Annotated in this window: 52 protein-coding genes, 1 tRNA gene and 8 pseudogenes (2 of these 61 running past the window's edge); 13 read left to right on the top strand and 48 right to left on the bottom strand. The window is 61.7% G+C overall.

Going from position 1 to position 56,229, the window contains the following annotated elements; genetic code table 11:
* A protein-coding gene (locus ACQVLG_RS28850; RefSeq protein WP_230540401.1) for a putative bifunctional diguanylate cyclase/phosphodiesterase crosses the window boundary here: on the bottom strand, window positions 1-553 show its start. It extends 1,607 nt beyond the left edge of the window; only the first 553 of its 2,160 coding nucleotides appear in the window; its start codon is at window positions 551-553; its stop codon lies beyond the left edge, outside the window.
* Window positions 554-707: 154 nt separating this feature from the next.
* Window positions 708-1,634, bottom strand: coding sequence for a LysR family transcriptional regulator (locus ACQVLG_RS28855; RefSeq protein ID WP_230540400.1), 927 nt, complete (start codon window positions 1,632-1,634; stop codon window positions 708-710).
* 166 nt (window positions 1,635-1,800) lie between these two features.
* Between ACQVLG_RS28855 and ACQVLG_RS28860 the strand changes: the two genes are divergently transcribed.
* From ACQVLG_RS28860 to ACQVLG_RS28880, 5 genes and pseudogenes are all read left to right on the top strand, one after another.
* Window positions 1,801-2,502 carry a pirin family protein gene (locus ACQVLG_RS28860; protein WP_474292068.1) on the top strand — a complete coding sequence of 234 codons (702 nt, stop codon included), beginning with the start codon at window positions 1,801-1,803 and terminating at the stop codon, window positions 2,500-2,502.
* A 200-nt stretch (window positions 2,503-2,702) separates the two neighbouring features.
* Window positions 2,703-4,951 (top strand): annotated as a pseudogene (locus tag ACQVLG_RS28865) (PhoX family protein).
* Between the two features lie 228 nt (window positions 4,952-5,179).
* A pseudogene (ribA, locus tag ACQVLG_RS28870) lies at window positions 5,180-5,832 on the top strand (GTP cyclohydrolase II).
* Window positions 5,833-5,902: 70 nt separating this feature from the next.
* Entirely contained in the window at window positions 5,903-7,270 is a 1,368-nt protein-coding gene (locus tag ACQVLG_RS28875) for a S1 family peptidase (RefSeq protein ID WP_230540395.1), read from the top strand.
* The gene (locus ACQVLG_RS28880; protein WP_474292069.1) at window positions 7,267-8,247 is read left to right on the top strand and encodes an FHA domain-containing protein; all 981 of its coding nucleotides are present in this window, start codon (window positions 7,267-7,269) and stop codon (window positions 8,245-8,247) included. Before ACQVLG_RS28875 ends, ACQVLG_RS28880 begins: the two co-directional genes overlap by 4 nt.
* 95 nt (window positions 8,248-8,342) lie before the next feature.
* Here ACQVLG_RS28880 and ACQVLG_RS28885 read toward each other — a convergent pair whose 3' ends face one another.
* The gene (locus tag ACQVLG_RS28885) at window positions 8,343-8,747 is read right to left on the bottom strand and encodes a PEP-CTERM sorting domain-containing protein (RefSeq protein WP_077409214.1); all 405 of its coding nucleotides are present in this window, start codon (window positions 8,745-8,747) and stop codon (window positions 8,343-8,345) included.
* A gap of 513 nt (window positions 8,748-9,260) precedes the next feature.
* Here ACQVLG_RS28885 and ACQVLG_RS28890 point away from each other — a divergent pair.
* On the top strand, window positions 9,261-9,599 hold the full coding sequence (locus tag ACQVLG_RS28890) for an MmcQ/YjbR family DNA-binding protein (protein WP_230540392.1): 339 nt from the start codon (window positions 9,261-9,263) through the stop codon (window positions 9,597-9,599).
* Between the two features lie 12 nt (window positions 9,600-9,611).
* On the opposite strand, the gene ACQVLG_RS28895 is transcribed toward ACQVLG_RS28890, so the two are convergent.
* Window positions 9,612-10,232 (bottom strand): TetR/AcrR family transcriptional regulator, encoded by a 621-nt coding sequence (locus ACQVLG_RS28895; protein WP_230540391.1) that lies wholly within the window; start codon window positions 10,230-10,232, stop codon window positions 9,612-9,614.
* 223 nt (window positions 10,233-10,455) lie between these two features.
* Here ACQVLG_RS28895 and ACQVLG_RS28900 point away from each other — a divergent pair, with 223 nt between their 5' ends.
* Together ACQVLG_RS28900 and ACQVLG_RS28905 are read left to right on the top strand one after the other, a co-directional pair.
* The gene (locus tag ACQVLG_RS28900) at window positions 10,456-10,953 is read left to right on the top strand and encodes an MFS transporter (protein ID WP_474292070.1); all 498 of its coding nucleotides are present in this window, start codon (window positions 10,456-10,458) and stop codon (window positions 10,951-10,953) included.
* Window positions 10,896-11,543: an MFS transporter gene (locus ACQVLG_RS28905; RefSeq protein ID WP_474292071.1), complete on the top strand. Its 648-nt coding sequence runs from the start codon at window positions 10,896-10,898 to the stop codon at window positions 11,541-11,543. The genes ACQVLG_RS28900 and ACQVLG_RS28905 overlap by 58 nt, the downstream gene beginning before the upstream one ends.
* A gap of 3 nt (window positions 11,544-11,546) precedes the next feature.
* On the opposite strand, the gene ACQVLG_RS28910 is transcribed toward ACQVLG_RS28905, so the two are convergent.
* The 33 genes and pseudogenes from ACQVLG_RS28910 to rpsO form a co-directional block, all read right to left on the bottom strand.
* Window positions 11,547-11,849, bottom strand: coding sequence for a hypothetical protein (locus ACQVLG_RS28910; RefSeq protein ID WP_474292072.1), 303 nt, complete (start codon window positions 11,847-11,849; stop codon window positions 11,547-11,549).
* Between the two features lie 57 nt (window positions 11,850-11,906).
* The gene (locus ACQVLG_RS28915) at window positions 11,907-13,070 is read right to left on the bottom strand and encodes a PQQ-dependent sugar dehydrogenase (protein ID WP_474292073.1); all 1,164 of its coding nucleotides are present in this window, start codon (window positions 13,068-13,070) and stop codon (window positions 11,907-11,909) included.
* Window positions 13,071-13,107: 37 nt separating this feature from the next.
* Window positions 13,108-13,607 (bottom strand): annotated as a pseudogene (gene ispF / locus ACQVLG_RS28920) (2-C-methyl-D-erythritol 2,4-cyclodiphosphate synthase).
* A gap of 11 nt (window positions 13,608-13,618) precedes the next feature.
* Entirely contained in the window at window positions 13,619-14,326 is a 708-nt protein-coding gene (ispD, locus tag ACQVLG_RS28925) for a 2-C-methyl-D-erythritol 4-phosphate cytidylyltransferase (protein ID WP_474292074.1), read from the bottom strand.
* A gap of 12 nt (window positions 14,327-14,338) precedes the next feature.
* Window positions 14,339-15,034 carry a hypothetical protein gene (locus ACQVLG_RS28930; RefSeq protein ID WP_474292075.1) on the bottom strand — a complete coding sequence of 232 codons (696 nt, stop codon included), beginning with the start codon at window positions 15,032-15,034 and terminating at the stop codon, window positions 14,339-14,341.
* An 8-nt stretch (window positions 15,035-15,042) separates the two neighbouring features.
* Window positions 15,043-15,600 carry an NUDIX domain-containing protein gene (locus ACQVLG_RS28935; protein WP_474292076.1) on the bottom strand — a complete coding sequence of 186 codons (558 nt, stop codon included), beginning with the start codon at window positions 15,598-15,600 and terminating at the stop codon, window positions 15,043-15,045.
* Between the two features lie 77 nt (window positions 15,601-15,677).
* Window positions 15,678-16,007 (bottom strand): DUF2818 family protein, encoded by a 330-nt coding sequence (locus ACQVLG_RS28940; RefSeq protein WP_474292077.1) that lies wholly within the window; start codon window positions 16,005-16,007, stop codon window positions 15,678-15,680.
* A 3-nt stretch (window positions 16,008-16,010) separates the two neighbouring features.
* Window positions 16,011-17,515: pseudogene (gene nuoN, locus ACQVLG_RS28945) on the bottom strand (NADH-quinone oxidoreductase subunit NuoN).
* Window positions 17,516-17,531: 16 nt separating this feature from the next.
* Window positions 17,532-19,032, bottom strand: a pseudogene (locus tag ACQVLG_RS28950) (NADH-quinone oxidoreductase subunit M).
* A 29-nt stretch (window positions 19,033-19,061) separates the two neighbouring features.
* Window positions 19,062-21,155 carry an NADH-quinone oxidoreductase subunit L gene (gene nuoL / locus ACQVLG_RS28955; RefSeq protein ID WP_230540379.1) on the bottom strand — a complete coding sequence of 698 codons (2,094 nt, stop codon included), beginning with the start codon at window positions 21,153-21,155 and terminating at the stop codon, window positions 19,062-19,064.
* 46 nt (window positions 21,156-21,201) lie between these two features.
* Window positions 21,202-21,513, bottom strand: coding sequence for an NADH-quinone oxidoreductase subunit NuoK (gene nuoK, locus ACQVLG_RS28960; protein ID WP_474292078.1), 312 nt, complete (start codon window positions 21,511-21,513; stop codon window positions 21,202-21,204).
* Window positions 21,510-22,142 (bottom strand): NADH-quinone oxidoreductase subunit J, encoded by a 633-nt coding sequence (locus ACQVLG_RS28965; RefSeq protein ID WP_034779507.1) that lies wholly within the window; start codon window positions 22,140-22,142, stop codon window positions 21,510-21,512. The genes nuoK and ACQVLG_RS28965 overlap by 4 nt, the downstream gene beginning before the upstream one ends.
* Before the next feature lie 65 nt (window positions 22,143-22,207).
* Complete coding sequence (gene nuoI, locus ACQVLG_RS28970; protein ID WP_010399726.1) at window positions 22,208-22,696, bottom strand: NADH-quinone oxidoreductase subunit NuoI; 489 nt, start codon at window positions 22,694-22,696, stop codon at window positions 22,208-22,210.
* 14 nt (window positions 22,697-22,710) lie between these two features.
* Window positions 22,711-23,793, bottom strand: a complete 1,083-nt coding sequence (gene nuoH, locus ACQVLG_RS28975) for an NADH-quinone oxidoreductase subunit NuoH (protein ID WP_070224109.1) — start codon at window positions 23,791-23,793, stop codon at window positions 22,711-22,713.
* The gene (gene nuoG / locus ACQVLG_RS28980; RefSeq protein ID WP_474292079.1) at window positions 23,793-26,126 is read right to left on the bottom strand and encodes an NADH-quinone oxidoreductase subunit NuoG; all 2,334 of its coding nucleotides are present in this window, start codon (window positions 26,124-26,126) and stop codon (window positions 23,793-23,795) included. Before nuoG ends, nuoH begins: the two co-directional genes overlap by 1 nt.
* Window positions 26,127-26,148: 22 nt before the next feature.
* Window positions 26,149-27,443: pseudogene (gene nuoF / locus ACQVLG_RS28985) on the bottom strand (NADH-quinone oxidoreductase subunit NuoF).
* Window positions 27,440-27,919 (bottom strand): NADH-quinone oxidoreductase subunit NuoE, encoded by a 480-nt coding sequence (nuoE, locus tag ACQVLG_RS28990; RefSeq protein WP_035820520.1) that lies wholly within the window; start codon window positions 27,917-27,919, stop codon window positions 27,440-27,442. Before nuoE ends, nuoF begins: the two are co-directional and overlap by 4 nt.
* Window positions 27,920-27,931: 12 nt before the next feature.
* Window positions 27,932-29,185: an NADH-quinone oxidoreductase subunit D gene (locus tag ACQVLG_RS28995; protein ID WP_034749992.1), complete on the bottom strand. Its 1,254-nt coding sequence runs from the start codon at window positions 29,183-29,185 to the stop codon at window positions 27,932-27,934.
* Window positions 29,185-29,778: an NADH-quinone oxidoreductase subunit C gene (locus tag ACQVLG_RS29000; protein WP_072452729.1), complete on the bottom strand. Its 594-nt coding sequence runs from the start codon at window positions 29,776-29,778 to the stop codon at window positions 29,185-29,187. The genes ACQVLG_RS28995 and ACQVLG_RS29000 overlap by 1 nt, the downstream gene beginning before the upstream one ends.
* A gap of 17 nt (window positions 29,779-29,795) precedes the next feature.
* Entirely contained in the window at window positions 29,796-30,272 is a 477-nt protein-coding gene (locus ACQVLG_RS29005) for a NuoB/complex I 20 kDa subunit family protein (RefSeq protein WP_010399733.1), read from the bottom strand.
* 3 nt (window positions 30,273-30,275) lie between these two features.
* Window positions 30,276-30,637 (bottom strand): annotated as a pseudogene (locus ACQVLG_RS29010) (NADH-quinone oxidoreductase subunit A).
* Window positions 30,638-30,814: 177 nt separating this feature from the next.
* A tRNA-Leu gene (locus tag ACQVLG_RS29015) sits at window positions 30,815-30,899 on the bottom strand.
* 201 nt (window positions 30,900-31,100) lie between these two features.
* On the bottom strand, window positions 31,101-31,502 hold the full coding sequence (secG, locus tag ACQVLG_RS29020; protein WP_035820525.1) for a preprotein translocase subunit SecG: 402 nt from the start codon (window positions 31,500-31,502) through the stop codon (window positions 31,101-31,103).
* A gap of 28 nt (window positions 31,503-31,530) precedes the next feature.
* The gene (tpiA, locus tag ACQVLG_RS29025) at window positions 31,531-32,280 is read right to left on the bottom strand and encodes a triose-phosphate isomerase (protein ID WP_474292080.1); all 750 of its coding nucleotides are present in this window, start codon (window positions 32,278-32,280) and stop codon (window positions 31,531-31,533) included.
* A gap of 73 nt (window positions 32,281-32,353) precedes the next feature.
* Window positions 32,354-33,334 (bottom strand): NAD(P)H-quinone oxidoreductase, encoded by a 981-nt coding sequence (locus ACQVLG_RS29030; RefSeq protein ID WP_474292081.1) that lies wholly within the window; start codon window positions 33,332-33,334, stop codon window positions 32,354-32,356.
* 70 nt (window positions 33,335-33,404) lie between these two features.
* The gene (locus ACQVLG_RS29035) at window positions 33,405-34,013 is read right to left on the bottom strand and encodes a tetratricopeptide repeat protein (protein WP_474292082.1); all 609 of its coding nucleotides are present in this window, start codon (window positions 34,011-34,013) and stop codon (window positions 33,405-33,407) included.
* A 69-nt stretch (window positions 34,014-34,082) separates the two neighbouring features.
* Window positions 34,083-34,844 (bottom strand): GIN domain-containing protein, encoded by a 762-nt coding sequence (locus tag ACQVLG_RS29040; RefSeq protein WP_230540374.1) that lies wholly within the window; start codon window positions 34,842-34,844, stop codon window positions 34,083-34,085.
* Window positions 34,845-34,952: 108 nt separating this feature from the next.
* On the bottom strand, window positions 34,953-35,162 hold the full coding sequence (locus ACQVLG_RS29045; RefSeq protein ID WP_474292083.1) for a hypothetical protein: 210 nt from the start codon (window positions 35,160-35,162) through the stop codon (window positions 34,953-34,955).
* A gap of 153 nt (window positions 35,163-35,315) precedes the next feature.
* Window positions 35,316-37,271, bottom strand: coding sequence for a methyl-accepting chemotaxis protein (locus tag ACQVLG_RS29050; RefSeq protein ID WP_474292084.1), 1,956 nt, complete (start codon window positions 37,269-37,271; stop codon window positions 35,316-35,318).
* Between the two features lie 144 nt (window positions 37,272-37,415).
* Window positions 37,416-37,712 (bottom strand): hypothetical protein, encoded by a 297-nt coding sequence (locus ACQVLG_RS29055; RefSeq protein WP_230540371.1) that lies wholly within the window; start codon window positions 37,710-37,712, stop codon window positions 37,416-37,418.
* A gap of 29 nt (window positions 37,713-37,741) precedes the next feature.
* Window positions 37,742-38,419 (bottom strand): hypothetical protein, encoded by a 678-nt coding sequence (locus ACQVLG_RS29060; protein ID WP_474292085.1) that lies wholly within the window; start codon window positions 38,417-38,419, stop codon window positions 37,742-37,744.
* A 216-nt stretch (window positions 38,420-38,635) separates the two neighbouring features.
* Window positions 38,636-40,752: pseudogene (pnp, locus tag ACQVLG_RS29065) on the bottom strand (polyribonucleotide nucleotidyltransferase).
* A gap of 232 nt (window positions 40,753-40,984) precedes the next feature.
* Complete coding sequence (gene rpsO, locus ACQVLG_RS29070; RefSeq protein WP_010399743.1) at window positions 40,985-41,254, bottom strand: 30S ribosomal protein S15; 270 nt, start codon at window positions 41,252-41,254, stop codon at window positions 40,985-40,987.
* A gap of 185 nt (window positions 41,255-41,439) precedes the next feature.
* On the opposite strand from rpsO, the gene bamE reads away from it, so the two are divergent.
* On the top strand, window positions 41,440-41,973 hold the full coding sequence (gene bamE / locus ACQVLG_RS29075) for an outer membrane protein assembly factor BamE domain-containing protein (protein WP_474292086.1): 534 nt from the start codon (window positions 41,440-41,442) through the stop codon (window positions 41,971-41,973).
* A 105-nt stretch (window positions 41,974-42,078) separates the two neighbouring features.
* Here the strand turns inward: bamE and ACQVLG_RS29080 are convergent, their stop codons facing one another.
* From ACQVLG_RS29080 to ACQVLG_RS29120, 9 genes are all read right to left on the bottom strand, one after another.
* On the bottom strand, window positions 42,079-43,623 hold the full coding sequence (locus ACQVLG_RS29080) for a 2-isopropylmalate synthase (protein WP_474292087.1): 1,545 nt from the start codon (window positions 43,621-43,623) through the stop codon (window positions 42,079-42,081).
* A gap of 48 nt (window positions 43,624-43,671) precedes the next feature.
* The gene (gene pssA / locus ACQVLG_RS29085; RefSeq protein ID WP_230540367.1) at window positions 43,672-44,523 is read right to left on the bottom strand and encodes a CDP-diacylglycerol--serine O-phosphatidyltransferase; all 852 of its coding nucleotides are present in this window, start codon (window positions 44,521-44,523) and stop codon (window positions 43,672-43,674) included.
* Between the two features lie 157 nt (window positions 44,524-44,680).
* The gene (locus ACQVLG_RS29090) at window positions 44,681-45,436 is read right to left on the bottom strand and encodes an SIMPL domain-containing protein (protein WP_474292088.1); all 756 of its coding nucleotides are present in this window, start codon (window positions 45,434-45,436) and stop codon (window positions 44,681-44,683) included.
* Window positions 45,437-45,539: 103 nt separating this feature from the next.
* Entirely contained in the window at window positions 45,540-46,295 is a 756-nt protein-coding gene (locus tag ACQVLG_RS29095) for an SIMPL domain-containing protein (RefSeq protein WP_071076344.1), read from the bottom strand.
* A 206-nt stretch (window positions 46,296-46,501) separates the two neighbouring features.
* Window positions 46,502-47,740 carry an MFS transporter gene (locus tag ACQVLG_RS29100; protein ID WP_474292089.1) on the bottom strand — a complete coding sequence of 413 codons (1,239 nt, stop codon included), beginning with the start codon at window positions 47,738-47,740 and terminating at the stop codon, window positions 46,502-46,504.
* 177 nt (window positions 47,741-47,917) lie between these two features.
* Window positions 47,918-48,328, bottom strand: a complete 411-nt coding sequence (locus ACQVLG_RS29105) for a hypothetical protein (RefSeq protein WP_474292090.1) — start codon at window positions 48,326-48,328, stop codon at window positions 47,918-47,920.
* Between the two features lie 149 nt (window positions 48,329-48,477).
* Window positions 48,478-49,494, bottom strand: coding sequence for a ketol-acid reductoisomerase (gene ilvC / locus ACQVLG_RS29110; protein WP_034750044.1), 1,017 nt, complete (start codon window positions 49,492-49,494; stop codon window positions 48,478-48,480).
* Between the two features lie 74 nt (window positions 49,495-49,568).
* The gene (ilvN, locus tag ACQVLG_RS29115; RefSeq protein WP_010399754.1) at window positions 49,569-50,060 is read right to left on the bottom strand and encodes an acetolactate synthase small subunit; all 492 of its coding nucleotides are present in this window, start codon (window positions 50,058-50,060) and stop codon (window positions 49,569-49,571) included.
* Between the two features lies 1 nt (window position 50,061).
* Window positions 50,062-51,792 (bottom strand): acetolactate synthase 3 catalytic subunit, encoded by a 1,731-nt coding sequence (locus ACQVLG_RS29120; RefSeq protein WP_051991041.1) that lies wholly within the window; start codon window positions 51,790-51,792, stop codon window positions 50,062-50,064.
* Window positions 51,793-52,288: 496 nt separating this feature from the next.
* On the opposite strand from ACQVLG_RS29120, the gene ACQVLG_RS29125 reads away from it, so the two are divergent.
* The 4 genes from ACQVLG_RS29125 (at window position 52,289) to ACQVLG_RS29140 (ending at window position 55,050) form a co-directional block, all read left to right on the top strand.
* On the top strand, window positions 52,289-52,858 hold the full coding sequence (locus ACQVLG_RS29125) for an RNA polymerase sigma factor (RefSeq protein ID WP_230540362.1): 570 nt from the start codon (window positions 52,289-52,291) through the stop codon (window positions 52,856-52,858).
* Window positions 52,855-53,259 carry a DUF3619 family protein gene (locus ACQVLG_RS29130; protein ID WP_230540361.1) on the top strand — a complete coding sequence of 135 codons (405 nt, stop codon included), beginning with the start codon at window positions 52,855-52,857 and terminating at the stop codon, window positions 53,257-53,259. Before ACQVLG_RS29125 ends, ACQVLG_RS29130 begins: the two co-directional genes overlap by 4 nt.
* Entirely contained in the window at window positions 53,260-54,558 is a 1,299-nt protein-coding gene (locus tag ACQVLG_RS29135) for a DUF3106 domain-containing protein (protein ID WP_474292091.1), read from the top strand.
* Window positions 54,559-54,621: 63 nt separating this feature from the next.
* A complete protein-coding gene (locus tag ACQVLG_RS29140; protein WP_230540358.1) occupies window positions 54,622-55,050 on the top strand; it encodes a group III truncated hemoglobin in 429 nt (142 codons plus the stop codon).
* Here the strand turns inward: ACQVLG_RS29140 and ACQVLG_RS29145 are convergent.
* Window positions 55,047-55,805 (bottom strand): rRNA pseudouridine synthase, encoded by a 759-nt coding sequence (locus ACQVLG_RS29145; protein ID WP_474292092.1) that lies wholly within the window; start codon window positions 55,803-55,805, stop codon window positions 55,047-55,049. The genes ACQVLG_RS29140 and ACQVLG_RS29145 overlap by 4 nt on opposite strands.
* 82 nt (window positions 55,806-55,887) lie before the next feature.
* A protein-coding gene (locus tag ACQVLG_RS29150) for a class I SAM-dependent methyltransferase (protein ID WP_230540356.1) crosses the window boundary here: on the bottom strand, window positions 55,888-56,229 show its 3' end. The gene runs 585 nt beyond the window's last position; 342 of the gene's 927 nt are visible here — the last part of the coding sequence; its start codon lies beyond the right edge, outside the window; it ends in the stop codon at window positions 55,888-55,890.

Here is a 56,229-nt window from a genome sequence, read left to right on the forward strand (position 1 = left end):
TGGAGACGATGCGCTCTTCCGCGTCCGTGATCAGCACGGCTTGCTCGCTATCTTCGATGATGCGCGCGTGCAACCTTACCTTGTCGACGTCGGACAGCGGCTCGCTCAGCGCCGACAGGCGCACGGCCATGCCGCAGCCCTTGCCCGCCTGGTCGTGGATCACGTGGCGGTGCATGCGCAGCCACGTCACCATGCCCGACTTCTTGCGCCGGCGCACATCGGTGGCCACGTCGCCCTGCGTGAAATGCAGCTCCAGCACGCTCGCTTCCGCGTCGTCTTCGGGATACAAAAACAGGATGTGCTGGCCCAGGGCTTCCAGTTCGGAATAGCCGAACATCTGTTCGGCGCCATGGTTCCAGCCGATCAAAAAGCCGTCGGGGTCGATTTCCAGCAAGGCATCGGGCGGCGCCACGCGCACCACGGGGCGGCTGGCGCCGCGCAGCCGTTCCAGCTCTTCCTGCAGCCGCGCCAGGGTGGCGGCCTGCTGCGGCCCCGCCTGTTCACGGGCATCCTGGGCCAGGCGCAGGCACAGCGCAACCTTCGCCTCAAGCATGGCTACCCCACGCTTGGGCCAGGTCGGGGGAAGGTATCAGGGGCGCTGCAGTGTGTGTAATCATCAAAATCCCACTATGGGGCATGGAGGTCGGGCGGGAAATACTGTGAATATGGTAACTTAAAAATGTTGGCGTATGTCAACATTTTAAGGCCTACGCCGAATGGCCAGGCAGATGCTGCGCCAGGCGGGCAAACACGTCCGGTTCGCGCATGCGCGCCATCCACCAGCGCAGCGCGGCGCCATCCTCGCCCACGCGCCAGGCCAGGTAAAACGTTTCCGACGGTTTCGGCTCTTCCACGGCCTTTTCCACCAGCAAGCCACGCGCGATGGCGGCGCGCGCGCACGGCCCCGGCAGGAAGCCAAAGCCCAGCCCCAGCACCTGATAATCGAACTTGACCTGCATGTTGGGCACGCTCAAGGCATCTTGTCCCAGCAGCAACCCCACCGTGCGCGGCGCCATCTGGCGCGCCGAATCGGCCACCACCACGGCCCGGTGCTGCTGCAGGTGGCCGCGCGACAGGGGTTCCGGCACCTGCGCCAGCGGATGCGTGGGCGCCACGGTGAAGACGAAGTCGAGCATGCCGATCGGCTGCGCGATATAGCCGCCGCCGGCCGGCCCGTCGCCGGGCGCGCCCACCAGCAAGTCGGCCCTGCGGTCCAGCAGCGCTTCCCAGGTGCCCGACAGGGTGTCTTGCGACAGGCGCAAGCGCGTCTGTTGCGCCACGTCATAGAAGGCGCGCACGTCATCGGCCAGCGCCACGGCGGAAAACATGGAATCGATGCCGATGGACAATTCCGTTTCCCAGCCGGAAGCCACGCGGCGCACGCGGTGTTCGAGGTCCTGCGCCGCCTTCAGCAGATACCTGCCCTCTTTCAGCAATTCCTGGCCGGCCGCCGTCAGCATGACTTTCGGGCCATTGCGCTGGAACACCTGCACGCCCAGGTCGTCTTCCAGCTTGGCCACCGTATAGGAAATGGTGGACGGTACTTTATGCAACTCCTTGCCGGCCGACGAGAACGATCCGCGGCGGTCGATGGCGTCGACGATTTGCAGGGCTTCCAGGCTCAGTCTTAACATTCGATTTTTTCGATCATAGCTCGGTAGATTTTCCGTTTTTCTTTCTCGGCTGGGCGCCCTATACTTTCTCCATCGTACAGCGACGGGCAGATCAGGCGCCACGGCAACTGCCAGGCAACGGCCCTTCGAAATTATCGCACATTAACCTTTAAAAACGGAGTCCACCATGTTACAGATTCGTCATAGCGAAGAACGCGGCGCCGCCAACCACGGCTGGCTCAATTCCCACCACAGCTTTTCCTTCGGCAGCTATCACGATCCGCTGCACATGGGCTTTGGCCCCTTGCTGGTGATCAATGAAGACCGGGTCACGCCAGGCCAGGGTTTCGGCACGCACGGCCACCGCGACATGGAAATCATTTCGTATGTGCTCGACGGCGCGCTCGAACACAAGGACAGCATGGGCACCGGTTCCGTGCTGCACTACGGCGATGTGCAGCGCATGAGCGCCGGCAGCGGCGTGCGCCACAGCGAGTTCAACCACTCGGCGACGGATGGCTTGCACTTCCTGCAGATCTGGATCCAGCCGAACGTGACGGGCATTGCGCCCAGCTATGAAGAGAAACACTTCACGCCGGAAAGCAAACGGGGCAAGCTGCGTTTGATCGCTTCGTCCGACGGCCGCCAGGGTTCCGTGCTGATCCACCAGAATGCGGCCATCTACGCCAGCATCCTGCAGGAAGGAGAACAGGCCGAACATGCGCTGGAAGAAGGCCGCCTTGCCTATGTGCACCTGATTCGCGGCAGCCTGGTCGTCAACGGCACGCCCTTGAAAGCGGGCGATGCGCTGAAATTGACGCAGGAAGCGGCCGTGATCATTACCCAGCCGGAAGACGCGGAATTCCTGCTGTTCGATTTGCCTAAATGATGGTGGCTGGCCATCTTCAGCGCGGCTTTCGCCAGACCAAGTGAGGCCAAGGCAGCCTGACCGGACGGGCCCGTCATGGACGCGGCCCGCACGGCCGGCAGCCTGTCACCGTTTTGTCATCAAGCTGACATGGCGCTGTCACATTCGACAACTATCATGCGGTTGCCTTTAAATCACGCAACCACAGGACATCGCAGCCCATGAACAAGCCCAACGATCTGGCCATCCGCGCCACCGATCTGAACGACATTGACAGCAACGCGTCCCACGACAACCATTTCAACAGCATCCTGAACGCCCGCCTGAGCCGCCGCAACTGGCTGCGCGGCAGCGCCGTCACGGCCGCTACCGCCGTCATGGGTTCGATGGGCCTGTCCGCTTGCGGCGGCGGCAGCGATGCGGCCGCCGTCACGCCAACGCCGACGCCGACGCCGACGCCCGAAAAACTGCTGGCCTTCACGGCCGTGCCAAAAAGCCTGGCCGACGTCGTGTCGGTGCCGGCCGGCTACACGGCCACCGCCCTGTATGCGCTGGGCGACTCGCTGCGCGCGGCCACGCCAGCCTACAAGAACGACGGCAGCGATACCGATTTCGACAACCGCGCCGGCGACCACCACGACGGCATGGAATACTACGGCCTGTCCGCCGCCGGCGCGCCGCTGGCATCCGGCGCCGAACGGGGCTTGCTGGCGATGAACCACGAAGCGACCACCGACGAAAAACTGTCCTCGCACTTCCTGCACGTGAATGGCGGCACCACCACGCTGCCGCGCCCCGCCGCCGAAGTCGACAAGGAAGTGGCCGTCCATGGCCTGAGCGTGGTGGAAGTCAAGAAGACGGGCAGCGCCTGGGCCACCGTCAACGATTCCGCCTTCAACCGCCGCGTCACGCCGCTGACGGATATCGAGCTTGCCGGCCCCGTGCGCGGCAACGCCCTCGTGGTGACCAAGTACTCGCCGACCGGCACCAAGACGCGCGGCACCATCAACAACTGCGGCACGGGCAAGTCGCCATGGGGCAGCTACCTGTCCGGCGAAGAAAACTGGGCCGGCTACTTCACGCGCTCGGCCACCGACAACGCCGCGCGCGGCGACAAGTCCGTGGTGTCGCTGAACCGCTATGGCCGCAGCCAGGGCGGCGCCTCGCGCCACGGCTGGGAAACAGGCGGCAGCGACGACAAGTACGCGCGCTGGAACCTGAGCAAGACCGGCGCATCGGCCGATGGCAGCGACGACTACCGCAATGAGCTGAACGGCATGGGCTACATCGTCGAGATGGACCCGTACGACAAAACCAAGGCGATCCGCAAGCGCACGGCGCTGGGCCGCTACGCGCACGAAAGCGCCGCCTTCAGCGTGCCGGCCGTGGGCCAGCAGCTGGCCGTCTACATGGGCGACGATTCGCGCAACGAATACATCTACAAATTCGTCACGGCCGCCGTCTGGGCCGCCGCGGACGCCAACCCGGCCGACCGCATCGCCACGGGCGACAAATACCTCGATTCGGGCAAGCTGTACGTGGCCAAGCTGGCCGCCGACGGCACCGGCCAGTGGATCGAGCTGGCCCTGTCGAACGCGCTGATCCAGGCGTACGGCGCCTACAAGTTCGCCGACCTGGCCGACGTGCTGGTCAACGCCCGCCTGGCGGCCGACGCCGTGGGCGCAACAAAAATGGACCGCCCGGAATGGTGCTCGGTCAACCCGGCCAACGGCGAGATCTATTACACGCTGACCAACAACTCGAACCGCACCGTCAATCCGAGCGGCTCGTCGCAGCTGGCGCCGGACGGCGGCAACCCGCGCGCCTACACGGACATGAAGGGCAGCAGCGCGCAAAACGGCAATCCGAATGGCCATATCATCCGCTTCAAGGAAGGCACGGGCGCGGCGGCAGCCACCAGCTTTACCTGGGATGTCTACCTGTTCGGCGCCGAGAGCGGCGCCGACGCCAGCAAGATCAACCTGTCGAACCTGACGGCCGACCAGGATTTCTCGAGCCCGGATGGCCTCGCCTTCAGCCCCTACACGGGCATCTGCTGGATCCAGACCGACGATGGCGCGTACACGGACGTGACCAACTGCATGATGCTGGCCGCCATCCCCGGCAAGGTCGGCGACGGCGCCAAGTCCACCCTGAACTACGCCACGGCGGCCGGCGGCAACCTGGCCGTCGACACCTTCATCGGCAAGAAACCCACGGCCGACACGCTCAAGCGCTTCCTGGTGGGGCCGGTCGGCTCGGAAATCACGGGCATCAGCGAAACGCCGGACGGCAAGACCATGTTCATCAACATCCAGCATCCGGGCGAAAACACCAAGCTGGAAAATATCGGCGATCCGTCCAAATACACGAGCCAGTGGCCGGCCAACGCCGGCTATGGGACTGGCAAGCGCCCCGCTCGGCCACCATCGTAATCACCAAGAACGATGGCGGACGCATCGGCAGCTGACGTCCCGTGCCTGCTGGCGGCGGCATCCGCCAGGCAAAGCCAGCCATCCATCCACCTTGTAAAAGGAGGAAGTGCCCCTAAGTAAGGTTCATCACCAGACATTGCAACGACCGAAAGGCAGCCGGGGAAAAACGTTTCCCTGCTTTTTGGTATGATGGCAAGGCGCGCCGGCACCGGAGTGGTGTCGCGCGCCTTTTATTTTTGATAATTACTTATATGAGCACAACCATGCAAAGCGGCGCAGACCTCCTGGCGACAGGCGAATTGGATTACACGACTTCCTGCGCACTGCCGACGCCGTGGGCCCAGTTCACCCTGCACGCCTTTGTCGAGCACGCCACGGGCAAGGAACACCTGGCCATGGTGCTGGGCGATATCGGCAACGGCGAGCCGGTGCTGGCGCGCGTGCATTCCGAGTGCCTGACGGGCGACGTGCTGTTTTCCAGCGCTGCGACTGCGGCGCCCAGCTCGAAGGCGCCTTGAAACGCATCGCCGAGGAAGGCCGCGGCATCTTGCTGTACCTGCGCCAGGAAGGACGCGGCATCGGCCTGATCAACAAGATCCGCGCCTACCGCCTGCAAGAGGCGGGCGCCGACACGGTACAGGCGAATGAACAGCTGGGCTTCAAGGCCGACGCGCGCAACTACACCTTGTGCAAGCCCATGTTTGCGCAATTCGGCATCGACAGCCTGCGCTTGATGACGAACAACCCGCGCAAGATCGCCGCCATGGAAGCGCTGGGCATCACGGTGGCCGAACGCGTGCCGCTGCTGGTCAACCGCAACGCCTTCAACCAGCATTACCTGAATACCAAGCAAAGCAAGCTGGGCCACATGATGACGCCGGAAACGGCGCCGGCGCTGGAAGACGGCGCCCTATAATTGCCCGGCCGGCGCGCAGCGGCGCGCCCTCTGGGCGCCAGCGTCGCTCCTGCTCACGCACAAAGGATGCATGAAATTATCTAACTTCGCCTGCTTGCTGGCCAGCCTGTGCGCTGCCGCAGGCGCCCACGCGGCCCCCGCCGCTGCGACTCCTCCTGTAAAACCGCCGCCGGCCACCGCCGCGCCCGCCGCCACCGAACATGCGTCCCTGCCGCCGCCCTCGTCCGCCGCGCAAAAACTGTACACGGCCGCGCGCGCCGATATTTTGCAAGTGCGCGTGCTGCTGAAAAACGGCCGCACGCAATCGTCGGTCGGCTCAGGCTTCTTGATCGGCACGGGCAACCTGGTAGTGAGCAACTATCACGTCGTGTCGCAATTCGCCCTCGACCCGGACACCTATGTGGGCGAATGGGTCGACACCAGCGGCCAGCGGGGCAATGTGGAATTGCTGGCCGTCGACGTGCTGCACGACCTGGCCGTGCTGCGCGTGAACCGCCATGGCACGGGCTTTTTCAAGATGCCGGAGCCGCTGGCACCGCTGACCCAGGGCCAGTACCTGTATTCGATGGGCAATCCGCTGGACCTGGGCTTCGCCATTTCGGAAGGGTCGTACAACGGCGTCGTCACGCGCAGCTTCTACGACCAGCTGATGTTTACGGGACCGATCAATTCCGGCATGAGCGGCGGCCCCAGCGTCACGGCGAATGGCGACGTCGCCGGCGTGAACGTGTCGAAACGCCTCGACGGCGAACTCGTCAGTTTTCTCGTGCCGGCCCGCTATGCGCAGCAATTGCTGGCCAGGGTGGCGCAGCAAGGCAAGCCGCCGAAGGACTTCAAGCCGCTGGTGACGGCGCAGCTGCTGGCGCACCAGGACGTCATGCTGGCGCGCCTGCTCGACACGCCGCTGAGCTTGAAAGCCATGGGGCCGTACCGCGTGCCCGTGCGCGAGTCGGACCAGATGCGCTGCTGGGGCCGCTCCAACGTCAAGTCCGACAAGCCCTACATGCTCGACAACACGAGTTGCGCCATGGAATCGGCCATCTTCATTTCCGGCGCCCTGCAGACGGGGCAAGTGTCGATGCGCCACGAATTCTTGCGCAGCAGCGAACTGGGCGCCCTGCGCTTCTCCGAGCTGGCCAGCGCCTCGTTCAAGAATGAAAGTTTCGGCAGCTACAAGAGTGCGCACCTGACAGGGCCCCATTGCACCGAACAGTTCGTCAAGAACGCCACCCTGCCCCTGCGCGCCGTCCTGTGCGTGCGCGCCTACCGCAAGTTTACGGGACTGTACGACTTTGCCCTGCTGGCGGCCAGCACCGATGAGCCACTCATGAGCCTGCAAAGCCGCATCGACGCGCGCGGCGTGTCCTACGCCAACGGCATGCGCGTCACGCGCACCTTCCTCGAAGCGCTGTCGCGGGAAAGCAGCCGCAAGCCATGAAGCCTCCCTATTACATCGAAGTCCTCGCCGAGAATGGCGAGGTACGGCAGCGCCAGCGGATGGAATCCCTGCCGATCCACATCGGCCGCGGCTACGACAACGACTTCATCCTCGACGACGCGCATACGGCGGCCCGGCACGCCATCGTCGAGGACGACGGCGCGGGCGGCCTGCTGCTGCGCGACCTGGGCAGCCAGAATGGCGTGGTCCACCGGGGCCAGCGCCAACTGCACGTGGCCTTGAGCGGCAACAGCATCGTGCGCCTGGGCCACACGCGCCTGCGCGTGCGCGCCAGCGACCATCCGGTGGCGCCTGAACTGGGCGATACCACCAGACATGACTGGGAAGGCTTGCGCCCCGCCGTCGCCGGCCTGGCCATGATCGGCGCCTCCGCCGCCTTCAGCAACTGGCTCAGCGATGCGGAAGCCTTCGACCCGATTTCCTACCTGATGATCATCGCCTACGCGCTGGCAGGCGGCCTCGTGTGGGCATCGATCTGGGCCGTGGCAAACCGCCTGTTCGGCCACGTGGCGCGCTTCGGCCGCCACCTGTTCATCATCGGCTGCGGCTTGCTGGCCATGGAAGTGTGGGAACTGGCAAGCAATGTGACGGCGTATGCATTCTCGCTGGAAGTGCTGACGCGCTACGGACGCCATATGTTCATCGTCATTGTATGCGCGATGATCTACTACCATTTGTGCACGATCAAACCGCAGCATCCGCGCCGCTTCGGCCTCGTTGCCGTCGTGCTGGCCATCCTTGGCTCGACCCTGATTTTACTGAGCAACCTGCAGATCAGCGGCCGCCTGGCCGACGAGGCCTACATGTCGGCGATCTACCCGCCTGCCCTGCGCCTGAGCCCGGATCACACGACGGACGCCTTCTTCCGCGGTGCGGCAGGCCTGCAGCGCGCCGTCGACGCCGAACGGGGCAAGGCGGCCAAGGGGGCCGACGAAGACGAGGACAACGGCGATTGAACCGCTATCATGCAAAAAGCCCGCCGTGTCCTGACAGACCGGCGGGCTTTTTTACGTGCGCCGCGAAGGGCGCAGAATACTGCCAGAACTCGTGCTTAAAACTTGTCGTCCTGTTTGTGGCGCGCCGTGAAGCCCAGCAAGCCCAGGCCGATCAGCAGCATGGCGTAGATGGTTGGTTCCGACACTTCCGACACCAGGCCGTCGGTGCCGGCAATGCTGGACGGATGGTTGCCAGCCGCCTTGAATTGCACTTGCTGGCCACCATCGCAGCAGTTTTCCAGTTCGAAGAGGCGCAAAGTGTGGCTATCGACCAGCAAGGACCTCGAGGCGCTGAGGAACTGGCTGCCATTATCGCTGGCAGCGCCCGCCGCACCATAGGCGGCGGAATCGTGCGCGCCAGCGTTCCAGTAGCCGGTGGACAAGGGGATGGTGCTGGCGTTCGCATTGGCAAACACAGCGGCAACGATCAGGAACAAGGCGATTCTGGGCAAGTTTTTCATGATGGTCTCCAATCAGTATTCAACGGGCGCAACAGGCGTGAGGGCGCTTGAGCTGAATACACGCTGCATTGTGGCGTGTCGGCGTAGCGCAGGAAGTGCAAGGATGAGCGGTCGGGGACGTGGCTGCCGCAAAACATCGCGGACTTGCGGCGTGCCATGGCGGCACTGCAAGCGTCCTGGAAAGGGTTCGGGTTCCCGGGACAAAACCAGACAGTTGACGGGTCAGGTGAAACGTTGAATCTATTTTATCTTAAATTCCCTGGAAGAAAAGTATTTTTCTTTTAGTCATGTAAGATACTTTTATGGCAAGCAGGCAAAAACAGGCTCGACAGCCCTGCCTGCACGGGCATGGGGCCCCTTGCTCGGTAGCCGGAGGTGTCGCGCAAGCACCACAAGCGTGCGCGGCAGTGTCGCATCTTGCGCATTTCTTTTCGCACGCCGCTGCACCACGGGGCGAAACAGCGTGGCAAAATGTAGTCACGCTGCTATCTATCCGAACAGGGGGAAAGAGGAATGGTCGACCTGGAAGAACTACGCTATCTGGCACTGTCGTTTCCCGACACCACCGAGGAAGATCACCACGACCGTCCAGCCTTCCGCGTGGGCGGGAAGATCTTTGCCACCCTGCCCGACGACGAGCACATCAACGTGCTGCTCGATGCGGAAGCGGCGCATATCGCCACCGTCATCACGCCCTCCGGCTGCGAAAAACTGTGGTGGGGCGAACGCCTGGCCGGCATCACGGTGTGCCTGGCCGATGCCGAGCTGGACATGCTGGCCGCCGCCCTGACGGCCGCCTGGCGGCGCAAGGCGCCGAGCGACCTGGCCAAGACCATCTCGCCGACGGGGTAGTTACATCGGTAGCTACATTGGCCAATTGCGCAGCAGCAAGCCCACCATTTGCTGCAATTGCTCGCGCGATACGCCCGCCGCCGCCTGGATGGCCATGCCCTGCGACAAGGTCACGACGAAGCGCGCCTGCTGCTCCGGGCAGGAATCGGGCGGCAAATCCCCCTCCTCCTTCGCGCGCCGCAAACGGTCGCGCAGCTTGATTTCACCGCGCAGCCGGCGCGCAAACAATTCATCGCGGATCGGCAAGGCATCGTCGCTGCACGCCAGCGCCGCATTCACGCCCATGCAGCCGTGCGGGCCGTCCGGCATGGTTTGCGCGTCGACATACTGCGTCAGCAAGGCTTCCACCACCTGGCGCGCCGTCGGCTGTTCCAGCGCGGCATCGAAAAAGCGCATGCGCGTATCGCTGTAGCGCTCGAGCGCCTTGTGGAACAGCTGCTCCTTGTTACCGAAGACGGCATACAGGCTGGGCCGGTTCATGCCCATGGCTTTCGTCAATTCCGGCAAGGAACTGCCTTCATAGCCTTTTTCCCAGAATACCTTCATGGCGCAATCGAGCGCTTCGTCCGCATCGAAGGTGCGCGGCCGGCCCGTTTTCGCCTTGCCCTCTTGCTCTTTTTTATCTTGTTTCATACCGTTCGGTAAAAAATTATTGACAACACTGTCTGCCTGCCCTGATTATATACCGACCGGTTAAAAACCTCCCGGCTTTTCAGGAACCTCACATGCAAACACTTTCCAACGCTACTGGCGACGATACCACCGTGGCGCCCTGGCTGGCGGTATTATCCGTCTCGGCATCGGCGCCTTTGCCCTCGTCACTTCCGAATTCCTGCCCGTCGGCCTGCTGCCCGCGATGGCGGCCGAACTGGCCATCAGCAAGGGCCAGGCGGGGCTGATGATCACCACGCCCGGCATCGTCGCCGCGTTCGCCGCCATCTTCGTCACCGTCGGCTCGGGCCGCCTGGACCGCCGCATCGTGCTGCTGGCCCTGACGGCCCTGCTGGTCGCCTCGAACCTGCTGGTGGCGCTGGCGCCGTCGTATGGCTGGATCTTGCTGGGGCGCGCCCTGCTGGGCGTGGGCGTGGGCGGTTTCTGGGCCATCGGCAGCGCCATCGGCCCGCGCCTGGTGGCGCCGCAGCATGCGTCGCGCGCCATGTCCATCATCTTCGCCGGCGTCTCGCTGGGCACGGTGGCGGGCGTGCCGGCCGGCGCGCTGGTGGGCGAGCTGGTGGGCTGGCGCGTGGCCTTCGGCGCGGCCAGCGCCATTGCCGTGCTGGTCTTCATCGGCCAGCGTTGCTGCTGCCCAGGCTGCCGCCGACGCAGGCCATCCGCCTGCGCCAGTTGCCGATGATCTTCGGCATCCGCAAGGCCAGGCTGGGCCTGATCGCCACGGCCATGCTGTTCACGGGCCAGTTCGCCGCCTACACGTATATCGCGCCCTTCCTCACGCAGATCTCGCACCTGGCGGCCGGCACGGTCAGCGCCATGCTGCTCGTGTACGGCGCTGCCGGCTTTATCGGCAACCTGGTGGGCGGCTGGGCCGCCGGCCGCTACGAACGGGCCGCGCTGATGGCGACGGGCGCCGTGCTGGGCGTGTCCACGCTGGCGCTGGCCGCGCTGGGCAGCCATGCGCCGACGGCGATGCTGCTGGTGGCCGTCTGGGGTTTCGGTTTCGGCGCCATGCCGATTGCCGTGCAGACGTGGATGTTCAAGGCGGCGCCGGAACTGATGGAAGGCAGCAGCGCCCTGTTTGTTGCCATCGTACAAGTATCGCTGGCGTCGGGCGCCTTGCGGGTGGGCGGCATGGCCGTCGACCGGCTGGGCGTATCGAGCGCGATGGTGGTGGGCGGCGCGTTCGCCCTCGCCTGCGCGCTGACAATCGCGCTCTTCGGCAAGCCGCGCGCCAGCGCCAAGGCCGGCGCGGCCTGCATCGCCTCGTAGGTATCAGATGCGGCCGCGGCGGAATTCTCCGAGGAATTTCGTCACTTCGGCCGGCGTCATCACCACGTCCGCGTCGCCGTGATACGCATACAGGAAAGGCGTGCCGCCCAGGCGGTCCGTCAGCTTGGCAAAGAGTAAAAAGCGGCTGCCCAGCGGGTAGCGCTGCAAGTCCGACAGGCGGCGCGAGCACTGCACCGCCAGTTCCGGCGAAAAAGCCTGGCCCGGCACGGGGCGGATTTCCACGCGGCCGTGTATGTCGCGCGATTCGACGGCAACGTGCCGGTATGCATAAGTATCACGGGCCATGCCGCCACCTTGAATGAAGTAAAGGCGCCATCTTAAGCGAAGATGGCGCTGCCCGTGCTACTGCGGCACGATGCGCAGCAAACGGCCATTGTCTTCGTCCGTCAGCGCATACAGGTAGCCGTCCGGCCCCTGGCGCACGTCGCGCACGCGCGCGCCGATGGCCAGGCGGTCCTGCCCCGTCACCTTGCCATTCGCATCGACGGCGATGCGGCGGATATCCTTGGCCGCCAGGCCGCCGCTGAAGATGCTGCCGCGCCAGGCGGCAATCTTGTCGCCCGTGTAGACGGCCAGCCCCGACGGGGCCGGCGACGGCACCCAGGCCACGCTCGGGTTGAGCATGCCCGCCACCTCATGCTTGCCGACGGGTTCATGCGTCGTATAGTCGGCGCCATAGCTTTGCAAGGGCCAGCCGTAGTTGCCGCCCGCCACCACCAGGTTCAGCTCGTCGCCGCCGTATGGCCCGTGTTCCGTGGCCCATACGCGGCCGGAAACGGGGTCGAGCGCCAGTCCCTGCACGTTGCGGTGGCCATACGACCAGATTTCCGGCAAGGCGCCCCTGGCGGCCAGCGGATTGCCGGGCGCCGGCTTGCCGTCGTCCGTCAGGCGCAGGATGGAGCCCTGGTGCGTGGCCAGGTTTTGCGCCTGCTCGCGCGCCAGGCGGTCGCCTATGCGCAGCGGCGGATTGCCGCCGTCGGCCACGCTCATCAGCAAAGTGCCGTCCGGCAGCCACAGCAGGCGCGAACCGAAGTGCTGGCCGCCGCTCTTGTCGGTCGCCACCTTGAAGAGGGTCTGGATACCCGTCACCTTCTTGCCATCGAACACGCCCCGCACCAGGGTCGTGCGATTGGCGTCATTGTTGCCCGTGGACACCGTCATGTACACGCGCGGATGCGGCTTGCCCGCATCCTGCGGGTGCAGCACGATATCGAGCAAGCCGCCCTGCCCGCCCGTAAACACCTTGGGCATGCCCTCCAGCGCCACATCCTCGAATTTCTTGCCGTTCAGCAAATGCAAGGTGCCCTGCTTGCTGGTGACGAGCGCGCGCCCCTCGCCCAGCCAGGCGATGCCCCACGGCTGGCGCACGCCCTGCGCGACGGTCTCGGCCTTCCAACCCTGTCTGGCGGCGGGCGGCTCGCCCGTGGCTGGCAGTTCGGCCCAGGCCGCTGGCGCGGCAGTCAATGCCAGGGCAAGCAAGATGCTGCTACGGCGTAACTGGAACATGGCTACTCCTGTCGGTGGTCGATCAATGGTTGGCTACTCAGGCCCGCAGCAGCAAGGCCACGGCTTCGGCCGCGATGCCCTCTTCCCGGCCCAGGTAGCCCAGCTTTTCATTCGTCTTGGCCTTGATGTTGACCTGGCCCACGGTCACGCCCAGGTCTTCGGCCACGTTGGCGCACATGGCGGCGATGTGCGGCGCCATTTTCGGACGCTGGGCGATGATGGTGGCGTCGATATTGCCGATGATATAACCGGTCGCCTGCACGCGGCGCACGGCTTCGCGCAGCAGGGTGCGCGAATCGGCACCCTTGAATTGCGCATCCGTGTCGGGAAGTGGCGGCCGATGTCGCCCAGCGCGGCGGCGCCGAAGATGGCGTCCGTAATCGCGTGCAGCAGCACGTCCGCGTCGGAGTGGCCGAGCAAGCCCAGGTGATGGGGGATTTTCACGCCGCCGATGATCAGGTCGCGGTGCTCCACCAGCGCGTGGCAGTCATAGCCCTGGCCGATGCGGAAAGGCAGTACGGGTGTCGTTGTGTTCATGCAGGTCTCTTTCAAATGCGGGGATTAGCCAGGTACAGCTCGGCCGTGTGTATGTCGCGCGGCAAGGTCACCTTCAGGTTGCGCGGGTGGCCTTCGACCAGTTTCGGCGCCAGGCCCAGCGCTTCGATGGCGCTGGCGTCGTCCGTGATTGCCTGCGGATCGGGCGCTTCGGACAAGGCCCGGTGCAGCAGCGCATAGCTGAACATTTGCGGCGTCTGCGCCAGCCACAGGCCGTCGCGCGGCACCGTCTGCGCCGACAGGCTGCCCGGCCCGGCCCGCTTGACGGTGTCGACCACGGGCAAGGCCAGCAAGCCGCCGGCCGGGTGTTCGCCGACTTCGGTAATCAGTTTTGCGATCAGCGCCGGCGTCAGGCCGGGACGGGCCGCGTCGTGCACCAGCATCTGGTCATGTGCGGCCAGGCTGCCGTGCAAGGCTTGCAGGGCGTTCAATATCGTCTCCATGCGCGTGGCGCCGCCGCAGCGCAGCACAGTGACGCCCTGCTCCGGCAAGACCGTGTCAATCACGCCATCCTCCGCGCTGACGACGATGTACGTATGCGCGATCAGGGGGCTGGCGAGAAAGGCGTCGAGCGCGTGGCGCAGCATGGGCTTGCCGGCGATCGGTAAATATTGCTTGGGACTGCCCGCCTCCATGCGCGCACCCACGCCGGCGGCGGGGATCAGCGCAAAGTAGCGGATGGTGTTCGGTGCTGCTGTCATGCCATTCCTTGTCTAGTTGGCCGGCGCGGCCTTGCCTGCCAGGATGTTCTGGATTTCGCCCTTGCACGCCTTGCCCAGGCGCGCATATTCTTGCGGAGAATCAATGGCGGCCTGCAAGGCTTCCACCTTGCGCATTTCCGCCTTGATATACGGCAACCAGCCCGTATCGATTTCGCGCGCCAGTGCCGCCTTGGCCGTGCCGCTGGGCGCATACAGGGGCCGCGCCTCGAAGCGTTTGTCCAGCGCGGCGCGCACGGTCTTTTCCACGCGCGGCAAATGTTCCATATAGGTCTTCATGTGCCGCAGCTCGTGCGCAAGTATCTCATCATACGCGCACGTGCCGGGGGCAAACTCGCGGCCGATGTAGATCACCACGGGCGCATACGTCAGGCTCACGGTAATTTGCGGCGCCACGCATTCATAGCCGCTGGCCGGGTCTTGCAGCATGGGGCCGGCCAGGGCGATGGCCACGCGCGAATCCGTCTTGGTCAAGCCCAGCACCCAGGTGTTCGCGCGCGCCGTGCCCTTCATCACCGTCAGCGCCTTGTACGGCAAGTGCGTGTCGATGCTGTAGCCGTTCTGCTGCGCCGTCAGCACGGACACCGTCTTGCTGATCGTGTCTTCGCAACGCACCTGGAACGGCGTGCGCGCCTGCGCCTGCGCACCCCAGGTGACACAGGCGAGCAGCAGAAAAAGCGCCGTGCGCATGCGCTGGATCAAGCCGGCTGCCAGGCGCCGCTGGTAATCTTGTCGAGCCAGAAGATGCCGATGACGGTTTTCACGTCCGTGATCGTGCCATCCCTGACCCAGTCGAGCAGCTGCGGCACGGTGGCCGTAAACGTTTCGAGGAATTCGCCCTCGTCGAGCTGGCGTTCGCCGGCCACGAGTCCCTGCGCCAAAAACAGTTCCAGGTGCTCGTCGGAATACGCGATGGCGTTGTGGATGGTGGAAACGAATTGCCAGTCGGTCGCCGTGTAGCCCGTCTCTTCCAGCAGTTCGCGCTGGGCGCAAGCCAGGTGGGACTCGCCCGCATCGATCTTGCCGGCCGGGAACTCAATGAACACGCGATCGAGCGGATAGCGGTACTGGCGCTCCATCAGCACCGTGCCATCGTCGAGCAGGGGCAGGATGACGACGGCGCCCGGATGCAGGATGAATTCGCGCACCGTCATCTTGCCGTCCGGCAGCGCAACACGGTCGCGCTGCACGCGCAGGAAGCCGCCCTGGTAGACGAGCTCGCCGTCCACCTTGGTCTCAGTTAAATTCGTATCCATGCGTTCAGTATCCATACGTTGATTATGCTCAATAAAAAAAAAACGGCGCCAGAGGCGCCGCTTTCGGAGGATGGTGCCTAACGGCGTTTACGCAGATAACGAGTCACAAAACCTGGGAAGGCCAGCACCAGGAACAGGCATCCCGTGATGGCATAGAACTCCCACGTCTGCGGAAAACCGTTGCCGATGCGCGCTTCGAGCGCGAATGCCGCGGCGCCGACGATGAAGTACAGAATCACCATCTCCAGCAGGCGCAGCGCCAGCGGCTTGCGCCAGCCTTTGCCCCCGTCTGCCTGCGCCGCCTTTTTCAGCGGCACGGCGGCAAACAGTTTCTCGTTCAGGAAAGGCAGGTTGGCGCCCACAATGCCCAGGGCGATCACCAGCCAGCTCGAAGCGGTCACATCCATCGGTCAGGACGCCAGGGTCTTGGTGATGGCCGTCGCGCAGGCAGCCAGGATGCTGTTAGGCATCACACCGAGGGCCAGGACGAACACGCCGTTCAGGGCCAGCACGACGCGCATGTCGCCATGCACGACCAGCGCATTGCTGTCGCTCGGCTCGTCGAACCACATCATCTTGACGACGCGCAGGTAGTAGAAGGCGCCGATCAGCGAGAACAGCACGGCGGCGATGGTCAGCCACAGCTGGCCCGTGGCCAGCACCGATGCCAGCACCGAGTACTTGGCCATGAAGCCCATCAGCGGCGGCACGCCGGCCAGCGAGAACATGAACAGGGTCATCACCAGCGCGAAGATCGGGCTGCGTTTGCCCAGGCCCTTGAAATCGGCCAGCTCGTCTGCTTCGAAACCATTACGTGCCAGCAACATGATCACGCCAAAGGTACCCAGGGTGGTGAACACGTAGGTGATGACGTAGTACATCGAGGCGCCGTAGGCGGTGGCTGCGCCAGCCGCGTTCAGCGTGTTGTTCGGCGCGTCGACGGTGCCGGACAGCAAGCCCAGCAGCACGAAGCCCATTTGCGCGATGGTCGAGTACGCCAACATGCGCTTCAGGTTCGTTTGCGCGATAGCGGTGAAGTTACCGATGGCCAGCGACATCACGGCCAGCACCAGCAGCATTTGCTGCCAGTCATGCGCCATCGGCAGCAAGCCTTCGGCCAGCAAGCGCAGGGTGATGGCGAAGGCGGCCAGTTTCGGCGCCGCGCCCAGCAGCAGGGTCACGGCCGTCGGCGAACCTTGATACACGTCAGGCACCCACATGTGGAATGGCACGACGCCCAGTTTGAAGGCCAGGCCGGCTACCAGGAACACCAGGCCGAAGACCATGATGATGTGCCGTTGGTCTTGCCGTTTTCCAGCGCCACGCGCAGTTCGCCCAGGTCCAGCGTGCCGGACGCGCCGTACAGCATCGAGATACCGTACAACATGAAACCGGAAGCCAGTGCGCCCAGGATGAAGTATTTCATGGCCGCTTCCGTGGCCTTGGCATTGTCACGGCGCAGAGCGATCAGCGCGTACAGCGACAGCGACATCAGTTCCAGACCCAGGTAGATGATCAGGAAGTTGTTGGCCGAGATCATGATCATCTGGCCCAGCAGTGCAAACAGGGCCAGCACGTAGAACTCGCCGCCCAGGTTGCCCGACAGCATGCTGCGGTCGGTGGCATAGGCACGCGAGTAGATCAGGGTCAGCGCCACGGCGCCGTACGAGAACAGTTTCAGCAACTGCGACATCGGATCCGACACGAACATATTATGGAACGTGTAGACGGTGGTGCCCGCATTGAAGTCGCCCACGGTCAGCAAGGCGCAGCCGGCCAGGGTCAGCAAGGCCAGCACGTAAGTGATCGAACGCTTCGCCGCAGGCAAGAACATATCGATCAGCAAGAGCGCCGACGTGGCGATCAGCAGAAAGATTTCCGCGTACAGCGGTACCAGATTAGGTGCATTAGTCATGTTATCGGTCTTCTATTTAAGGCAACTTGCTGGTGGCGACATGCTGCAGCAGGTCGGCAACCGAAGTTTGCATCGTGTCGGTGAACGGGGCTGGGTACAGACCCATCACGAGCACGGCGATGGCCAGCACGGCAAGCATGAAGAATTCACGTTTGTTGATGTCGGTCAATTCGGCCACGTGCTTGTTCTTGATCTTGCCGAACACCACGCGCTTGGCCATCCACAGCGAGTACGCCGCGCCCCAGATCAGTGCCGTTGCAGCCAGCAAGCCGATCCAGAAGTTGAACTTCACCGCGCCCAGGATCACCATGAACTCGCCGACGAAGCCGGACGTGGCTGGCAGACCGCAGTTGGCCATCGAGAACAGCACGAAGAAGGCGGCAAATTTCGGCATGCGGTTCACGACGCCGCCGTAGTCGGCGATGTTGCGGGTATGCATGCGGTCATACAGCACGCCGATGCACAGGAACATCGCGCCGGAGATGAAGCCGTGCGAAACCATCTGCACGATACCGCCCTGCACCGAGATGTCGTTGAACATGAAGAAGCCCAGGGTGACGAAGCCCATGTGCGCGATCGACGAATAGGCGACCAGTTTTTTCATGTCGGTTTGCACCAGGGCAACCAGACCGATGTAGATGACGGCGATCAGCGACAAGGCGATCATGAAGCCTGACAGGTAGTGGCTGGCGTCCGGCGTGATCGGCAGCGAGAAACGCAGGAAGCCGTAGGCACCCAGTTTCAGCATGATGGCGGCCAGCACGGCGGAACCGCCCGTCGGCGCTTCCACGTGGACGTCCGGCAACCAAGTGTGAACGGGGAACATCGGCACCTTGACGGCAAACGCCATCAGGAAGGCCAGGAAGATGAAGATCTGTTCATTTCATCGTCAGCTTGAACGCGTGCCAGGCCAGGATGTCGAAGGTGCCCGACACATTGCGCAGGTAGATGATGGCAACGAGGGTCAGCAGCGAACCGAAGAAGGTGTACAGGAAGAACTTGAACGACGCGTACACGCGGTTCGAACCGCCCCAGATACCGATGATGATGAACATCGGAATCAGGGTTGCTTCAAAGAAGAAGTAGAACAGCAAGCCGTCCAGCGCGCAGAACACGCCGATCATCAGGCCCGACAGGATCAGGAAGGAGCCCATGTACTGGGCGATGCGCTTCTCGATCACTTGCCAAGCAGAAATAACGACGATGACCGTGATGAAGGCCGTCAGTGGCACGAACCACAGGGACAGGCCGTCGATACCCAGCGAGTACCAGATATTGAAGGTTTCAATCCACGGTGCTTTTTCGACGAATTGCATGCCGTGTGCGGCGTTGTCGAAATGCTGGATCAGCGGCAAGGTGCACAGCATGCTGAGCACGGCGCCAGCCAGCGACAGCCAGCGGGTAAAGCCCGCTTTGCTGTCACGGCCGAGAGCCAGGATCAGGACGCCGCAAATGATCGGCACCCAGATCGACAGACTCAGGTAAGGAGGTAGTGTAGAAATCGTAGACTGCATCATGGTTCTCAGTATTCTTTTATCAGGTCAGCTTACTTAGCGGGCCAGAATGGCAGGAAATAGATCAGGAAGCCCAGCACGCCCAGGATCATCACGAATGCATAGTGATAGATGTAGCCGGTCTGCAACACTCGCGACAGCGAGGACAGCCAGGCGACGACCTTGGCGCTACCGTTGACCAGCAGGCCATCGATCAGCTTCTTGTCACCGAAGTTCCACAGGCCATTACCCAGCAAGCGGGCACCGCCGGCGAACACGACTTCATTGAACTTGTCCATGTAGTACTTGTTGTCCAGCAGGGTGTGGATCGCGTGGAACTTGGCAAAGAACCAGGCCGGCACACGCGGGTTGACCATGTAGCAGTAGTAGGCTGCCACCACGCCGGACAATGCCAGCCAGAACGGTGCCGTCGACAGGCCGTGCAGCGCCATCGCCATTGCGCCGTGGAATTCATGCGACAACTCTTCCATTGCTGGATGGTTTTCGCCGACGAAGATCACGCCCTTGAAGAAATCGCCATGCAGCATCGGGCCGATCGTCAGGTAGCCGATGATCAGCGAAGGAATCGCCAGCATCACCAGCGGGAACCATACGACGAATGGGGACTCGTGCGGCTTCTGGCCAGGTTCCAGACCGTGGTGCGCGTGGTCGTCTTCCTCTTCTTCATGGTGGTCGTCATGTGCGTGGGCATCATGCTTCGCAGCAGGCGCGTGGTGGTCGTCATGGCCGTGCGCATGCGCCTGGCCAAAACGTTCCTTGCCGTGGAAGACGAGGAAATACATGCGGAACGAGTAGAAGGCGGTAACGAACACGCCAGCCAGCACGGCGAACTGGGCAAAGCCAGCGCCCCAGATGTGCGTCGCTTCGACGGCTTCGATGATGCTGTCTTTCGAGTAGAAACCGGAGAACAGCGGCGTGCCGATCAGGGCCAGCGAACCGACCAGGGAAGTGATCCAGGTGATCGGCATGTACTTGCGCAAGCCGCCCATGTTGCGGATATCCTGGTCATGGTGCATGCCGATGATGACGGAACCGGCGCCCAGGAACAGCAGTGCCTTGAAGAATGCGTGCGTCATCAGGTGGAACACGGCCACGGAGTACGCGGACGAACCGAGCGCCACGGTCATGTAACCGAGCTGCGACAGTGTCGAGTAAGCAACAACGCGCTTGATGTCGTTCTGGATGATGCCCAGGAAGCCCATGAACAGCGCCGTGATGGAGCCGATCACCAGGATGAAGGACAGTGCCGTGTCGGACAGTTCGAACAGCGGCGACATGCGCGAGACCATGAAGATACCGGCCGTCACCATCGTCGCGGCGTGGATCAGTGCCGAAATCGGGGTAGGACCTTCCATCGAGTCAGGCAGCCACACGTGCAGCGGGAACTGCGCCGATTTGCCCATCGCGCCGATGAACAGGCAGATGCAGGCAACGGTCAGCAGGGCCCAGTCGGTGCCTGGCAGGCTCAACAGCGCCAGTTCGTCTTTCTTGGCGAACACTTCCTGGTAGTTCATGGTGCCGGCGTAGGCCAGCAGCAGGCCGATGCCCAGGATGAAGCCGAAGTCGCCCACGCGGTTGACGAGGAAAGCCTTCATGTTGGCCACGATGGCCGTCGGACGCTGGTACCAGAAACCGATCAGCAGGTAGGAGACCAGGCCCACGGCTTCCCAGCCGAAGAACAGCTGCAGGAAGTTGTTGGCCATGACCAGCATCAACATCGAGAACGTGAACAGCGAGATGTAGGCGAAGAAGCGGTTGTAGCCTTCGTCATCCTTCATGTAGCCGATCGTGTAGATATGCACCATCAGCGAGACGAAGGTGACCACGCACATCATCATCGCCGACAGCGAATCGATCTGGAAGCCCACTTCCATCTTCAGGGTGCCGATCGTCATCCAGTTATAGATCGTGCCATTGAATGTCGCGCCATCCATCACTGCCAGCAATGTCTGCACGGACAGGATGAACGCAATCAGTACGCCCAGGATCGTCGCGGTATGCGACGTCTTGCGTCCGACCAAATTACCCAGGAACTGGGTGCCAAGCAAGCCTGCAATCGCGGCACCGGCCAGCGGCGCCAGCGGTACGGCAAGAAGGAGGTTAGGGTTGAGGAGTTGCCCCGCCATGATGAACCTTAATCGTTATTATTCGAGAGATCGAGTCTGAAAAACATCAGCCTTTGAGGCTGTCCAGGTCTTCGACGTTGATGGTATCCAGATTACGGAACATCACCACCAGAATAGCCAGACCGATAGCCGACTCAGCGGCGGCAACCGTCAGGATGAAGAAAACGAAGATCTGACCGGCCGCGTCGCCCATGAAATGGGAGAACGCGATGAAATTCATATTCACCGCCAGCAGCATCATCAATTCGATTGCCATCAGCAATACGATGATGTTCTTGCGGTTCAGGAAAATACCGACGATCGAGATTGCGAACAGGATCGCGCCCAGGACCAGAAAATGTGTGAGCGATAATGTCATGGTGCCTCCTTAACTTCCGGCTCAGCCGCAGGACGCTCGACGACCGCGTCCATCTTGATGATCTTCAGGCGGTCGTTGCGCTTGACGCGCACGGCATCGCCCGGAGCAAAATGCTTGGTGTCCTTGCGTTTGCGCAAAGTCAGTGCGACCGCGGCAACGATGGCCACCAGCAGCACGACGGCGGCGATCTCGAAGGCGAACACATATTTGGTATAGATCAACAGGCCCAGTTCCTTGGTGCCGCCCAGGTTGACGTTCACTGGCGCGATGCTAGGCGCAAAGTTGCGGAAACCGTGCCACAGGACGGCGGCCATTTCCAGCACGATGATCACGCCCACCGTCACGGACAGTGGCAAGTAGCCCCAGAAGCCTTCGCGCATGCGGTCGATATTGATATCGAGCATCATGACCACGAAGAGGAACAGCACCATCACGGCGCCGACGTATACCAATACCAGCACGATGGCCAGGAATTCAGCTTGCAGCAGCATCCAGATGCCGGCTGCCGAGAAGAAGGACAGTACCAGGAACAGTACTGCGTGGACCGGATTACGGGCCGTGATGACGCGCGTCGCTGCCAGAATCAAGATCAGCGCGAAGGCGTAAAACAAAATTGTTTTAAAGTCCATAAAAAACCCAATAGACGTACAGATGAACGAGGGGCGCGCCGCAGCCAGTGGCTGCGGCGCATCCATCAGCGATAAGGTGCGTCGGCGGCGCGCGCAGCGGCGATGTCATTTTCATAACGATCACCTACGGCCAGCAACATCTCTTTCGTGTAATACAAATCCCCGCGTTTCTCGCCGTGGTATTCCAGGATTTGCGTCTCGACGATCGAATCGACCGGGCAGGACTCTTCGCAGAAACCGCAGAAGATGCACTTGGTCAAGTCGATATCGTAACGCGTGGTACGGCGCGAACCGTCGTCACGCTGTTCCGATTCGATCGTGATGGCCATCGCCGGGCAAACCGCTTCGCACAGTTTGCAGGCGATGCAACGTTCCTCGCCGTTCGGGTAGCGGCGCAGCGCGTGCAAGCCACGGAAACGCGGCGAGATCGGTGTCTTCTCTTCCGGGAATTGCACCGTGATCTTGCGCGAAAACATGTACTTGCCTGTCAGCGCCATGCCCTTGATCAGCTCGCCTAACAAGAGGCTGCTGAAGAAATCTTTTACCTTATCCATTCGTATGCACTCTCTTACTTCCAAATATTCCAGGATGTCTGCATCCAGGCAGCGACGAAGACCAGGTAGACCAGCGTCAACGGGATAAACACTTTCCAGCCGAGGCGCATGATCTGGTCATAACGGTAGCGTGGGAACGTACCGCGTACCCAGATGAACACCGACACGATGAAGAAGGTCTTGGCGAACAGCCAGAAGAAGCCGCCGAAACCACCCCAGAACTCAAGGAAAGCAAATGGTGCGGACCAGCCACCGAGGAACATGATCGAAGCCAGGGCGCCGATCAGGATCATGTTGGCGTATTCGGCCAGCATGAACATGGCGTAGGCCATGCCCGAATATTCAACCATGTGGCCGGCCACGATTTCCGACTCGCCTTCGACGACGTCGAACGGGTGGCGGTTGGCTTCAGCCAGGCCCGACACCAGGTAGATGACGAACATCGGCAGCAGCGGCAGCCAGTTCCACGACATGAAATTGACGCCCTTGTCGGCGAAGAAGCCGATCTGCTGGCCGCCGACGATGTCGATGAAGTTCAGGCTGCCCGAGACCATCAGCACGATGACCATCACGAAGCCCATCGGGATTTCATACGAAATCATCTGTGCCGAAGCGCGCATGGCGCCCATGAACGAGTACTTCGAGTTCGAAGCCCAGCCGGCGATGATGATGCCGTAGACTTCCATCGAGGTAATCGCCAGCAGCATCAGCAAGCCGGCATTGACGTTGGCCAGCACGGCTTGCGGACCGAACGGCACGACCGACCAGGCGGCCAGGGCCGGCATGATGGTCATGATCGGGCCGATCACGAACAGGCCCTTGGCGGCCTTGGACGGGATGATGATCTCTTTGAACAAGAGTTTCAGCGCATCGGCGATCGGCTGCAGCAAGCCCAGCGGGCCGACGCGGTTCGGGCCGACGCGGATCTGGATCCAGCCGATCAGCTTGCGTTCCCACAAGGTCAGGTATGCAACCAGGCCCATCAGCGGCAACAGCACGCACAGGATCTTGATCAGGGTCCAGAAGAACGGCCACGAGCCGCCCAGCAGATCCTGGCCGCTGCTGTTGATGACGTTTACAAATTCAGGCAGAGCCATCAGATTTTCCCCTCTGCTGTTTCAACTGTGATGTCACCGAACATGCCGCCCAGGCTGGCCGTCGAGGCATGTGCCGCCGACACTTTGACCACATTGGCTGGCAGGCCGGCATGAAGTGCCGCCACCAGGATGGCGCTGCCGGAGCCTTGCGCCACTTTGACCTTGTCGCCTGCCTTGATGCCCAGCTTTTCAGCCAATGCCGGCGACAGGTGCGCTTGCGGCGCGGCGCCGTCGACCGTGCGTTGCAACGGTTCGGAGCGGCGTACCAGCGCGTCGGCGAAGTAGATCGGCACGTCGGCGATGCGTTGCAGCGCTGGCGAAGCCGGTGCGTAGCTTGCCGCTTCCGGTGCGTTTTTCGCGATATTGTTCAGCTGTGCCGACAGATCGGTCACGCCGGCGCCGAACGCTTCGTCGCGGATCGCTTCGGAGGTGTCGTAGTCGAAACCGGCCAGGCCCAGGATGTTGCCCAGGACGCGCAGCACTTTCCAGGCTGGACGGGTTTCCGCCAGCGGTTTCACGGTGCCGTTGAAGCTTTGCGCGCGGCCTTCGCAATTGACGAAAGTACCCGAAGTTTCAGCAAATGGCGAAATCGGCAGCAAGACATCGGCGTAATCCATGCCGTGCTTGAAGGCGGACATCGCCACGACCATGTCGGCGCCATCGAGGGCGGCGCGGGCCGCTTGCGGATTGGCGGCATCGAGTTCCGGCTCGGCGTGCAGCAGCACGTAAGCTTTCTTCGGAGCAGCAAAGGCGGCTTGCACGTTGGCGCGCGGCTTGGCGACCAGGTGCGCGCCTACCGTGTTGGCCGCTTCCGTCAGGTAACCGAGCTTGGCGCCCGTCTGTTCGGCGATCCATTGCGCTGCAGCATGCAATTGCGACGCTTGCGGGTGTTGCGTTGCGGCATTACCCAGCAGCACGGCGCCGTGGTCGCCGGCCATCAGGCTGGCGGCAATCGCGACGGCCACGTCCGAAGCGGTGACCGCTTCGTAACCGGCTGGCGCGGCGATTTCTTTCGCTTTAGCAACAGCAACGACCACTTCCGACAAGGCTGCCAGCCAATCGCCAGGCGCGACAATCATCTTGTTGGCGATGGTGATCAGTTGATCATCGTCGGACGCGTGCAGGATCGACAGCTTGGCGCCGCCCTTGACGGACGCGCGCAAACGCGTGGCCAGCAATGGGTGATCCTTGCGCAGGAACGAGCCGATGACGAAGGCGCGCTTGATCTGGCCAAATTCGCTGATCGGCATGCCCAGCCATGGTTTCACGCTGGCGTCCAGCGCGAAGTCGGTCTGGCGCAGGCGGAAGTCGACGTTCTCGGAACCGAGGCCGTGGGCGACTTTTTGCAGCAGGACCAGCTCTTCGACGGTCGAATGCGGGGTAGCCAGCGCGGCGATGGCGTCAGCGCCATGCTCGTGCTTGATATTTTTCAAACCGTGCGCCACGTATTCCAGTGCGGTCTGCCAATCGACTTCTTTCCACTCGTTGCCTTGTTTCAGCATCGGGGACGTCAGGCGTTCGGCGCTGTCCAGCGCTTCGTACGAGAAACGGTCCTTGTCCGAGATCCAGCACTCGTTGACGGCTTCGTTTTCCAGCGGCAATACGCGCTTGACCTTGCCAGCTTTCACTTGCACGATCAGGTTCGAACCGAGGCCGTCATGCGGGCTGACCGATTTGCGGCGCGACAATTCCCACGTACGGGCGCTGTAGCGGAACGGCTTCGAGGTCAGTGCGCCGACCGGGCACAGGTCGATCATGTTGCCCGACAGTTCGGAGTCGACCGACTGGCCGACGAAGGACACGATTTCCGAGTGTTCGCCGCGGCCGATCATGCCCAGCTCCATCACGCCGGCCACTTCCTGGCCAAAGCGTACGCAGCGGGTGCACTGGATGCAGCGCGACATTTCTTGCATGGAAACCAGCGGACCGGCTTCCTTCGGCGTGACGACGCGCTTGTCTTCCTTGTAGCGCGATTCGCTCTTGCCGTAACCCACTGCCAAGTCTTGCAACTGGCACTCGCCGCCCTGATCGCAGATAGGGCAATCGAGCGGGTGGTTAATCAGCAAGAATTCCATGACCGACTTTTGCGCCTGCACAGCTTTATCGCTGGCGGAGCGCACGATCATGCCGGCACTGACCGGGGTCGCGCAAGCGGGCAAAGGCTTCGGCGCCTTTTCCACTTCGACCAGGCACATGCGGCAGTTCGCTGCGATCGACAATTTCTTGTGATAGCAGAAGTGCGGAATGTAGGTTCCCAATTTGTTGGCGGCGTCCATCACCATGCTACCAGCAGGGACTTCGACTTTTTTGCCGTCTATTTCGATTTCAACCATGGTGATCGTTACCTGACGCAGCTTAGATATATGCGGGCACTAAGCAATGCTTGTGCTCGATATGATATTCAAATTCTTCACGGAAATTCTTAATGAAGGCCCGTACCGGCATGGCAGCCGCATCGCCCAGCGCGCAAATGGTGCGGCCCTGGATGTTGTCGGCGATCGAGTTGAGCATGTCCAGGTCGTCTGGACGACCCTGCCCCTGCTCGATGCGGTGCACCATGCGGTACATCCAGCCTGTGCCTTCACGGCAAGGCGTACACTGGCCGCACGATTCTTCAAAGTAGAAGTAGGACAGGCGTTCCAGCGCCTTTACCATGCAGCGTGTTTCGTCCATCACGATGACGGCGCCCGAACCCAACATCGAACCGGCTTTCGCGATCGAGTCGTAGTCCAGGTCGGTCTGCATCATGATGTCGCCGCGAATCACCGGCGCGGACGAGCCGCCAGGAATCACGGCCTTGATCTTTTTGCCACCGCGCATGCCGCCTGCCAGTTCCAGCAGGGTCGCAAACGGGGTGCCGAGCGGCACTTCGTAGTTGCCCGGTTTTTCCACGTCGCCCGAGATCGAGAAGATCTTCGAGCCGCCGTTGTTCGGCTTGCCCATCGCCAGGTATTTCTCTGGACCGATGTTCAGCACGAAAGGCACGGCCGCGAAGGTTTCCGTGTTGTTGATCGTCGTCGGCTTGCCGTACAGGCCGAACGAGGCAGGGAAAGGCGGCTTGAAGCGCGGCTGGCCTTTCTTGCCTTCCAAGGATTCGAGCAGGGCGTTTCTTCGCCGCAGATGTAGGCGCCATAACCATGGTGCGCGTGCAACTGGAACGAGAACTCGCTGCCCATGATCTTGTCGCCCAGGAAACCGGCGGCGCGCGCCTCTTCCAGCGCTTCTTCGAAACGCAGGTATTCCTGGAAGATTTCACCGTGGATATAGTTGTAGCCCACGGTGATGCCCATCGCATAAGCGCCAATGGCCATGCCTTCGATCAGGGCATGGGGATTGTAACGAATGATGTCGCGGTCCTTGAAAGTGCCCGGTTCGCCTTCATCTGTATTGCAGACGAGGTATTTCTGGCCCGGGAACTGGCGCGGCATGAAGCTCCACTTCAAGCCCGTAGGGAAACCCGCGCCGCCACGGCCGCGCAAGGACGAAGCCTTGAGGTCGGCGATGATCTGTTCCGGCGTGATTTTCTCTTCCAGGATACGCCGCAGGGCGCTGTAGCCGCCGCGGTTCACATAATCTTGCAAATGCCAGTTCTTGCCATCCAGATCCTTCAGGATCAATGGATCGATATGGCGGTTGTGGAGTGACGTCATTTCTTGAGTTCCTCCAGCATGGCGTCGATTTTCTCGTTCGACATCCAGCTGCACATGGTTTTATTACTGACCAGCAAGACAGGCGCATCGCCGCAAGCACCCATGCACTCGCCTTCGACCAGGGTGAACTGGCCGTCTGCGGTGGTTTCGCGGAAATCGATACCCAGTTTCTGCTTCAGGTACTCTGCAGCGCGCACGCCGCCCGACAGGGCGCATGGCAGGTTGGTGCACACGGTGATCTTGTGCTTGCCCACGGGTTTCACGTTGTACATATTGTAGAACGTGGCCACTTCCTGCACGGCAATCGCCGGCATGCCGATGTAATCGGCCAGTTCCTTCATGGTTTCCGGCGCCAGCCAGCCCAGTTCATCCTGGGCATGGGCCAGCGCGGCCATGACGGCCGACTGACGCTGGTCGGCCGGGTACTTGGCCAGCTCGCGGTCAATTTTCTTATAGCATTGCTCTGATAACAACATACTTTTTGCCTCTTAGCGGTCAATACTGCCGAACACGATATCTTGCGTCCCGATGATGGTCACGGCGTCGGCAAGCATGTGCCCACGCGCCATCTCGTCGAGCGACTGCAAGTGGGCGTAGTCTGGCGCGCGCAGTTTCATGCGGTACGGCTTGTTGGCGCCATCGGACACCAGGTACACGCCGAACTCGCCCTTCGGATGCTCCACGGCGCTGTAGGCCTCGCCTGGCGGCACGTGGAAGCCTTCCGTGAACAGCTTGAAGTGGTGAATCAGCGATTCCATGTTGGTCTTCATGTCGACGCGGCCCGGAGGCGCCACCTTGCGGTTGCTGGTCATGACAGGACCTTCATTGTTGCGCAGCCACTCCACGCATTGCTTGATGATGCGGTTCGACTGGCGCAGCTCTTCCACGCGGACCAGGTAGCGGTCGTAGCAATCGCCGTTGGTGCCGATAGGAATGTCGAAATCCATCAGGTCGTACACTTCGTACGGCTGTTTCTTGCGCAAATCCCACTGCACGCCCGAGCCGCGCAGCATGGCGCCCGTAAAGCCCATGGCCAGCGCATCTTCCGGCGAGACCACGCCGATGCCGACGGTACGCTGTTTCCAGATACGGTTGTCGGTCAGCAATGTTTCGTACTCGTCCACCGAGTTCGGGAAGCGGCGCGCGAAGTCTTCGATGAAGTCCAGCAGGGAACCCTGGCGGTTTTCGTTCAGTTTGCCGATGGCCTTGGCGTTGCGGATGATCGATGCCTTGTGCTGCGGCATTGCATCCGGCAAGTCGCGGTACACGCCGCCCGGACGGTAGTAGGCCGCGTGCATACGCGCGCCCGACACTGCCTCGTAGGCGTCGAACAAGTCTTCGCGGTCGCGGAAGCAATACAGGAACGGGCCCATGGCGCCGACGTCCAGCGCGTGGGTGCCGAGCCACATCAGGTGATTCAGGATGCGCGTCATCTCGTCGAACATGACGCGGATGTATTGCGCGCGCAGCGGCACTTCCAGGCCCAGCATCTTTTCGATGGCCATCACGTACGCATGTTCATTGCACATCATCGACACATAGTCGAGACGGTCCATGTACGGCACGGATTGCAGGTAGGTCTTCTGTTCGGCCAGCTTTTCGGTGGCGCGGTGCAGCAGGCCGATATGCGGGTCGGCGCGCTGGATGACTTCGCCATCCATCTCCAGCACCAGGCGCAGCACACCGTGCGCGGCCGGATGCTGCGGCCCAAAGTTCAGGGTGTAGTTCTTAATCTCAGCCATTATTTCATCCCGTAATGTTCTTCGCGGATCACGCGCGGCACGTTTTCCCGCGGCTCGATCGTCACGGGCTGGTAAATCACGCGCTTTTGTTCCGGATCGTAACGCATCTCGACATAGCCGGAGACGGGGAAATCCTTGCGGAACGGATGGCCGATGAAACCGTAATCGGTCAGCAGGCGGCGCAAGTCGTTGTGGCCTTCGAAGAGGATGCCCAGCAGGTCGAACGCTTCGCGCTCGTACCAGTTGACGGCGCGCCAGATGCCGACCACGGAGGGCAGCAGCGGCATGTCGTCGTCCGGCGCAAACACGCGCACGCGCACGCGCCAGTTGTGCTTGACCGACAGCAAGTGCGAAACGGCCGCGAAACGCAGGCCATCCCAGCTGCCGTCGCCGTAGGTCGAGTAATCGACGCCGCACAGGTCGAGCAATTGCTCGAAATGCAGGGCCGGATCGTCGCGCAGGGTCTGCATCACGGCCAGGTAGTCCTCGGCCTTGACGACCAGGGTGACTTCGCCCAGCGCAACCGTCGTGCTAACGCGATCGCCCAGGGCAGTGCCGAGGGCGTTTTGCAATACTTCTAAATGTGTTGTCATAATCTGAAGCGGCCCGGTTAGCGTGCGATCGTGCTGGTACGCTTGATCTTGTTCTGCAACTGCATGATGCCGTACAGCAAGGCTTCAGCGGTCGGAGGACAGCCAGGCACATACACGTCGACGGGCACGATGCGGTCGCAGCCGCGCACCACGGAATAGGAGTAATGGTAGTACCCGCCGCCATTGGCGCAGGAACCCATCGAGATGACCCAGCGTGGCTCTGCCATCTGGTCGTAGACCTTGCGCAGGGCCGGCGCCATCTTGTTGCACAGGGTACCGGCAACGATCATGACGTCGGACTGACGCGGCGACGGACGGAACACGACGCCGAAACGGTCCATATCGTAGCGGGCTGCGCCCACATGCATCATTTCGACCGCACAGCAGGCCAGACCGAACGTCATCGGGAACATAGACCCGGTGCGCGCCCAGTTGATCAGCTTGTCGGCCGAGGTGGTGATGAAACCTTCGCTTAATACGCCTTCAATAGCCATGGCTTATTCCCAGTCAAGGGCACCTTTCTTCCAAATGTACCAAAATCCGACCACGAATTCAGCGATGAACACCATCATCGTGACGAAACCGGCCCAGCCCAGGTCGCGCATTGCAACGCCCCATGGGAAAAAAAGAATGCCGTTTCCAGATCGAACAAAATAAACAGGATTGCGACCAGATAGTAGCGCACATCGAATTTCATGCGCGCGTCTTCGAATGCTTCAAAACCACATTCGTACGGGGAGAGTTTTGCTGCGTCAGGCTTGTTAGGGCCTAACAGGCGCCCCAGGAGCTGGGGAGCGATACCGACACCGAGGCCGATAATAATGAACAGCAGGACGGGGAAGTAATTTTCGAGGTTCACGATTGATGAGCTTATATTGAACGATCGGTTAAATGAGGACGCTGCGATCATTTGCAGCGTATCTAACGCACGACCCCAATCAAAGCTAAGACCAGGATCGAACGACACATCCTCGTAAAAAAAGCCAGCAACTTTGTACGAGCCATGGCTCGTGCGCCGTTGCTGGCTTCTGATTTCTGGTGCCGACGACGAGACTCGAACTCGTACAGCTTGCGCCACTACCCCCTCAAGATAGCGTGTCTACCAATTTCACCACGTCGGCGGTAAGGCCCGTATTCTACTCTGCTTTGCCGCTAAAGTTAATGCACAAATGCATCAAAACACAGATAAAAACGATAAATTTTTACATCTTCCAGCGCGTCACGATTTTTTCCTGCCGCACTGCTAAAACATTGAGCAATAATCTGCCCGTAATGAGAATTACTCTCGATGAGGTATCGAGATACTACTCGGTGACACTGAATTACTTCGGAATCGCGCCTGCCGGGGTGCTGGCAACCGGTGCCGCTGCTGCGGGAGCGCTGGCGGCCGGTGCTGCAGGCACCGTCGTCGGGATCGCGCCCGCGCCGGTGACCGGCACTGGCTTGACGACTTTGTCCATCACGCCGCCGCCCACCGTGGTGGCGCGCTGATTGGCCATCAGCGACAAGGCCAGCGTGGCGCCGAAGAAGATCGCGGCGGCAACGCCCGTCGATTTCGACATGAAGTTCGACGAACCCGTCGCACCGAACAGGCTGCCCGAGGCGCCCGAACCAAACGCGGCGCCCATGTCGGCGCCCTTGCCGTGCTGCAGCAACACCAGCGCGATAATCGACAATGCCGAAATAACCTGTACTACCACTACCAGATTGAACATCATGTTCATTGCAATTCCATTCTTAGTTTAAAGTAATTCAATCAGCGGCGTGAATAATCGCCAGGAAATCCGCCGCCTTCAATGCTGCTCCACCGATCAGACCGCCATCGATATCCGGCATCGCCATCAATTCTTTTGCGTTCTCCGGCTTCATGCTGCCGCCGTACAGGATTTGCACGCCGGCGGCCGCTACCGCATTCTTTTCTGCCAGCTGGGCACGCAATACCTGATGCACGTCCTGCGCCATTTGCGGCGTGGCCGTCTTGCCCGTGCCGATGGCCCAGACCGGCTCGTAGGCCAGCACCAGTTTCGCCACGTCGCCGGCGGAAATCGCCGCCAGCACGGCGCCCAGTTGCTGCTCCACCACCGCATTGGTCTGGCCCGCTTCGCGCTGCGCCAGCGTCTCGCCGATGCAGACGATGGGCGTGATGCCCGCCGCCAGCGCGGCAACCGTCTTGGCCGCCACCTGCGCATCGCTCTCGCCGTGGTAGGCGCGGCGCTCGGAATGCCCGATCACCACATAGCCGCAGCCGAAATCCTGCAGCATGGCAACCGAGATTTCGCCCGTGTAGGCGCCGCTGGCGTGCGCGGAAACATCTTGCGCACCCCAACCGAGAGCCGTGCCTGCCAATTGCGCCTGGCACTGCGCCAGATACGGCGCGGGCACACAGACGGCGCTGGCGGCGCCAGAGGCGGTCAAGCCAGCAACTATTTCAGACAATAACACCGCGTTCGAGGTGCGACTGCCGTTCATTTTCCAATTTCCGACGACGAGTTTGCGACGCATAGTAGCCTAAATTCTTAATAACCCGTCATTCTAACCCCGGCACCGATGCCGGTCAAACAGGCAGCGCCCCGTTTCAGGCAACTTGCAACATGATCTTGCCCACGTGCGTGCTCGCTTCCATCAAGGCATGCGCCTCGCTGGCCTTTTCCAACGGGAAAGTTTGATAGATGACGGGCTTGATCTTGCCCGCCTCGATCAGCGGCCAGACGGTCGTGCGCAGGTGGTTTGCGATGGCCGCCTTGAAGGCGACGGAACGGGGGCGCAAGGTCGAACCGCTGACGCTCAGGCGGCGGCGCAGCACTTGCCCCAGGTCCAGGGTGGCTTTGGTGCCGCCCTGCACGGCGATCAGGCCGATGCGGCCATCGTCGGCCAGGCAGTCGATTTCGCGCGGCAAGTAGTCGCCGCCCACCATGTCGAGGATGACGTCGACGCCTTTGCCATCAGTTAACTCCTTGACGACGGCGACAAAATCTTCCGTGCGGTAATTGATGCCCCGTTCGGCACCCAGCGCCTCGCAGGCGCGCGCCTTTTCGTCGCTGCCGGCCGTGGCAAACACGCGGTGACCGAGTGCGGCCGCCAATTGAATGGCCGTCACGCCGATGCCGGACGTGCCGCCCTGCACCAGCAAGGTTTCACCATCGGCCAGCGCGCAGCGGTCGAACACATTGCTCCACACGGTAAAGAAGTTCTCGGGCAGGGACGCGCCTTCCAGCGCCGTCAAGCCTTTCGGCAAGGGCAGGCACTGACCGCTCGGCGCGGCGCAATATTCGGCATAGCCGCCGCCCTGCACCAGCGCGCAGACCAGGTCGCCCTTCTTGAATGCCGTGCTGGTGAAATCACCATCGACGACTTCGCCCGCCACTTCCAGGCCCGGCAAGTCGGACGCGCCGGCGGGCGGCGCATACTTGCCCAGGCGCTGCAGCACGTCAGGGCGGTTGATGCCGGCCGCGTGCACCTTGATCAGCAGTTCGCCCGCTTTAAATTGCGGCATGGGACGTTCGGCGACCTGCAAAACGTCGGCGGGACCTGGCTGGCTGATGGCAACTGCACGCATGGCGGGACTCTTTCAAGGGAAAACGGCGATTGTACGCCAAGCCGCCCTCCCCTGCAGACCACCGCCCCTCTTAACCGGCGCCCGTCTTCGACTGGCGCGGCAAGGGCGTGCCCGGCTTCCATTTCGCCGACAGGGCCTGCCCTTCCTCGACTTGCTCATGCGTCATCTTGCGCACGACGGCGGCGCGCTGGTCGGCCGCATTCGCGTTGCCATTCGCGGCCGCCAGATTCCACAGCATGTAGGCGATGACGTTATCCTGCTGCACGCCGCCCATGTGGTAGCGGTACATCAGGCCCAGCACCTGTTGCGCCTCGGCATGATTCTGCTCGGCCGCCTTGCGGAACCAGCTGACGGCCTGCTTGTGGTCTTGCAGCACGGCGTTGCCCGTGTAATACATGGCGCCCACCACGTACTGGGCGTCGGCCTTGCCCTGCTCGGCCGCCTTGCGGTGCCAGAACATGGCTTGCTTGTAATCCTGCGGCAAGCCACGCCCCATGTAATACATCAAGCCCAGCAAATGCTGGGCATCGGCGTTGCCGGTCTTAGCAAGGGGCAATATTTCCTTGTAAGCCAGCGCGTAATTCTTGTTGTTGTAGGCGCTGGCGCCTTCGACGAAGCCGGCCCGCGCGGCCAGCTGTATCGTCAACAGCATGAGTAATGTAATGATCAGTTTTTTCATCGGAATGGGATGTGGTCTCACTGCTTTTTCTTATCCAGTCCAAGGACAGCTAGGCCTGGCTGCGCTTGCTTACTTCCAGCTCACCTTGCCCAGGCCCTCGACGCTGACGTCGCGGTTAGCCGGTTTGCCGTACACCACCACCGAACCGAGTCCGCTCAGGTTCAGCTTGGCATTCGTATGGGCATTCACCGTGGCGTTGCCCAGGCCGCTCAATTCCAGGTTGACGGCGTCCGCTTCGAACTGCTGCGCATTCAGGCTGCCCAGGCCGCCCAGGCTGGCTTTCAGCATGCGTCCGCGTCCGCCCAGCACCACCGAGCCGGCGCCCTGCAAGTCCAGCTCGGCCCGCTCATTGTTACCTATCCATATCTGCATGCTGCCCACGCCGCCCAGGCTGGCATTGAGCTTGCGGTAGTCGCCCACCAGCTTGATGCTGCCCGCCCCCTCCAGCGACAGGGTCAGTTCCTCGCCCTTGAAGCCCGTGATGTCCGTGCTGCCGAAGCCTTCCGAACTCAGTTCGCGCAAGTTCGGCAAGACCAGGTCGGCGCGGATCGACGAAGGGCCGATCTTGAAGCCGCGCACTTCCGTCTCGATGTGCAGGGTGTCGCCGCTTTGCGCCGTGCTGACATCGGCAATGTAGCGCTTGTCGGCCGTGATGCTCAGCGAAGGCACGTTGCCCTGGCGAATGCGCACTTCCATCACGCCATCGAGCTTGACCCTCACCACGCGGGCGTCGACGCTGCGCATTTCCAGCAAGCGGGTCTCGGCGGCCGCGCCGCGCACGAACCCCAGTGTGACCAGCAACAACAGCGCCAGTTCCAGTGTCTTTTTCATGTAGTGCATCCTCGGTATCTTGTTTTTATCTGTCAGGCCGTCCGCCAGGGGTGCCGGCATTGCTCGCGCAACAGCACTGTAGCAGTGCCGAAAATTGCTGACAATCAATTATGCGAAACGGGCCTTTTCCAAGGCAGTCAGGCGCTTGGCCTTGACCACCACCACTTGCATGGCCGCCTTGTCCGCTGGCGCAGCCACGGTGGCCGTGGAACTGGCCACTTGCAGGGCCGGAGCGGCCGGGGCGATGGCGTAGCAGCTGGCGCCGAGCACGATGGCGGCGGCAACGGCAATGACTTCCATGTTTTTAGCGACGTTCATTTGAATCTCCTCGGGTGTCTGGCAGTGGGCTTGCGGTATGGTGTCACTATAGCCATACCGCCCCCGGCCAACACGCCGATTGCGACGAACTGCGCTTTTGGCAGGCTGGCCTGACAAAAACGCGGATGAACGTCACATCCAGCAGAGTTCGTCTTAGAACTCTTCCCACTCGTCGGCGCCGGACTTGGCTGCCTTGACGGGCTTGACTGTCGATAGCGATGGCGACAGCGCGCGGGCCGGCGCACGTGGTACCGATGCGGCCGGCTTTGCCTTGAGGCGCGTCGCGGGCGCCGGTGCCGCAGCAGGCGCATCGCCCAGGCGGAACATGCCGACGGCTTGCGCCAGGTCCACGGCCTGCTCCTGCAGGCTTTCCGCGGCAGCGGCCGCTTGCTCGACGAGTGCCGCGTTTTGCTGTGTCATGGTATCCATGTGCGTGACGGCCGTATTGATCTCGCCGATGCCGGCGCTCTGTTCGCGGCTGGCCACCGTGATCTCGCTCATGATGGTCGTCAATTGCTGCACCGAGGCCACCACCTGATCCATGGTCTGGCCCGCTTCATCGACAAGACGCCCGCCCGCATCGACTTTTTCCACCGAGTCGCCGATCAGCTCCTTGATTTCCTTCGCCGCGCCAGCGGAGCGTTGCGCCAGGTTGCGCACTTCGGACGCCACCACGGCAAAGCCCCTGCCCTGCTCGCCCGCGCGCGCCGCCTCGACGGCCGCGTTCAGGGCCAGGATATTCGTCTGGAAGGCGATGCCGTCAATCACGCCGATGATGTCGACGATCTTGCGCGAACTTTCCTGGATGCCGGCCATCGTGCCCACCACCTGCTGCACCACGCGGCCGCCCTTGGCCGCCACTTCCGAGGCGGACATGGCCAGCTCATTGGCCGCATGCGCGTTTTCCGCATTCTGTTTCACCGTCGAGGTCAGTTCATCCATCGAACTGGCCGTCTCTTCCAGCGCGCCCGCTTGCGCTTCCGTGCGCGAGGACAGGTCGGCGTTGCCGGCGGCAATATCGGCCGACTCGCTGCGCACCAGGGTGCTGATGCTGCGGATCTGCACCAGCACGGTGGCGATCTTTTCGACGAACAGATTGAATGCCTTGGCGATCTGCGCCAGTTCGTCCGTGCCTTGCGCGTCGAGGCGACTGGTCAGGTCGCCGTCGCCCGTGGCGATCGCTTCCATCGCATCGCGCACCAGGCCCAGGCGGCGCAGGGCGCGCGCCACCAGCACACTCAAGACCGTGGCGGCCAGGGCCAGCACCAGCAAGGCCGTCAGGGCCGAGGCGCGCAGCATGGAACTCAAGGCTTGCGTGGCTTCCGCCCGGTCCAGCACGGTGGCCAGCAGCCAGTCGCTGCCTGGTACCTTACTCACATGCAAAATGCCGTCACGTCCGTCCAGGCGGATGGCGGCGCCGTCGCCGCTCTTTTCAATATCGGCCAGCGCCTGCGCGCTCAGGCCCGGGTCCAGCTCGGCCAGCGGCTTCAAGGTCAGCTTGCCGTCCGGGTGGGCGATGATCTTACCGCCGCCATCGACGAGAAAGCCGTAGCTGGCCGGCGTCGGCTTGATCGACGCGACGTTTTGCACCACGGCATCCATCATCACGTCGGCCGCCATCACGCCCGTCACGCTGCCCTTGCCGCCCAGCGGCTCGGCAAACGTCACCACCAGCTTGCCCGTGCTGGCGCCGATATACGGCGCAGTGATGATGGGGCCGCCCGTCTCGGACGCCAGCTTGTACCAGGGCCGCGCCGTGGGATCGTAGTCGGCGGCGCGCTTGCGCTCCTGCGAAAAGACCGCGTGCTTGTCGGCAAAGCCGATGTACGCCATGTCGAAGGTGCCCGCCTGCTCGGCCGCCTTCAGGGCCGGCAGCGGATCGGCCGCCGTGGCGCCCTGCTTGAGCGAACCTACGACGGCTTGCTTGGAACGCAGCCATTCGGCAATGGCCGTGGCATGGCTATGCGACAACTGCAGCATCTGCGTGTCGAGCGCAGCCAGGGTGCTGGCGCGCGTGGTAAAGAAATTGGCGATGGCGACGGCCAGCATGGCCAGCACGACGATGGAAACGGCGATGGCGATCAGCCGCGCCTTAAGGGAGGACAACATGGTGCATCCAATAAAAAAAGAGGAAATCGGGAGGGATGCGCCATGGTCGGGGAATAAGATTTTGTCGTCAAGCAATACCGACTCTCAATTACCCATAAACAACAATTGATACCTTATATTAACTTCATGTTGACGATATATTCACTATATCTCGCCCCGCAGCTTGCGCAAGGCGGGCGATTCGCCGCCCGTCGCTTCGATGCGGAAGCGGGCAAACGCCTGCTCCAGCTCGGGATACCGGCGCAAGCCGCCTTCCGTAAAATAGCGCCCGCCCGGGATATCGCCCCACGGCAGGGGCGCGGTCAAGGCGCCGCTGCCCGCCAACGCCAGCAGCGGCTCGAGCGCGCTGCGCAGGTCGGCCACTTCCCCATCGGCGGGCGCCAGGCGCGCCAGCAATTGCCCCAGTTCGGCGGCGCTGGCTTGCAAGCGCTGTTGATCCATCATGTCTCCTCAATTCTTGATCGTGCCGATCAGCACGGGTGCCGACCACAGACTACGGTTGGGCAATAAATACTGCTGCGCCCCACCCTTGCGCCGCACCAGCCCGCCCAGTTCCTGCGTGGGCGCCACCTGGCTGACGAACACGTTGACGGTACCCTTGGGCATGATTTGATACACATCATACAGCGGCGCCTCGCTCTCTTCAAGGGCAAGCCGAAACAGTCGGCCAGGGTGGCGCACTGGCCCGAGGCCTGCTGCAATTGCGCGCTGGTGGTGAAATACGGCGAATACGGCGACACATTCTGGCCATGCGGCACGATTTTTACCAAGGCGGCCGACATGGCTTGCAAGTCCGGCACGGTGCTGCCGGAAGCAAGCTGTTCTACGGCCCGCGCATAGATGGTGTCGGCCGACGCGGCAGGATCGGCGGCGCGCAGTTCGCGCAGGAATTGCCGCCCTGGTCCGCTCTCGAGGTAGGCATCGATCGCATCCCGCGGCAAGCCCGCCGTCCTGAAGGTGCTGAGGTCATTGATTTCGCGCGCATGCACGGCGCGCAAGGCATCGAGGTCTTGCGCCGGCATGGACGCGGACGCGGCGGCGATGGGAATGGGCAGCGGCACCGGCGTGGGTGCGTTGTCCAGCTGTGCCCGGACACCGGGCGCGACGGCAAACAGAAAGGCGGCGGCCAGCCCGCAGAATGTGCGCATGCTGCATCTCCTTGGAAGACTCGTTCAGGGGTGGATCCCCCCTTGAATCTACAAGGCGCAAAACCGGCCAATGCGACCTGCATCAAGGCCGGTGCACGCGTCGGCACACAGCTTCGATGCAGCGCAAACGATGCGCATAAAAAAACCGCCAGGGCTTGCGCGCCGGCGGTTTTTGAGCATGCGGCGAAAGCCGCACTCAGGCTAACTTAGACGAACTTAAGCGGCTGGCGCTTCGTTGCCTTCGGCAGCTTTCATCGACAGCTTCAGGCGGCCGCGGTCGTCCGTTTCCAGAACCTTGACGCGCACCAGCTGGCCTTCTTTCAGGTAGTCGGCCACGGCGTTGACGCGCTCGTTGGCGATCTGCGAGATGTGCAGCAAGCCGTCCTTGCCTGGCATGACTTGCACGATGGCGCCGAAGTCCAGCAGTTTCAGCACGGTGCCTTCGTAGGTCTTGCCCACTTCGACGGATGCCGTCAATTCTTCGATGCGGCGCTTGGCTTCCTGGCCGGCGGCAGCGTCGACGGAAGCGATGGTGACCACGCCTTCGTCGCTGATGTCGATCTGGGTGCCCGTCTCTTCGGTCAGCGCGCGGATCACGGCGCCGCCCTTGCCGATCACGTCACGGATTTTTTCCGGGTTGATCTTGATGGTGATCAGACGCGGTGCGAAATCGGACAGTTCGGTTTTGACGTGCGGCATGGCTTTTTGCATTTCGCCCAGGATGTGCTCGCGGCCTTCCTTGGCTTGCGCCAGCGCCACTTGCATGATTTCCTTGGTGATGCCCATGATCTTGATGTCCATCTGCAGCGCCGTGATACCGTTGCGGGTACCGGCTACCTTGAAGTCCATGTCGCCCAGGTGATCTTCGTCGCCCAGGATGTCGGACAGCACGGCAAACTTGCCGCCTTCCTTGATCAGGCCCATGGCGATACCGGCCACGTGTTCTTTCATCGGCACGCCGGCGTCCATCAGTGCCAGGCAGCCGCCGCAGACGGATGCCATCGACGAGGAACCGTTCGATTCCGTGATTTCCGATACCAGGCGCACCGAGTAGCTGAACTCTTCGGCGGCTGGCAGGGCGGCGATCAGCGCGCGCTTGGCCAGGCGGCCGTGGCCGATTTCGCGGCGCTTCGGCGTACCGACGCGGCCCGTTTCGCCGGTGGCGAACGGAGGCATGTTGTAATGCAGCATGAACGAATCCGTGAATTCGCCCATCAGCGCATCGATCTTCTGGCTGTCGCGGGCGGTGCCCAAAGTTGCCACGACCAGCGCCTGCGTTTCGCCGCGCGTGAACAGGGCCGAACCGTGGGTGCGTGGCAGCACGCTGGTGCGGATCGAGATCGGACGCACGGTGCGCGTGTCGCGGCCGTCGATGCGTGGCTCGCCGTCCAGGATCTGCGTACGCACGATCTTGGCTTCGATGTCGAACAGGATGTTGTTGACTTCAGCGCTGTCGATCGACGCGCCGCCGGCGGCAGCCGCTTCGGCCGACAGGTCGGCGATCACTTCCGACGTTGCCGCCTTCAGCTTGGCCGTGCGCTCTTGCTTGTCCTTGGTTTGATACGCGTCATTGATCTTGGCGTTGGCGAAATGCGCGACGCGGGCGATCAGTGCTTCGTTTTTCGGCGCAGGCGCCCATTCCACTTCCGGCTTGCCGCCGTCACGCACCAGGTCGTGAATCGCGTCGATGACGACTTTCATCTGGTCGTGGCCAAAGACCACGGCGCCCAGCATGATTTCTTCGGACAGCTGTTTCGCTTCCGATTCGACCATCAGCACGGCCGTTTCGGTACCGGCGACAACCAGGTCCATTTCCGACGTTTTCAGTTGCTGGACGGTCGGGTTCAGGATGTACTGGCCGTTGGCGTAACCGACGCGCGCGGCGCCGATAGGACCGTTGAAAGGCACGCCCGACACGCACAGGGCGGCCGAGGCGCCGATCATGGCGGCGATGTCCGGATCGATTTCAGGGTTGACCGACAGCAGTGAATGATGACTTGCACTTCATTCAGGTAGCCTTCCGGGAACAGCGGACGGATAGGACGGTCGATCAGACGCGATGTCAGTGTTTCTTTTTCGGAAGGACGGCCTTCGCGCTTGAAAAAACCGCCCGGGATTTTACCGGCAGCATAGGTTTTCTCGACATAATCAACCGTCAAAGGGAAGAAATCCTGGCCTGGCTTGGCATCTTTGCGCGCCACTACCGTTGCCAGAACGACGGTATCTTCGATCGACACCAGCACTGCGCCGGATGCCTGACGAGCGATTTCGCCGGTTTCCAGGGTCACTTGATGTTGACCGTACTGGAAGGTTTTCGTAACTTTGTTAAACATGGGGTATCCCTTTTCTAATTGCCGACAGATTTTCAGGGGCTGTCGTTCACCTCACCACAGGCGGCGTAAAAATGCTGCCTTTACTTGTTGCCACCTTTGCTACTTTACTTTTAAAACATGATGTCGGTAGAGAATACTGTACTTCCCGACATAAATCCGGAATTCAAATGACAAAATGCCCGCGTCAGCGAACTGGCGCAGGCATTTCTGTATAAACCTTGTACGGCAAAAATTACTTGCGCAGACCAAGTTTAGCGATCAGGTCGCGATAACGGGTAGCGTCTTTAGCCTTCAGGTAGGACAACAGGCTCTTACGACGGTTGACCATCATGATCAGGCCGCGGCGGGAGTGGTGATCTTTCGAGTGGGCTTTGAAGTGGCCGTTCAGTTCGTTGATGCGAGCTGTCAGCAGTGCAACTTGCACTTCAGGGGAGCCGGTGTCGTTTTGACCACGTGCGTTGTCCGCGATGATAGCGGCTTTGTTGATGTTTTCTACTGTCATGATAAACCTTTCACATGCGGTGCACAGAGTCTGAACCCTATCCACCGTGAACTACGATTATTAAAATACTGGCCTAGGCTTCCAACCAGACGCGCAAGTATATCGGAAAAATGCCCGCCTGTATCCTGTCGTGCGCGCTTTTCTCGGTGCATGATAGGGTTTTCCTGCATTTCAGGAGGTCCAACATGAAAAATCTGCTCAAATTAGCAACACCGCTGCTGTTTGCCGTGCTGGCTGGCTGCGCCAGCTGGAACGTCCCGCCGCCGCAGCCGGGCGAGCCGCGCGCCGCCGTGGAAGCGCGCCTGGGCCGTCCAACGAATATCTACCAGCTGCCCACGGGGCCGGAACTGGAATACGCGACGGGGCCGTACGGTCAATATACCTACATGGCCCGCTTCGGCCCCGACGACAAGTTGATTTCCTACGAGCAAGTGCTCGACACGCCGGGCTTTGCCCGCATCAAGGTAGGCGTGTCGACCCAGCAAGACGTGCTGCACACGCTGGGCCGCCCGACGGAAACTTCGTATCTGTCGCTGCCGAAACTGCACGTCTGGTCTTACCGCTACAAGGAATCGGGCGTGTGGGATTCCATGATGCACGTGCATTTCGACCACGACGGCATCGTGCGCATGATGATGAACGGGCCCGATCTGCCAAGGAAGAGCGCCGCTTTTTCTGGTAAGACATTACCGGCGCAACAACGCCTGATAAAACCGTAGCGAGCGGAAGAGAGAGTTGGCTAAGAAGCGCAACCGTACTCTAGTACGGTGAGCATCGCAGGCCACCTATATCGACGCGTAGTAGGTTTAATCAGGCGTCCTTCACTAAGGTTGCGGGTCGATCCGCTCATCCTTGGCGTGTAACTTATTGAGCGCCGACAAATACGCCTTGGCCGACGCGACGATGATGTCCGGGTCGGCGCCCACGCCGTTGACGATGCGACCGTCGCGCGACAGCCGCATCGTCACCTCGCCCTGCGACTGCGCGCCCGTGCTGATGGCATTGACGGAGAACAAGACCAGCTCCGCGCCGCTGGCGGCCGCGCTTTCGATGGCGTTGACGGTGGCGTCGACGGGACCGTCGCCCTGCCCTTCGCAGCTGCGCTGCACGCCGCCGACGAGGAATTCCACGCGCGCATGGGGCACGGCGCCCGTCGTCGACTGTTGCGTCAGCGCAATAAATCGGTAGTGCTCGCTCTCCTGCGCCTGCTGTTCATCGCTGACGAGGGCCATGATGTCTTCGTCGAAAATCTCGGATTTGCGGTCCGCCAGCTCCTTGAAGCGCAGAAAAGCCGCGTTGACTTCCGCTTCCGATTCGAGCGCAATGCCCAGCTCGTGCAGGCGCTGCTTGAAGGCGTTGCGGCCCGACAATTTGCCGAGGACGATCTTGTTGGCAGTCCAGCCCACGTCTTCGGCGCGCATGATTTCATACGTCTCGCGCGCCTTTAAAATGCCGTCCTGGTGGATGCCGGACGCGTGCGCAAAGGCGTTCGCGCCGACGACGGCCTTGTTCGGCTGCACGGCAAAACCCGTGATCTGCGACACCATTTTCGAGGCGGCCACGATTTGCGTTGTATCAATGCCCACCGTCAAGTTGTAGTAGGCGGCGCGCGTGCGCAGCGCCATCACCACTTCTTCCAGCGCCGTATTGCCGGCCCGCTCGCCGAGGCCATTGACGGTGCACTCGATCTGCCGCGCGCCGCCGATCATGACGCCGGCCAGCGAATTGGCCACGGCCAGGCCCAGGTCGTTATGACAATGGACAGACCAGATGGCTTTATCGGAGTTCGGTATGCGTTCGCGCAAGCGCTTGATGGTAGCGCCGAAGATTTCAGGCACGGCGTAGCCGACCGTATCGGGGAAATTGATGGTGGTGGCGCCCTCGGCAATCACGGCTTCGAGCACGCGGCAGAGGAAATCCTCGTCGGAGCGGCTGCCGTCTTCGGGGCTGAATTCGATGTCGTCCGTAAACTGGCGCGCGTAGCGCACGGCGTTCTGCGCCTGCAATAAAACTTCCTCGGGCGTCATGCGCAGCTTCATCTGCATGTGCAGCGGTGACGTGGCGATGAAGGTGTGGATGCGCTTGCGCTCGGCCGGTTGCAACGCTTCGGCGGCGCGGGCGATGTCGCGGTCGTTGGCGCGCGACAGCGAGCAGATGGTGGACTCGCGCACGGCGCCGGCAATCGCCCGTATCGACTCGAAGTCGCCCTGGGAGGCGGCGGCGAAGCCCGCTTCGATCACGTCGACCTTCATGCGCTCGAGCTGCCTGGCGATGCGCAGCTTTTCCTCGCGCGTCATGGACGCGCCCGGCGATTGCTCGCCGTCGCGCAAGGTGGTGTCAAAAATGATGAGTCGGTTGCTGGTGTTCATGGCTGCTCCTGGCTGGCTGAAGACTGGCGACGCTACCGACTCGCCGCATTAATGCTCGGGGTCGGTCTGGATGATGCTGACGGGCTTGCCCTTCGCCATGCGCCAGAAAAACACGGCGTAGCCGGACAGGCCATAGGCGACGAAAATCGGGAACAGCACTTTCGGCGGGTCGATGGAAATGAGCGCGAAGAACAATGCCAGCAGGAATACCACGATGAAAGGCACGGACTTGCGGAAATTCACATCCTTGAAACTGTAGAACGGCACGTTGGTGACCATGGTCAGGCCCGAGAACAGGGCGATCGTCCACGAGACCCAGGCCAGCTGGTTGCCGGCAAATTCCAGGTCGTTCATCAGCAGGATGAAGCCGGCCACCATGGCGGCCGCCGCCGGGCTGGGCAAGCCCTGGAAGAAGCGCTTGTCGACCACGGCGATGTTCGTGTTGAAGCGGGCCAGGCGCAAGGCGGCGCCAGCGCAATACACGAAGGCGGCCAGCCAGCCCAGTTTGCCCATGCCGCGCAGCGACCACTCATAGATCACCAGCGCCGGCGCGGCACCGAACGACACCATGTCGGACAGGCTGTCGTACTGGGCGCCGAATTCGCTCTGCGTATTCGTCAGGCGCGCGATGCGGCCGTCCAGGCCGTCGAGGATCATGGCGATGAAGATGGCCCAGGCCGCGTGTTCGAATTTCTGGTTCATGGCCATGACGATGGCGTAGAAGCCGCAAAACAGGGCTGCCGTCGTGAAGGCGTTCGGCAACAGATAGATGCCGCGGCGGCGCAAGGTTTTCTTGCCCGTGCCATCGGCCACCGGCTGGCGCACGAATTTGCTGAAGCGGGACGCTTTGGATGCTGCGGGAGTGCCGTTCTTGCCTCTACGACGGGGGAAGTTTGCCATGTTGTTCCATATCTTGTGTACTGCGGGGGATTCGGTGCCAGATGGCAGGCGCATTCGTCTTGCGGCATGCGCCTGCCAATGTTGCCATTATAGAGGAGCCGCCGCCAAAGAAAAGCGCGGCGGCGTCAAGCCGGCAATATTGACACCAATACTAGCCTTATTTGAACTTGACCTTGGCCACCAGCCCCATGTTGAGGGTGGTTTCGCCCGGCTCGAAGCTCGGTTCGGCCACCTGGCTGCCGCCATAGCCCATGGAATCGGCGCTCATGTTGCGCGCGCCGGTCACGCTGACGCGTTGCGCGTAGTTGCCCGAACCTTCGAAATCAATGGTGTCGATGACGGCATCGTTGACGTTGCGGCCCATGGCACCGGCGATGGCCGTCACGCGCTCGTTGAGGTTCTTGTAGGCGGCGGCGATGCGCTGGTCGTCGAGCTTGCGGATGGTGGCGGGCGCCAGGCCGAAGTTCAGGCGGTTCAGGGTCAGCACGCCTTGCGCGGCCGACACGGTTTTCGGCAAGGCTGCCAGATTCGTCGTCGTTACCTGCAGGTACTGGCCTACGCGCCAGCCGGTCGGCACACGCGGCTTGGCGGCGACGCCCGGCGGCAAGGGCGCCGTTTCCGGGTACACGGCATACGTGTAGTAACCCTGGGTCTTCAGCACGGCTTGCGGGTCGGCCTTCTTGACGATGGCCACGCCCTGGTTCATCTTCTGGTTCACGCGCGAGGCGGCGGCGGCCTTGTCCTTGTCCTGCTCTTCGATGGCCAGGGTGACGGTCACCTGGTCATTCGCATGCACCACTTCGCCATTCGCGGGCACCACCACGAGGGTGCCGGCGGTGGGCAAGGTTTGGGCGTGTGCGCCCAGGGCTACGGTAGCGGCGGCAGCGGCCAGCAACGATTTCATGACGGTCATGGTGTTCTCCTGGAAAATAATGGGGCAAAAACGACCATGGGGCCAGCAGCCCCATGATCATCTTAAAACATGCTAACGCGGAAACATTTCCACGCGAGTGCGCTTACTTGAACTTGACCTTGCCAACGACGCGCATGTCGAGCGTGGTTTCGCCCGGTTCGAAGCTCGGTTCGGCGACGGTGCTGTCTTCGGCCATCTTGGCGCTGCGCATCATCATCGGTGCGGCGGCAGGACGGCTTTCGGTGGCGTAATTGCCCGAACCTTCGAAGTCCACGGTATCGAGCACGGCGTCGGAGACGTTGCGGCCCATGGCCTTGGCGATGGCGGCCACGCGCTCGTTCAGGTTTTTATACGTGGCGGCGATGCGCTGGTCGTCCAGCAAGCGGATGGTTTCCGGCTTCAGGCCGAAATTCAAGCCATTCAGGGTCAGCACGCCTTGCGCCGCCGACACGGTTTTTGGCAAGGTCGCCAGGTTGGCCGTCGTCACTTCCAGGTACTGGCCCACGCGCCAGGCCGTCGGCAAACGCGGCTTGGCCACGGCGCCGGCCGGCAATGGGCGCTCTTCCGGATACACGGGGTAGGTGTAGTAGCCGTACGATTTCAGTGCGGCCGACGGATCAGCCTGCTTGACGATGGCGATACCCTTGTTCATCTTCTGATTGACTCTCGACGCGGCGGCAGCCTTGTCCTTGTCCTGTTCTTCGACGGCCAGGGTAGCGACCACCTGGTCATTGACATGCTTGACTTCGCCAAATGCGGGTACGACCACCAGGGTGCCGTTGGTCGGCAAGGATTGGGCTTGCGCGCTCAGGGCAACGGTGGCGGCGGCGGCAACAAGGACGGATTTCATCACGGTCATGGGGGTACTCCTAGGTAGTTAATGTGGCTGACAGCCCGCGAAAGGGACGCTTTTGCCATCCCTTTCGCTTGAGAAACTTGTCAAACTGTGTAGATTCTAACGCCTCGTTCATTCCTGTGGCGCAAATTAACAAATCGTCACAAAATGTGCTTGCCAGTCACATCTGCTCACATTTCAATACACCGCCATTGAAAATAACAGTGTTATTAGTGACCTATGACCGCGCCGCCGCTGCGCCGGCCCGGCTTGAAACTGTGCCGGTGCGCGCGCCAGGCGATGGCCAACGCCACCAGCAGCAAGGCCAGCATGGCCCATGGGAACGAGGCCGCGCCATAGCCGTCGAGCAACATGCCTCCCGCCAGGCCGCCGCCCGCGATGGCCACGTTCCAGATGGTCGCCACCATCGCTTGCGCCACGTCCATGCCGTCGCCGGCCGCGTCCGCCGACGCCGTCTGCAGCAGGGTACCCGCGCCACCGAAGGTGATACCCCAGATGGCCATGCTGACATAGATGACGATTGGCGAGTCCATCGCCAGCCCCAGCGCCACCATCACGAGGGCAAAGGCGGCGATGCAGCCCAGCACGAGCGGGCGCAGCCAGCGGTCGATCAGCTGGCTGACCAGCCAGATGCCGGCCAAGGAGCCCACGCCATACACGAGCAGCACCAGGTCGACGCGGGGGCGCAAGCCGGACGGCGCCAGGAACGGGGCAATATAGGTATATAAAATGTTATGCGCCAGCATCCAGGCGACGATCACCGCCAGAATCGGCCGCACGCCCGGCGTCATGAACACTTGCCGGATCGACAGGCGTTCGCCATTCTTTTGCCCCGGATAATCGGGCACGGCCAGCAGCACCCACGCGACCAGCACCACGGCCATGGCGGACATGATGCCGAAGATGCTGCGCCAGCCCAGCACGCCGCCCATCAGGGTGCCCAGCGGCACGCCCAGCGACAGGGCCAGCGGCGTACCGATCATGGCAATGGCCATCGCCCTGCCCTGCTGCTCCACGCCGACCATGCGGCGCGCGTAGCCGGCCATCAAGCCCCAGGCGAGGCCGGCGGCCATGCCGGTGACGAAGCGCGCGGCCAGGGCAACGAGGTAGTTGGGCGCCAGGGCCGTCGCCGTATTGAAGATCAAGAAACCGATGATGGCCAGCAACAAGACATTGCGCCGGCGCCAGGTGCTTGTCAGCGCCGTCAGGGGAATCGCCGTCAGGATGGAACCGATGGCGTACACGGTGACCAGCTGCCCAGTCATGACTTCGGAAATGCCCAGGTCGCGGGCAATCTGCGGCAGCAAGCCGGCCGGCAAGGTTTCGGACAGCAGGGCGAGAAATGCCGTCATGGCCAGGGCCAGCAAGGCCAGGATGGGAAGCCGTTCGGAAACGGAAGATTCGGCAGTGCCCGGCATGGGGACTGTGGCGGTAATGCGGTCGGTCATAGGGGTCCTTCAGGTTGCCAGGCGGCTGATCAATTAGCGTCTGGCGTGCTACAAAAGCGGTGATGCGCGTTGCGGTCGGCAGATACCGAAACAGATGCAGCTATATGAAACTGCAAAGGAAGGGCGGGATTGTAAAGCAAACGCAGCAAAAGCGTGCGTACAAAGAGACAACCGAGCTCAAGCTGGCGTCATGCAGGCGTCGTTGGCCGCCTTGCGCGGCGAAAACCAGGCATTCGATCTCGGACTGTAAAGCAAGGCGCAGATGACGGCGAACAGGAGCGCGCCAGGCAAGACGTACATCTTCTGCGGCAAGGTCGCCAGGCAGAACGCAATGTCGATCACGCCCCACACCAGGTACACAGTGCGCGCGCCACGCTGCCTCTGCAGCATGGCCAGCGCCGCCACCAGGGTAATGCCCTGACTGAAGATCAAAATCGCGTATTGCACCTCGGCGGGAATCGCGCCGTCCGCCATCCACGCCTGCATGGCGGGATCGTTGCGGCCGAGATAAGCCGACACCAGCGCCGACAGCGAGCCGATGACCAGAAACCAGCAGCTGAGGGCAACCGAAACGGGGCGCTTGACCACATGAAGATTCCCAACAAGAACTTTAGAAAAAACAAGCATGGTGCTGACGGTATGGTTGAATGGGCCTGATTGTAACCGGATGCGGCTGCAAAGCGCCCGCGCACAAAAAAGCCGGCTTGCGCCGGCTTCGTGTGAGGAACGGTAAATGCTTAGTTCTTCGACTGGTCAACCATCTTGTTCTTGGCGATCCAAGGCATCATGGCGCGCAGTTTCGCGCCCACTTCTTCGATCTGGTGCTCGGACGTCAGACGGCGGCGCGAGATCAGGGTCGGTGCGCCTGCCTTGTTTTCCAGGATGAAGCTCTTCGCGTATTCGCCCGTCTGAATATCTTTCAGGCATTGACGCATCGCATCCTTGGTAGCCGAGGTCACGACTTTAGGACCGGTCACGTATTCGCCGTATTCGGCGTTGTTCGAGATCGAGTAGTTCATGTTGGCGATGCCGCCTTCATAGATCAGGTCGACGATCAGCTTGAGTTCGTGCAAGCACTCGAAGTACGCCATTTCAGGCGCGTAACCCGCTTCCGTCAGGGTTTCGAAGCCGGCCTTGATCAGTTCCACGGCGCCGCCGCACAGCACGGCTTGTTCGCCGAACAAGTCCGTTTCGGTTTCTTCACGGAAATTCGTTTCGATGATGCCGGCACGGCCGCCGCCGTTGGCCGAGGCGTACGACAGGGCGATATCGCGGGCGATGCCCGATTTGTCCTGGTACACGGCGATCAGGTGGGGCACGCCGCCGCCCTGGGTGTAGGTGGCGCGCACGGTGTGGCCCGGGGCTTTCGGCGCGACCATGATCACGTCCAGGTCGGCGCGTGGCACGACCTGGCCGTAATGCACGTTGAAGCCGTGGGCGAAGGCCAGCACGGCGCCCTGCTTGGCGAACGGCGCGATGTTTTCGTTGTAGACCTGGGCGATGTTTTCATCCGGCAACAAGATCATGATGACGTCGGCCGCTTTCACGGCGTCGTTGACTTCCGCTACTTTCAAGCCAGCTTGTTCGACCTTGGTCCACGACGCGCCGCCCTTGCGCAGGCCGACGGTGACGTTGACGCCCGAATCGTTCAGGTTTTGCGCGTGCGCGTGGCCTTGCGAACCGTAGCCGATGATGGCAACGTTTTTGCCCTTGATCAAGGAGAGGTCAGCGTCTTTGTCGTAAAAAACTTTCATGGTATTTCCTATAATTTGATGATGCGTTGTTGTTTTAAATGCGGCCCGCGGGCCGCGTAGTGCTGCTTGTATTTTTATACTTTGAGGATGCGTTCGCCGCGGCCGATGCCGGAACCGCCCGTGCGGACGGTTTCCAGGATGGCGGCGCGGTCGATCGAATCGATGAACGCGTCGAGCTTGACCTTGTTGCCGGTCAGTTCGATCGTGTACGTCTTTTCGGTGACATCGATGATGCGGCCACGGAAGATATCGGCGGTGCGCTTCATTTCCTCGCGCTCCTTGCCCACGGCACGAACCTTGATCAGCATCAACTCGCGTTCGATATGCTGGCCTTCGGTCAGATCCACCACCTTCACCACTTCAATCAGACGGTTCAGGTGCTTGGTGATCTGCTCGATGATGTCGTCCGAACCGCTGGTGACGATGGTCATGCGCGACAGGGTCGAGTCTTCCGTCGGCGCCACCGTCAATGTTTCGATGTTGTAGCCGCGTGCCGAGAACAGGCCCACCACGCGCGACAGGGCGCCCGCTTCGTTTTCCAGCAAGACAGAAATAATATGGCGCATATTAAAGATCCTCCGAACCGAGCATCATTTCGGACAGGCCCTTGCCGGCTTTCACCATTGGCCACACGTTTTCGGACTGGTCGGTAATGAAGTTCATGAATACCAGCCTGTCTTTCATGCCGAACGCCTCTTTCAGGGCGCCGTCGACGTCGCCCGGTTTTTCAATTTTCATGCCCACGTGGCCATACGCTTCGGCCAGCTTCTCGAAGTCGGGCAGCGAATCCATGTACGACTCGGAATAGCGCGAACCGTAATCGATTTCCTGCCACTGGCGCACCATGCCGAGGAAACGGTTGTTGAGCATGATGATCTTCGGCGTCAGGTGATACTGCTTGCACGTGGCGAGTTCCTGGATGCACATCTGGATCGAACCTTCGCCGGTAATACAAGCAACGGTGGCGTCCGGATTGGCCATCTGCACGCCCATGGCGTACGGCAAGCCGACCCCCATGGTGCCCAGGCCGCCGGAATTGATCCAGCGGCGCGGCTTGTCGAAGCCATAATATTGCGCGGCCCACATCTGGTGCTGGCCCACGTCGGACGTGATGAAGGCATCGCCCTTGGTGATCTGAAACACTTTTTCCACCACCGATTGCGGCTTGATGACCAGGTCGGAGGTTGGATATTTCAGGCATTCGCGGCCGCGCCATTCGGCGATCTGCTTCCACCAGTTGCTCAAGGCATTGACGTTCGGCTTGGCTTCGGCCGCGTCCAGTTGCGCGAGGAACTCGATCAGCACGTCCTTGACGTTGCCGACGATGGGGATATCGACCTTGACGCGCTTGGAAATCGACGATGGATCGATGTCCACGTGGATGATCTTGCGCGGATGCGAGGCGAAATGTTTCGGGTTGCCGATCACGCGGTCATCGAAACGGGCGCCGATGGCGATCAGGACGTCGCAATTCTGCATCGCCATGTTCGCTTCGTAGGTGCCGTGCATGCCGGGCATGCCGACATACTGCTCGCTCGAGGCGCGGTAGCCGCCCAGGCCCATCAAGGTGTTGGTGCAAGGGAAACCCAGGCGGTCGACCAGCTTGTTCAGCTCGGGAGCCGCATGCGCCAGGATGACGCCGCCGCCCGTGTAGATCATCGGGCGTTCGGCTTGCAGCAGCAGCTGCACGGCCTTGCGGATCTGGCCCGAATGGCCCTTGTCGACGGGACGGTAGGAACGCATCTCGACTTCCTTCGGGTAGTCGAAATGGCATTTGTGCATGCTGATATCCTTGGGGATATCGACCAGCACGGGTCCCGGACGGCCGGTACGGGCGATGAAGAAGGCTTTCTTGATCGTCGCTGCCAGGTCCTTGACGTCCTTGACGAGGAAGTTGTGCTTGACGACGGGGCGCGTGATGCCGACCGTGTCGCATTCCTGGAACGCATCCTGCCCGATGGCGTGGCTCGGCACCTGGCCGGAGATCACCACCATGGGAATCGAGTCCATGTACGCGGTCGACAGGCCCGTGACGGCATTCGTGACGCCCGGACCGGACGTGACGATGGCGACACCGACCTTGTTCGAGCTGCGCGAATAGGCATCGGCGGCGTGGATCGCGGCCTGCTCGTGGCGTACCAGGATATGCTGGAATTTGTTTTGCTGGAAGATGGCGTCGTAGATGTAGAGTACGGCTCCGCCCGGGTATCCAAAGACGTGCTCGACGCCCTCTTCAGCCAGACAGCGCACGACAATTTCTGCGCCGGTAATGGGTCCTGCTGCTGCTTCGGTATTCATGAAACATTCCTTTCAAGGTCCATTGGAGATTGATCGGATGTTCTTTCCTGACGAGGTACGCCTAACGCAACAGTGCTCCTGCTTCCCTTTTCATGCGGTCACGCAATTTCTTTGGGCACCCATAGATACCTTACAAAACAACGCTTAACGCAACTCGTTTGGCCGGAGTTTCTGTGGCGCCTGTACGAACCGCTCGCGCTTGTGGCGCGGGTTAGAACAAACTGCCTACAAATGAAAGCGCGTCTTGCCGCTGCTGGCCTTGTGTGCCGGTCGCGACCTGACCATAGGGCTTTGGGGTGTTCAAAGCGTCCCATACGTTATCGCGTTGCACCATTATGGTCAAGGAAAATGTCGGCCTCGCTGCATTTTTGCCCGCACAACGTGCAAAAACCCTGCGGAAACGCACATTTTTTGCTAGCATGCACGGGGTTGCAAAAAGCATACCCGCCCCCATTTCGCCCACCGCACCCGCAGCCGCTAAGATCCCCGATACCGCATGGCAACAGACAAAGAATTATCCGACTTTCTAGAAAATGTCGAGCGGCGCGCTTTCAAGCAGGCCGCCTACGCGGTCCGCAAGGAAGAATCGGCACTCGACATCGTGCAGGATGCCATGATCAAGCTGGCCGAGAAATACGGCGACAAGCCGGCCGCCGAGCTGCCGATGCTGTTCCAGCGCATCTTGCAGAACACCATCCTTGATTATTTCCGCCGTGAAAAAGTTCGCAACACCTGGGTCAGCCTGTTTTCCGGCATGAAGCCCTCGGGCGACGAGCATGAAGATTTTGATATACTTGACACGTATGAATCGGAACAGGGATCGAGCGCCGCCGAATCCTCGGCCGACCAGGTCGAACGCGCGCAAATCCTTGATTTGATTGATATAGAGGTACAAAAACTGCCGTCACGTCAACGCGAAGCCTTCCTCATGCGTTATTGGCAGGACATGGATGTGGCTGAAACAGCGGAAGCGATGGGTTGCTCCGAAGGTAGCGTGAAAACACATTGCTCCAGAGCTACCCACACGCTCGCCGAATCGCTGAAAGCCAAGGGAATTAAATTATGAACACCGACGATCTCAATTTCGCTTACAAAGTGCGCCATGCACTGAACGAAAAACTCGACGACCTGCCCGCATCGGCCACCGATCGCCTGGCAGCGGCACGCAAGCTGGCCCTGTCGCGCAAGAAGGCGGACGCGCCCATCGCCGTGGCCGCGCGTGAAAACGTGTTCGCCGGCGTGGCCAGCCAGTTCTTCGCCGAGCCGCTGTCGTGGCTGGGCCGCATGAGCGTCATCATCCCGCTGCTGCTGCTGGTCGGCGGCCTGGTGGGCATCTATCAGTTTGAGCAGGAACAACATATTGCCGAACTGGCAGAAATCGATGCCGCCGTGCTGTCCGACGAATTGCCGCTGTCCGCGTACATGGACCATGGCTTCAACGCCTACCTGACGAAACGCGAGCAATAAATGGCACGCACGAGCGTACGCAAAGGCTGGCTGGCCGGCGGCATCGGCCTGGGCGCCTGCGCCCTGGCGGGCGCCGCCTGGGTAGGCGCGCAGCAACATGCCGCGCCCGCCGCGCCTCCCGTGGCGGCAGCGCCCGTGGTGGCGCCGGCCCCGGCCGTCAAACCCGGTTCGCCCCGCACGGCCGGCAAGGGCGGCACGCCGCCCAAGGCCAGCGAGAATCCCTCGTGGAACAAGCTGTCGCGCGCGCAGCAGGAAGCCCTGCAGCCGCTGGCGGGCGAATGGAACAAGCTCGAAGCCTTGCGCAAGCAGAAATGGCTCGATATCGCCAACCGCTTTGCCTCCATGTCGCCCGACGAGCAAACCCGCGTGCATGAACGCATGCGCGAATGGGTCAAGCTGACGCCGGAACAGCGCCGCCTGGTGCGCGAAAACTATGCGCGCACGAAGAAGATTGATCCTGGTCAAAAAACCGCGCAATGGGAGCAATACCAGCAATTGCCGGAAGATCAAAAGAAAAAGCTGGCCACAGAACTGGTGCCGATGCCGAAAAAGCCGCTAGAAAAAGTTCCCGCGATCAATTCGAACACGAGCAAGCCGGCCCCCATCCTGCTCCCCACTACGCCGGCAGCGCCTGTCGCCACCGCCCCCCCGCCACGCCGCCAGCCGCCACGCCAGCGGTGGCCGTGCCGGTCACGGATCCGGCCGCGATCCCCGCCACCGTGCCCGTCACGCCACCCACCACGCCTGCCCCACTGCCGACCAATGCCAAATAGCACGCCTGCCGCCAGCATCACTTCCCATCCCACGATCAAGCGCCGCCTGATTTCCATGGTGTACGAATCGCTGCTGGCCCTGGCCGTGCTGTTCCTGCCTTTCCTGCTGTTCGAACTGGCCGTGCAAGGCGCGCATACGCCGTTGACGGAACACATGCGCCAATGCCTGGCCTTCCTCGTCATGGGCGCATACTTCATCCATCAATGGAGCCGCGAAGGGCAAACCCTGGCCATGAAGACGTGGCGCCTGAAAGTCGTGCTGCCGGGCCATGCCCACGTGCCGCTGCGCGTGGCCGCGTACCGCTACATCCTGTCATGGATGTGGCTGCTGCCTGCCCTGCTGGTGTCGTATGCATTCGGCTTGCAGCACTGGACAGCGCTGGGCGCCATCGGCGCGGGCATCCTGGCCTGGTCGGCCACGGCCCTGTTCACGGGCAATGGGCAATTCCTGCACGACAAGCTGGCGGGCACGCAGATCGTGCAATTGCCGGCACCGGCCAAGAAGTCGAAGAAAGTCGCCGCCTGAGTTTTTATGCGGCTTGACCTGGGTCATTGAAGCGCCACGGGGGCTCTGCGATCATGGCATGCCATGAATAATACCGCCCCCCTCCCCCACACACGTTTCGCTCCCTACCGCGAGGAAGTCTGCAGCGAAGACGACGTCAAGCATCTCGTTCACACCTTTTATGCGGCCGCGCGCGACGACGCCATGCTGGGCCCCATCTTTGCCGCCGAGGTCAAGGATTGGGATGCCCACCTGGCCACATTGGTCGATTTCTGGTCAGGCTTGCTGCGCGGCACCATGCGCTACCACGGCAAGCCGCTGGCCCAGCACGCGAACATGGAAAACCTGACGCCCTGCATGTTCCGCCGCTGGCTGACCCTGTTCTTCGCCACCACCGAAAGCATGGGCAATGCCGCCTTGCAAGAGAAGGCCGATACCATCGCCTTGAATATTGCCGAACGGCTTTGGAAAAGCTTTGCGGAAAGCCACGCCATCGTGGCGCCGCAGCTTTAAAACCTTTCGTAACCCTGCAGATAGCGCCACTGGCCTGACGGCATGGCGCCCATCGAAATGCGGCCGATGCGCAAGCGTTTCATGGCGACCACGTCCAGTCCCACCATCTTGCACATATGGGCGATCTGGCCCGGCTGCACGTTTTTCAGGGCAAAACGCAAACGCGTCTCGTTCTGCCAGCTGACCTTGATCGGCGGCAAAGGCTTGCCATTGAACGGCAAACCGTGATTCAGCAGCGCCAGGCCGTTTTCCATGATGTCGCCCGACACTTCCACGATGAATTCCTGCTCCACCGTTTTCGCTTCATCGACCAGCTTGCGGGCCACGCGGAAATCCTGCGTAAATACCAGCAGGCCCGAGGCCATGGTTTCCAGCGGATTGGTGATCGTCAGGCCGATCAAATGGCGCTTGAGGAAGCGCGTGACGGAACTGGGCGCCACATTTTCCGGCGTGAAAATTTCTTCGGGACGCAAGCAACTGAGGGCCGGCTTGCCTTCCGCGCCGACGCCGCCGTTGATGCCGGCCGGCTTGTGCAGCAAAATCGTCACGGGCGGCATTTCATCGAGGGTGGCGTTCGGCAACAGCACCACTTCCTGATTATCCGCCACGCGCGCGCCCGATTCCTCCACCAGCACGCCATCGACCGTCACCCAGCCACCTTCGATATACAGCTCGGCCTCGCGGCGCGAGCAGGGCACGTCTTCGGACAGGCGCTTGGCCAGGCGGACGGTGGGCATTTCAATAGGTGTGGTCATGGGGGAGGCGCAAAAAGCAAGAGGAGGAGAAAGCCGGTATTGTAACCGACCCGCTCCTCCCCTCGTGTGCGACAGCGTATGCTTACGCAGTAGCCTTGGCTAGCTCTTCGGCAAAGAAGCGGTGGCCCATCTCTTCCAGGCCCAGCGTCTGCAGCACTTCCTGCAGGCGCTCCGTCGGGCGCTGGCGCGGCAGGTTTTTATAGCTGGCGATGATCAGCTCATTCTTCATCGAATGTTCCCAGCCCACCAGTTCCGTCACGCTGACCTGATAGCCATGGGCTTCCAGCTGCAGACAGCGCAGCACGTTGGTGATCTGGCTGCCGAACTCGCGCGTGTGCAGCGGGTGGCGCCACAGTTCCGTCAAGACATTCTTGCCCAGGCTCTTGCCCTTGTTCTTCTTCAATACGGAAGCGACTTCGGCCTG

Source organism: Janthinobacterium sp. TPC_1 (assembly GCF_056037845.1).

Bases quoted from the DNA above. Each gene is read 5' to 3' on its own strand.
- ACQVLG_RS29060 (WP_474292085.1), bottom strand. From the start codon at position 38,419: ATGCGCACATTCTGCGGGCTGGCCGCCGCCTTTCTGTTTGCCGTCGCG.
- ACQVLG_RS29080 (WP_474292087.1), bottom strand. From the start codon at position 43,623: ATGAACACCAGCAACCGACTCATCATTTTTGACACCACCTTGCGCGAC.
- ACQVLG_RS29140 (WP_230540358.1), top strand. From the start codon at position 54,622: ATGAATAATACCGCCCCCCTCCCCCACACACGTTTCGCTCCCTACCGC.
- ACQVLG_RS28880 (WP_474292069.1), top strand. From the start codon at position 7,267: ATGAAGCCTCCCTATTACATCGAAGTCCTCGCCGAGAATGGCGAGGTA.
- nuoK (WP_474292078.1), bottom strand. From the start codon at position 21,513: ATGACATTATCGCTCACACATTTTCTGGTCCTGGGCGCGATCCTGTTC.
- ACQVLG_RS29005 (WP_010399733.1), bottom strand. From the start codon at position 30,272: ATGGCTATTGAAGGCGTATTAAGCGAAGGTTTCATCACCACCTCGGCC.
- ACQVLG_RS28910 (WP_474292072.1), bottom strand. From the start codon at position 11,849: ATGGCCCGTGATACTTATGCATACCGGCACGTTGCCGTCGAATCGCGC.
- ACQVLG_RS29035 (WP_474292082.1), bottom strand. From the start codon at position 34,013: ATGAAAAAACTGATCATTACATTACTCATGCTGTTGACGATACAGCTG.
- nuoI (WP_010399726.1), bottom strand. From the start codon at position 22,696: ATGGATAAGGTAAAAGATTTCTTCAGCAGCCTCTTGTTAGGCGAGCTG.
- ACQVLG_RS29045 (WP_474292083.1), bottom strand. From the start codon at position 35,162: ATGAACGTCGCTAAAAACATGGAAGTCATTGCCGTTGCCGCCGCCATC.
- nuoH (WP_070224109.1), bottom strand. From the start codon at position 23,793: ATGGCTCTGCCTGAATTTGTAAACGTCATCAACAGCAGCGGCCAGGAT.
- pssA (WP_230540367.1), bottom strand. From the start codon at position 44,523: ATGGCAAACTTCCCCCGTCGTAGAGGCAAGAACGGCACTCCCGCAGCA.
- bamE (WP_474292086.1), top strand. From the start codon at position 41,440: ATGAAAAATCTGCTCAAATTAGCAACACCGCTGCTGTTTGCCGTGCTG.
- ispD (WP_474292074.1), bottom strand. From the start codon at position 14,326: ATGACAGCAGCACCGAACACCATCCGCTACTTTGCGCTGATCCCCGCC.
- ACQVLG_RS29090 (WP_474292088.1), bottom strand. From the start codon at position 45,436: ATGACCGTCATGAAATCGTTGCTGGCCGCTGCCGCCGCTACCGTAGCC.
- ACQVLG_RS28875 (WP_230540395.1), top strand. From the start codon at position 5,903: ATGAAATTATCTAACTTCGCCTGCTTGCTGGCCAGCCTGTGCGCTGCC.
- tpiA (WP_474292080.1), bottom strand. From the start codon at position 32,280: ATGCGTCGCAAACTCGTCGTCGGAAATTGGAAAATGAACGGCAGTCGC.
- ACQVLG_RS28940 (WP_474292077.1), bottom strand. From the start codon at position 16,007: ATGGATGTGACCGCTTCGAGCTGGCTGGTGATCGCCCTGGGCATTGTG.
- ACQVLG_RS28900 (WP_474292070.1), top strand. From the start codon at position 10,456: ATGGCGGCCGAACTGGCCATCAGCAAGGGCCAGGCGGGGCTGATGATC.
- ACQVLG_RS28890 (WP_230540392.1), top strand. From the start codon at position 9,261: ATGGTCGACCTGGAAGAACTACGCTATCTGGCACTGTCGTTTCCCGAC.
- ilvC (WP_034750044.1), bottom strand. From the start codon at position 49,494: ATGAAAGTTTTTTACGACAAAGACGCTGACCTCTCCTTGATCAAGGGC.
- nuoG (WP_474292079.1), bottom strand. From the start codon at position 26,126: ATGGTTGAAATCGAAATAGACGGCAAAAAAGTCGAAGTCCCTGCTGGT.
- rpsO (WP_010399743.1), bottom strand. From the start codon at position 41,254: ATGACAGTAGAAAACATCAACAAAGCCGCTATCATCGCGGACAACGCA.
- ACQVLG_RS29095 (WP_071076344.1), bottom strand. From the start codon at position 46,295: ATGACCGTGATGAAATCCGTCCTTGTTGCCGCCGCCGCCACCGTTGCC.
- ACQVLG_RS28895 (WP_230540391.1), bottom strand. From the start codon at position 10,232: ATGAAACAAGATAAAAAAGAGCAAGAGGGCAAGGCGAAAACGGGCCGG.
- ACQVLG_RS28915 (WP_474292073.1), bottom strand. From the start codon at position 13,070: ATGTTCCAGTTACGCCGTAGCAGCATCTTGCTTGCCCTGGCATTGACT.
- secG (WP_035820525.1), bottom strand. From the start codon at position 31,502: ATGAACATGATGTTCAATCTGGTAGTGGTAGTACAGGTTATTTCGGCA.
- ACQVLG_RS29040 (WP_230540374.1), bottom strand. From the start codon at position 34,844: ATGAAAAAGACACTGGAACTGGCGCTGTTGTTGCTGGTCACACTGGGG.
- nuoL (WP_230540379.1), bottom strand. From the start codon at position 21,155: ATGGCGGGGCAACTCCTCAACCCTAACCTCCTTCTTGCCGTACCGCTG.
- ACQVLG_RS29000 (WP_072452729.1), bottom strand. From the start codon at position 29,778: ATGACAACACATTTAGAAGTATTGCAAAACGCCCTCGGCACTGCCCTG.
- ACQVLG_RS28860 (WP_474292068.1), top strand. From the start codon at position 1,801: ATGTTACAGATTCGTCATAGCGAAGAACGCGGCGCCGCCAACCACGGC.
- ACQVLG_RS28885 (WP_077409214.1), bottom strand. From the start codon at position 8,747: ATGAAAAACTTGCCCAGAATCGCCTTGTTCCTGATCGTTGCCGCTGTG.
- ACQVLG_RS29135 (WP_474292091.1), top strand. From the start codon at position 53,260: ATGGCACGCACGAGCGTACGCAAAGGCTGGCTGGCCGGCGGCATCGGC.
- nuoE (WP_035820520.1), bottom strand. From the start codon at position 27,919: ATGTTGTTATCAGAGCAATGCTATAAGAAAATTGACCGCGAGCTGGCC.
- ACQVLG_RS29100 (WP_474292089.1), bottom strand. From the start codon at position 47,740: ATGACCGACCGCATTACCGCCACAGTCCCCATGCCGGGCACTGCCGAA.
- ACQVLG_RS28930 (WP_474292075.1), bottom strand. From the start codon at position 15,034: ATGCGCACGGCGCTTTTTCTGCTGCTCGCCTGTGTCACCTGGGGTGCG.
- ACQVLG_RS29030 (WP_474292081.1), bottom strand. From the start codon at position 33,334: ATGCGTGCAGTTGCCATCAGCCAGCCAGGTCCCGCCGACGTTTTGCAG.
- ACQVLG_RS28965 (WP_034779507.1), bottom strand. From the start codon at position 22,142: ATGGACTTTAAAACAATTTTGTTTTACGCCTTCGCGCTGATCTTGATT.
- ACQVLG_RS29125 (WP_230540362.1), top strand. From the start codon at position 52,289: ATGGCAACAGACAAAGAATTATCCGACTTTCTAGAAAATGTCGAGCGG.
- ilvN (WP_010399754.1), bottom strand. From the start codon at position 50,060: ATGCGCCATATTATTTCTGTCTTGCTGGAAAACGAAGCGGGCGCCCTG.
- ACQVLG_RS29130 (WP_230540361.1), top strand. From the start codon at position 52,855: ATGAACACCGACGATCTCAATTTCGCTTACAAAGTGCGCCATGCACTG.
- ACQVLG_RS28855 (WP_230540400.1), bottom strand. From the start codon at position 1,634: ATGTTAAGACTGAGCCTGGAAGCCCTGCAAATCGTCGACGCCATCGAC.
- ACQVLG_RS28935 (WP_474292076.1), bottom strand. From the start codon at position 15,600: ATGGATACGAATTTAACTGAGACCAAGGTGGACGGCGAGCTCGTCTAC.
- ACQVLG_RS28995 (WP_034749992.1), bottom strand. From the start codon at position 29,185: ATGGCTGAGATTAAGAACTACACCCTGAACTTTGGGCCGCAGCATCCG.
- ACQVLG_RS29120 (WP_051991041.1), bottom strand. From the start codon at position 51,792: ATGAATACCGAAGCAGCAGCAGGACCCATTACCGGCGCAGAAATTGTC.
- ACQVLG_RS29145 (WP_474292092.1), bottom strand. From the start codon at position 55,805: ATGACCACACCTATTGAAATGCCCACCGTCCGCCTGGCCAAGCGCCTG.
- ACQVLG_RS29050 (WP_474292084.1), bottom strand. From the start codon at position 37,271: ATGTTGTCCTCCCTTAAGGCGCGGCTGATCGCCATCGCCGTTTCCATC.
- ACQVLG_RS29055 (WP_230540371.1), bottom strand. From the start codon at position 37,712: ATGGATCAACAGCGCTTGCAAGCCAGCGCCGCCGAACTGGGGCAATTG.